Annotated in this window: 53 protein-coding genes (2 of these 53 cut by a window edge); 41 read left to right on the top strand and 12 right to left on the bottom strand. The window is 64.2% G+C overall.

The annotated features are described in order from the left end of the window. The 15 genes from ACEN8I_RS13730 to slmA all read left to right on the top strand — a co-directional run. Positions 1-69, top strand: the end of a protein-coding gene (locus ACEN8I_RS13730; protein ID WP_413329036.1) for an SDR family oxidoreductase. Its footprint begins 852 nt before the window's first position; the window shows 69 of its 921 coding nt (coding positions 853-921); its start codon lies off the left edge, out of view; the stop codon is at positions 67-69. Positions 70-115: 46 nt separating this feature from the next. Beyond that, complete coding sequence (locus ACEN8I_RS13735) at positions 116-1,621, top strand: hypothetical protein (RefSeq protein ID WP_413329037.1); 1,506 nt, start codon at positions 116-118, stop codon at positions 1,619-1,621. 127 nt (positions 1,622-1,748) lie between these two features. Next, positions 1,749-3,731, top strand: a complete 1,983-nt coding sequence (gene asnB / locus ACEN8I_RS13740) for an asparagine synthase (glutamine-hydrolyzing) (RefSeq protein ID WP_413329038.1) — start codon at positions 1,749-1,751, stop codon at positions 3,729-3,731. Further along, on the top strand, positions 3,728-4,768 hold the full coding sequence (locus ACEN8I_RS13745; protein ID WP_413329039.1) for an SDR family oxidoreductase: 1,041 nt from the start codon (positions 3,728-3,730) through the stop codon (positions 4,766-4,768). Before asnB ends, ACEN8I_RS13745 begins: the two co-directional genes overlap by 4 nt. 12 nt (positions 4,769-4,780) lie before the next feature. Further along, positions 4,781-6,058 (top strand): Vi polysaccharide biosynthesis UDP-N-acetylglucosamine C-6 dehydrogenase TviB, encoded by a 1,278-nt coding sequence (tviB, locus tag ACEN8I_RS13750; protein WP_413329040.1) that lies wholly within the window; start codon positions 4,781-4,783, stop codon positions 6,056-6,058. Between the two features lie 67 nt (positions 6,059-6,125). Continuing rightward, positions 6,126-7,265 carry a glycosyltransferase family 4 protein gene (locus ACEN8I_RS13755; RefSeq protein ID WP_413329041.1) on the top strand — a complete coding sequence of 380 codons (1,140 nt, stop codon included), beginning with the start codon at positions 6,126-6,128 and terminating at the stop codon, positions 7,263-7,265. Between the two features lie 87 nt (positions 7,266-7,352). After that, the gene (locus ACEN8I_RS13760) at positions 7,353-8,615 is read left to right on the top strand and encodes a hypothetical protein (protein WP_413329043.1); all 1,263 of its coding nucleotides are present in this window, start codon (positions 7,353-7,355) and stop codon (positions 8,613-8,615) included. An 11-nt stretch (positions 8,616-8,626) separates the two neighbouring features. Continuing rightward, a complete protein-coding gene (locus ACEN8I_RS13765) occupies positions 8,627-10,075 on the top strand; it encodes an oligosaccharide flippase family protein (RefSeq protein ID WP_413329107.1) in 1,449 nt (482 codons plus the stop codon). Then, a complete protein-coding gene (locus tag ACEN8I_RS13770; RefSeq protein ID WP_413329044.1) occupies positions 10,072-10,626 on the top strand; it encodes a serine O-acetyltransferase in 555 nt (184 codons plus the stop codon). The genes ACEN8I_RS13765 and ACEN8I_RS13770 overlap by 4 nt, the downstream gene beginning before the upstream one ends. Position 10,627: 1 nt before the next feature. Then, the gene (locus ACEN8I_RS13775; RefSeq protein ID WP_413329045.1) at positions 10,628-12,475 is read left to right on the top strand and encodes an NAD-dependent epimerase/dehydratase family protein; all 1,848 of its coding nucleotides are present in this window, start codon (positions 10,628-10,630) and stop codon (positions 12,473-12,475) included. A 3-nt stretch (positions 12,476-12,478) separates the two neighbouring features. Continuing rightward, the gene (locus ACEN8I_RS13780) at positions 12,479-13,360 is read left to right on the top strand and encodes an NAD-dependent epimerase/dehydratase family protein (protein WP_413329046.1); all 882 of its coding nucleotides are present in this window, start codon (positions 12,479-12,481) and stop codon (positions 13,358-13,360) included. Between the two features lie 75 nt (positions 13,361-13,435). Continuing rightward, the gene (argB, locus tag ACEN8I_RS13785; protein WP_413329047.1) at positions 13,436-14,347 is read left to right on the top strand and encodes an acetylglutamate kinase; all 912 of its coding nucleotides are present in this window, start codon (positions 13,436-13,438) and stop codon (positions 14,345-14,347) included. Between the two features lie 154 nt (positions 14,348-14,501). Next, positions 14,502-15,203: a response regulator gene (locus tag ACEN8I_RS13790; protein WP_413329048.1), complete on the top strand. Its 702-nt coding sequence runs from the start codon at positions 14,502-14,504 to the stop codon at positions 15,201-15,203. 107 nt (positions 15,204-15,310) lie between these two features. Beyond that, positions 15,311-16,750, top strand: coding sequence for an ATP-binding protein (locus ACEN8I_RS13795; RefSeq protein ID WP_413329108.1), 1,440 nt, complete (start codon positions 15,311-15,313; stop codon positions 16,748-16,750). Positions 16,751-16,912: 162 nt separating this feature from the next. Next, the gene (gene slmA, locus ACEN8I_RS13800; protein ID WP_413329049.1) at positions 16,913-17,563 is read left to right on the top strand and encodes a nucleoid occlusion factor SlmA; all 651 of its coding nucleotides are present in this window, start codon (positions 16,913-16,915) and stop codon (positions 17,561-17,563) included. A gap of 212 nt (positions 17,564-17,775) precedes the next feature. Here slmA and ACEN8I_RS13805 read toward each other — a convergent pair whose 3' ends face one another. The 7 genes from ACEN8I_RS13805 to ACEN8I_RS13835 all read right to left on the bottom strand — a co-directional run bounded on the left by ACEN8I_RS13805 (position 17,776) and on the right by ACEN8I_RS13835 (position 25,465). Beyond that, positions 17,776-18,831 carry a malate/lactate/ureidoglycolate dehydrogenase gene (locus ACEN8I_RS13805; protein WP_413329050.1) on the bottom strand — a complete coding sequence of 352 codons (1,056 nt, stop codon included), beginning with the start codon at positions 18,829-18,831 and terminating at the stop codon, positions 17,776-17,778. Between the two features lie 25 nt (positions 18,832-18,856). Further along, a complete protein-coding gene (locus ACEN8I_RS13810; RefSeq protein WP_413329051.1) occupies positions 18,857-20,407 on the bottom strand; it encodes a UxaA family hydrolase in 1,551 nt (516 codons plus the stop codon). Between the two features lie 37 nt (positions 20,408-20,444). Further along, complete coding sequence (locus tag ACEN8I_RS13815) at positions 20,445-21,839, bottom strand: TRAP transporter large permease (protein ID WP_413329052.1); 1,395 nt, start codon at positions 21,837-21,839, stop codon at positions 20,445-20,447. A gap of 22 nt (positions 21,840-21,861) precedes the next feature. Then, complete coding sequence (locus tag ACEN8I_RS13820) at positions 21,862-22,416, bottom strand: TRAP transporter small permease (RefSeq protein ID WP_413329054.1); 555 nt, start codon at positions 22,414-22,416, stop codon at positions 21,862-21,864. A gap of 157 nt (positions 22,417-22,573) precedes the next feature. Then, positions 22,574-23,578: a sialic acid TRAP transporter substrate-binding protein SiaP gene (locus ACEN8I_RS13825; RefSeq protein WP_413329055.1), complete on the bottom strand. Its 1,005-nt coding sequence runs from the start codon at positions 23,576-23,578 to the stop codon at positions 22,574-22,576. Positions 23,579-23,684: 106 nt separating this feature from the next. Next, positions 23,685-24,650, bottom strand: coding sequence for a tripartite tricarboxylate transporter substrate binding protein (locus ACEN8I_RS13830; RefSeq protein ID WP_413329056.1), 966 nt, complete (start codon positions 24,648-24,650; stop codon positions 23,685-23,687). Between the two features lie 74 nt (positions 24,651-24,724). Then, positions 24,725-25,465, bottom strand: a complete 741-nt coding sequence (locus ACEN8I_RS13835; protein ID WP_413329057.1) for a FadR/GntR family transcriptional regulator — start codon at positions 25,463-25,465, stop codon at positions 24,725-24,727. A 126-nt stretch (positions 25,466-25,591) separates the two neighbouring features. Here ACEN8I_RS13835 and ACEN8I_RS13840 point away from each other — a divergent pair, with 126 nt between their 5' ends. The 14 genes from ACEN8I_RS13840 (at position 25,592) to ACEN8I_RS13905 (ending at position 39,242) form a co-directional block, all read left to right on the top strand. Next, a complete protein-coding gene (locus ACEN8I_RS13840) occupies positions 25,592-26,326 on the top strand; it encodes an SDR family oxidoreductase (protein ID WP_413329058.1) in 735 nt (244 codons plus the stop codon). Then, entirely contained in the window at positions 26,323-27,069 is a 747-nt protein-coding gene (locus ACEN8I_RS13845) for an SDR family NAD(P)-dependent oxidoreductase (protein WP_413329059.1), read from the top strand. The genes ACEN8I_RS13840 and ACEN8I_RS13845 overlap by 4 nt, the downstream gene beginning before the upstream one ends. A gap of 29 nt (positions 27,070-27,098) precedes the next feature. Further along, complete coding sequence (locus tag ACEN8I_RS13850; RefSeq protein WP_413329060.1) at positions 27,099-27,947, top strand: fumarylacetoacetate hydrolase family protein; 849 nt, start codon at positions 27,099-27,101, stop codon at positions 27,945-27,947. A gap of 111 nt (positions 27,948-28,058) precedes the next feature. Beyond that, a complete protein-coding gene (locus ACEN8I_RS13855) occupies positions 28,059-28,298 on the top strand; it encodes a hypothetical protein (RefSeq protein WP_413329061.1) in 240 nt (79 codons plus the stop codon). Positions 28,299-28,499: 201 nt separating this feature from the next. Next, on the top strand, positions 28,500-29,228 hold the full coding sequence (locus ACEN8I_RS13860; RefSeq protein ID WP_413329062.1) for a TetR/AcrR family transcriptional regulator: 729 nt from the start codon (positions 28,500-28,502) through the stop codon (positions 29,226-29,228). Positions 29,229-29,246: 18 nt separating this feature from the next. Then, a complete protein-coding gene (locus ACEN8I_RS13865; RefSeq protein ID WP_413329063.1) occupies positions 29,247-31,043 on the top strand; it encodes an acyl-CoA dehydrogenase C-terminal domain-containing protein in 1,797 nt (598 codons plus the stop codon). Positions 31,044-31,072: 29 nt separating this feature from the next. Next, positions 31,073-31,507 (top strand): DUF2147 domain-containing protein, encoded by a 435-nt coding sequence (locus ACEN8I_RS13870; RefSeq protein ID WP_413329064.1) that lies wholly within the window; start codon positions 31,073-31,075, stop codon positions 31,505-31,507. 24 nt (positions 31,508-31,531) lie between these two features. Next, complete coding sequence (locus tag ACEN8I_RS13875; RefSeq protein WP_413329065.1) at positions 31,532-32,416, top strand: alpha/beta hydrolase; 885 nt, start codon at positions 31,532-31,534, stop codon at positions 32,414-32,416. Between the two features lie 2 nt (positions 32,417-32,418). Then, complete coding sequence (locus ACEN8I_RS13880; protein WP_413329066.1) at positions 32,419-34,833, top strand: 3-hydroxyacyl-CoA dehydrogenase/enoyl-CoA hydratase family protein; 2,415 nt, start codon at positions 32,419-32,421, stop codon at positions 34,831-34,833. Next, positions 34,833-35,339 (top strand): DUF4442 domain-containing protein, encoded by a 507-nt coding sequence (locus tag ACEN8I_RS13885; RefSeq protein WP_413329067.1) that lies wholly within the window; start codon positions 34,833-34,835, stop codon positions 35,337-35,339. Before ACEN8I_RS13880 ends, ACEN8I_RS13885 begins: the two co-directional genes overlap by 1 nt. A gap of 23 nt (positions 35,340-35,362) precedes the next feature. Next, positions 35,363-36,562 (top strand): acetyl-CoA C-acyltransferase, encoded by a 1,200-nt coding sequence (locus tag ACEN8I_RS13890; RefSeq protein ID WP_413329068.1) that lies wholly within the window; start codon positions 35,363-35,365, stop codon positions 36,560-36,562. A gap of 92 nt (positions 36,563-36,654) precedes the next feature. Next, a complete protein-coding gene (locus ACEN8I_RS13895) occupies positions 36,655-37,533 on the top strand; it encodes an alpha/beta fold hydrolase (protein WP_413329069.1) in 879 nt (292 codons plus the stop codon). Between the two features lie 28 nt (positions 37,534-37,561). Beyond that, positions 37,562-38,386 (top strand): acyl-CoA thioesterase, encoded by an 825-nt coding sequence (locus ACEN8I_RS13900; RefSeq protein WP_413329070.1) that lies wholly within the window; start codon positions 37,562-37,564, stop codon positions 38,384-38,386. A 58-nt stretch (positions 38,387-38,444) separates the two neighbouring features. Then, entirely contained in the window at positions 38,445-39,242 is a 798-nt protein-coding gene (locus ACEN8I_RS13905) for an enoyl-CoA hydratase (RefSeq protein ID WP_413329071.1), read from the top strand. 65 nt (positions 39,243-39,307) lie between these two features. Here ACEN8I_RS13905 and ACEN8I_RS13910 read toward each other — a convergent pair whose 3' ends face one another. Next, positions 39,308-40,300: a LysR substrate-binding domain-containing protein gene (locus tag ACEN8I_RS13910; protein WP_413329072.1), complete on the bottom strand. Its 993-nt coding sequence runs from the start codon at positions 40,298-40,300 to the stop codon at positions 39,308-39,310. A gap of 159 nt (positions 40,301-40,459) precedes the next feature. Between ACEN8I_RS13910 and ACEN8I_RS13915 the strand changes: the two genes are divergently transcribed. The 5 genes from ACEN8I_RS13915 to hpaI all read left to right on the top strand — a co-directional run bounded on the left by ACEN8I_RS13915 (position 40,460) and on the right by hpaI (position 46,038). Beyond that, positions 40,460-41,488, top strand: a complete 1,029-nt coding sequence (locus tag ACEN8I_RS13915) for a tripartite tricarboxylate transporter substrate binding protein (protein ID WP_413329073.1) — start codon at positions 40,460-40,462, stop codon at positions 41,486-41,488. A gap of 29 nt (positions 41,489-41,517) precedes the next feature. Continuing rightward, positions 41,518-43,071, top strand: coding sequence for a UxaA family hydrolase (locus ACEN8I_RS13920; protein WP_413329074.1), 1,554 nt, complete (start codon positions 41,518-41,520; stop codon positions 43,069-43,071). Positions 43,072-43,227: 156 nt separating this feature from the next. Continuing rightward, entirely contained in the window at positions 43,228-44,229 is a 1,002-nt protein-coding gene (locus ACEN8I_RS13925; protein ID WP_413329075.1) for a Bug family tripartite tricarboxylate transporter substrate binding protein, read from the top strand. Positions 44,230-44,233: 4 nt separating this feature from the next. Continuing rightward, entirely contained in the window at positions 44,234-45,193 is a 960-nt protein-coding gene (locus tag ACEN8I_RS13930; RefSeq protein ID WP_413329077.1) for an NAD(P)-dependent oxidoreductase, read from the top strand. Positions 45,194-45,234: 41 nt separating this feature from the next. Next, positions 45,235-46,038, top strand: coding sequence for a 4-hydroxy-2-oxoheptanedioate aldolase (gene hpaI, locus ACEN8I_RS13935; protein ID WP_413329078.1), 804 nt, complete (start codon positions 45,235-45,237; stop codon positions 46,036-46,038). A gap of 18 nt (positions 46,039-46,056) precedes the next feature. On the opposite strand, the gene ACEN8I_RS13940 is transcribed toward hpaI, so the two are convergent. Genes ACEN8I_RS13940 through ACEN8I_RS13950 form a run of 3 tightly spaced genes read right to left on the bottom strand, consistent with a single transcriptional unit; the run spans position 46,057 to position 49,862 of the window. Then, the gene (locus ACEN8I_RS13940; RefSeq protein WP_413329079.1) at positions 46,057-47,568 is read right to left on the bottom strand and encodes an aldehyde dehydrogenase family protein; all 1,512 of its coding nucleotides are present in this window, start codon (positions 47,566-47,568) and stop codon (positions 46,057-46,059) included. 30 nt (positions 47,569-47,598) lie between these two features. Beyond that, entirely contained in the window at positions 47,599-48,837 is a 1,239-nt protein-coding gene (locus ACEN8I_RS13945; RefSeq protein WP_413329080.1) for a PLP-dependent aminotransferase family protein, read from the bottom strand. After that, a complete protein-coding gene (locus ACEN8I_RS13950; RefSeq protein ID WP_413329081.1) occupies positions 48,834-49,862 on the bottom strand; it encodes a DUF1338 domain-containing protein in 1,029 nt (342 codons plus the stop codon). The genes ACEN8I_RS13945 and ACEN8I_RS13950 overlap by 4 nt, the downstream gene beginning before the upstream one ends. Before the next feature lie 81 nt (positions 49,863-49,943). On the opposite strand from ACEN8I_RS13950, the gene ACEN8I_RS13955 reads away from it, so the two are divergent. Then, positions 49,944-50,855 (top strand): LysR family transcriptional regulator, encoded by a 912-nt coding sequence (locus tag ACEN8I_RS13955; protein ID WP_413329082.1) that lies wholly within the window; start codon positions 49,944-49,946, stop codon positions 50,853-50,855. A 4-nt stretch (positions 50,856-50,859) separates the two neighbouring features. On the opposite strand, the gene ACEN8I_RS13960 is transcribed toward ACEN8I_RS13955, so the two are convergent. Then, the gene (locus ACEN8I_RS13960) at positions 50,860-51,681 is read right to left on the bottom strand and encodes an IclR family transcriptional regulator (protein WP_413329083.1); all 822 of its coding nucleotides are present in this window, start codon (positions 51,679-51,681) and stop codon (positions 50,860-50,862) included. Between the two features lie 208 nt (positions 51,682-51,889). Between ACEN8I_RS13960 and ACEN8I_RS13965 the strand changes: the two genes are divergently transcribed. The 6 genes from ACEN8I_RS13965 to ACEN8I_RS13990 form a co-directional block, all read left to right on the top strand. After that, positions 51,890-52,960: an ABC transporter ATP-binding protein gene (locus ACEN8I_RS13965; protein WP_413329084.1), complete on the top strand. Its 1,071-nt coding sequence runs from the start codon at positions 51,890-51,892 to the stop codon at positions 52,958-52,960. After that, on the top strand, positions 52,957-53,838 hold the full coding sequence (locus tag ACEN8I_RS13970; RefSeq protein WP_413329085.1) for an ABC transporter permease: 882 nt from the start codon (positions 52,957-52,959) through the stop codon (positions 53,836-53,838). The genes ACEN8I_RS13965 and ACEN8I_RS13970 overlap by 4 nt, the downstream gene beginning before the upstream one ends. A gap of 116 nt (positions 53,839-53,954) precedes the next feature. Further along, positions 53,955-54,749 carry an ABC transporter permease gene (locus ACEN8I_RS13975; protein WP_413329086.1) on the top strand — a complete coding sequence of 265 codons (795 nt, stop codon included), beginning with the start codon at positions 53,955-53,957 and terminating at the stop codon, positions 54,747-54,749. Beyond that, positions 54,746-55,084: a (2Fe-2S)-binding protein gene (locus ACEN8I_RS13980; protein ID WP_413329087.1), complete on the top strand. Its 339-nt coding sequence runs from the start codon at positions 54,746-54,748 to the stop codon at positions 55,082-55,084. Before ACEN8I_RS13975 ends, ACEN8I_RS13980 begins: the two co-directional genes overlap by 4 nt. Continuing rightward, positions 55,081-56,463: an FAD-dependent oxidoreductase gene (locus tag ACEN8I_RS13985; protein WP_413329088.1), complete on the top strand. Its 1,383-nt coding sequence runs from the start codon at positions 55,081-55,083 to the stop codon at positions 56,461-56,463. The genes ACEN8I_RS13980 and ACEN8I_RS13985 overlap by 4 nt, the downstream gene beginning before the upstream one ends. Further along, positions 56,460-56,548, top strand: the 5' portion of a protein-coding gene (locus ACEN8I_RS13990) for an NAD(P)/FAD-dependent oxidoreductase (RefSeq protein ID WP_413329089.1). Its footprint extends 1,069 nt past the window's final position; 89 of the gene's 1,158 nt are visible here — the first part of the coding sequence; it begins with the start codon at positions 56,460-56,462; its stop codon lies beyond the right edge, outside the window. The genes ACEN8I_RS13985 and ACEN8I_RS13990 overlap by 4 nt, the downstream gene beginning before the upstream one ends.

Below are 56,548 nucleotides of genomic sequence, written 5' to 3' on the forward strand. Positions count from 1 at the left end.
ATGCGCGACTGGCATGTGTGCCTTGAAGAGTATGCTGAAGTCTTCAAAGCAGACTACGCCCGTCGCTAGGTTGCATGCGTTGAGCGCTTTGCCCCACCCCGTTCAGACGAGGCATTTGACGCTGAAAGTCTGGCTGTGCGTATTCGTTTACGCAATACTGGCCGGCTTGGCCATCCAGCTCGTTGTTCTGCCTTACATGTTCCCGCAGCTTCACGCCGGTAACGGCTTGCTGGCCGGGCGTGACTGGGTTGGTTTTCACGAGCAGGCAGTGGCTCACGCCCACAGGATTGCCGAGGGTGGATGGGGCGAGTTTCGCTTGCGGCCGGATGGTGACAACGCCATCACAGGTATTGCAGCCTTCTTTTACTACCTGTTCTGGCCCAAGCCCTGGACTCTGCTGCCGCTGAGCGCGGCGATGTTCGCGACGGGCGGTGTCGCGCTGTTTTCGATGCTCAAACGCCTCGACCTCGAGGACAACGAAGCGCTTATCGCCATATTGCCTTATCTGGTTTTCCCTTCAGCGCTTCTCCAGTACGGGCAAATACACAAGGATGTTTTTTGCACTGCCGGCGTGCTGGTGACTTTGTGGAGCTGGGTGAGCCTGCTTCGACAGGATCGGAAAGCCCGGCAAATTTTTCCGCTGATTGCCGCGAGCTTCATTGCGCTCGTCGTTTTATCGGTCTTCCGCCCGTATTTCATGTTTCCGTTCCTGATATTGGGTGTGTGTTTGCTGCTGTGGCATGTGATCCGGGCCGCCTGGCAGGCTTTCCGGCTCCTGGTGAGTCGGGCCGAGGTTGGGCGCCGTGGATCGCTGGTATTCAATCTTCAATCAGTAGGCATCCTGGTGCTGTTGAATGTCCTGGTGTACCTGATGGCCAACAGCTTTGTCGACGTGCGGATGAGGCCCATTCCGGTTCAGGGCGCGGGCCCCCAGGTCCATGCGGCAAAGTTTGCCGTGCCGATGTTGATCTGGCAATCCAACAAGGATGTGCGCAGTGCCGACGCGAAGCGCCTGGTTACGGCGGATGCGGCAGGTGCGGAAGCCGAGGCTGCCGCGCGCAAAGCCATTGAGGAGTGCCGCCCCATTGTTGTGCTCAAAGAGGGTGAGCTTCTCGAGAACATGATCAACCGGGCGTTCCTCAAAATCGCCGTGGCGCGAGCTGGGTTTACCAGTTCCGGTGGAACGACGGCCGCAAGCAATATCGACAAGGGCATCGACTTCTGCCAGAACGAGGATCTGGTCCGCTACATTCCGCGCGCGTTGCAGATCGCGTTCTTCGCGCCCTTCCCGTCGAAGTGGACGGCACTGGAGAAGCGCAACTCAAGCTCGGTTGAGATCTACATCTCGGCGGTTGAAATGTTTTACTGCTACATAGCCTACTTCGGTCTGCTCTATTGGCTGTTTAGCTATCGCCGCTGGAACGTGGCTTTGCTCATCCCGGTGGCATTTTCTTTGGGTTTGATGCTGCTTCTTGGCCTGACGGTCGCCAACGTGGGCACCTTGTACCGGATGCGCTTCCCCTTCGCGATGATATTTATAAGCATCGGCATGGCCGGCATTCTTCAGCTCGCTAAAATCAGGCCTCTGTGGGTCGAGAAACTGGATTCGAGCGCCGACTGATCGGTGCCGGCTATTGATGGATGAGGATATGGCGCTGCCAGGCGGCGTCACCGATGGTCGCTTGATGACGAACCTTTGTGTTGACGGTTAAGGCACGACATGCCGGCCCTAGACGAGTGGAAATGCAATGTGTGGATTGGCGGGCTTTCTTTCCGAGAAAAAAATCGAGTCTGCTGATGGCTTTCTCCGGAGCATGGCTGGGCGGATCAGTCATCGCGGCCCGGACGCCAGCGGGTACTGGCATGACGACAACGCGGGCGTTGGCTTGGCCCATCGCCGTCTTTCCATTCTTGACCTGTCCGAAGCGGGCAGCCAGCCGATGCATTCGCCGAGCGGGCGTTATGTCATCATCTTTAACGGCGAGATTTACAACCACAACGACATTCGCCAGCGCTTGCAGGCGTCTTCACCGGTGGCGCTCGCATGGCGCGGCCATTCCGACACCGAAACGCTGCTCGCCGGCTTCGATAGCCTCGGCATCCAGGCCACCATTGAGATGGCTATCGGCATGTTCGCCTTCGCGCTCTGGGATCGCCAGACCGGCACCCTGACCCTTGGGCGCGACCGGCTGGGGGAAAAACCTCTGTATTACGGCTGGCAGGGTGAGACCTTCCTGTTCGGCTCCGAACTCAAGGCGATGCGGGCACACCCGGCATTCAAGGCCGGGATCAACCGCGGTGCATTGAGCCTGTTCATGCGGCATGCGTACATTCCCGCGCCTTATTCGATTTATGAAGGCATCTCGAAGTTGCCGCCGGGGTGCCTGCTGGCCGTGTCGCGAAATCAGCGGGAGCCGGTCCTTTCCCAGTACTGGTCGGGCATCGCGGCGGCCGAGGGCGGCGTGGCGAACCCCTCCGCCCGATCCGAGAGCCAGGCCGTGGACGAGTTCGAAGCCTTGCTCAAGGATGCCGTTGGCCGCCAGATGGTTGCAGATGTGCCCTTGGGTGCTTTTCTGTCCGGCGGCATCGATTCGTCCACCATTGTGGCGTTGATGCAGGCGCAATCATCGCGACCCGTGAAGACCTTCACGATCGGCTTCCATGAGGAAGGCTATAACGAAGCCGAACACGCCATGGCGGTGGCCAAGCACCTGGGCACGGATCACACCGAGCTGTATGTGACCGCGGCGCAGGCCATGGATGTCATTGCGAGACTGCCCGCCTTGTATGACGAGCCTTTTGCGGATTCGTCCCAGATACCGACCTTTCTTGTGTCGCAACTGGCGCGCAAGCATGTCACGGTGTCCTTGTCGGGCGATGCCGGAGACGAGCTTTTCTGCGGCTATAACCGCTACCAGCTCACCCACAGGCTCTGGCGAAAGCTGTCGCGCATACCACTCCCGGTGCGCCAGTTGCTTGCCAAGGCTTTGACGGCCGTGTCACCCGATACCTGGAACCGCATCGCCGGCGCGGCAGGCCCCCTGTTACCGCGTTCGGCACGCGTGGCACAACCAGGCGACAAGCTGCACAAAGGGGCCGGAGTGCTGGCGAGCAAGTCAGTTGACGACCTTTACCTGGGGCTTGTGTCTCAGTGGCAAGATCCGGCGGCAGTCGTCGTCGACGGGCCCGAGCCTCCCACGCTGCTGAGCGGCAACGCGCCGGCACTGTCAGGTCTTGATGACGTGGAGCGCATGATGGCGCTCGATTTGCTTACCTATCTGCCGGACGACATTTTGGCCAAAGTGGATCGGGCCGCGATGGGCGTCTCTCTCGAAACACGGGTCCCGTTTCTCGACCACCGCGTTGTCGAGTGGGCCTGGCGGTTGCCGCAAGCGATGAAACTGCGCGAAGGCCAAAGTAAATGGATTTTGCGGCAGGTGCTGTATCGCCACGTGCCGCGGGAGTTGATCGAGCGTCCCAAGCGGGGTTTCAGCGTGCCCATTGATGCCTGGCTCCGGGGGCCGCTGCGCTCCTGGGCGGAATCGTTGCTCGACGAGTCACGGCTGAAGAGGGAGGGGTACTTCCATCCAGCCCCGATCCGCCAGAAATGGCACGAACACTTGTCGGGCCGAAGAAACTGGCAGTATCAGCTCTGGAACGTGCTGATGTTCCAGATGTGGCTCGATTCCCAGAATGACCCGGTATCCCAGTCTTTGACAAGCCTGCAATGAACGACTATCAAACCCTGAAGAGACAGCTTGCGCAGAGCCCGCGTTCATGGCTGGTCACCGGTGTGGCCGGTTTTGTGGGTTGCAATCTGCTTGAAGCCCTTTTGTCGCTCGATCAACAAGTCGTCGGCCTCGACAATTTTGCGACGGGCCGGCGCGAGAACCTCGAGCAGATCGAGGCGGTGGTGGGGCCTGAGCGGTGGAAAAACTTCCGCTTCATTGAAGGCGATATTTGCGATCTGGACAACTGCCATGAGGCGGTCAAAGGTGTTCAGGTAGTTTTGCATCAGGCTGCACTCGGCTCGGTGCCGCGCTCGCTGGAAGACCCCATCCGCACCAACCGGGCGAATATCGATGGTTTCCTGAACATGCTTGTGGCCACGCGGGACGCGGGCATCCAGCGATTTGTTTATGCCGCTTCAAGCTCGACCTACGGCGATCACCCGGACCTTCCGAAAATCGAGGAGAGGATCGGCAAGCCCTTGTCGCCCTATGCGGTGACAAAGCTCGTCAATGAGCTTTACGCCGAGGTTTTCGGCCGTTGTTACGGGCTCAATACCATCGGCTTGCGCTACTTCAATATTTTCGGGCCGCACCAGAACCCGGCTGGCGCTTACGCGGCCGTTATCCCGAAGTGGATTGCCGCAATGCACAAAGGCGAGCCGGTTTTCATCAACGGCGACGGTGAGACAAGCCGTGATTTCTGCTACGTCGCCAATGCCGTGCAGGCCAACCTGCTGGCGGCGACGCGGGAGAATACCGATGCCTTCAATCAGGTGTACAACGTCGCGGTCGGCGACCGCACCACTTTGAACGACCTGCACCGCCTGATCAAGAGCGAGCTTCAAAAGCACCTGCCGGAGCTGCGCGTGGATGCGCCTCAATACCGGGATTTCCGTGCGGGTGATGTGAGGCACTCGCTGGCCAGTATCGCTAAAGCCCAATCGCGCCTGGGCTACGAACCCACACACACCATTGCTGACGGCATGAAAGAGGCGATGCAATGGTATGTCCGTGACCTGATGTCTCCTACCCACTGATTCCGCCAATTTATGAACGACAACTCCAAACTCAAACTTGCTATCGTGGGCCTCGGCTATGTAGGGCTTCCTCTGGCTGTGGAATTCGGAAAAAAACGATCTGTGGTCGGTTTCGACATCAATGTCCGGCGCATTGCCGAACTTCAGTCCGGCAAAGACCACACCCTTGAAACCGAACCCGAGGAGCTGCGCGACGCCAAGCTTCTTACCTTCTCCAGCAATCCTGAAGAGCTGCGCAAGTGCAATGTCTTTATCGTGACGGTACCGACGCCGATTGACGAACACAAGCGCCCCGATCTGACGCCGCTGATCAAAGCCAGCGAGACGATAGGGAAGGTGCTCAAGGCTGGTGATATCGTGATTTACGAATCCACGGTCTACCCCGGCGCGACCGAGGAAGATTGCGTGCCCGTGCTTGAGAAATTTTCGGGCCTGAAGTTCAACCGCGATTTTTACGCCGGCTACAGCCCCGAGCGCATCAACCCGGGAGACAAGGAGCATCGGGTCACCACGATCAAGAAGGTTACCTCCGGCTCCACGCCCGAGATTGCGGACCTGGTCGATGCGCTCTACAACGAGATCATCGTGGCCGGCACGCACAAAGCTCCCAGTATCAGAGTCGCCGAGGCCGCCAAGGTGATCGAGAACACGCAGCGCGACCTCAACATCGCTCTCATCAATGAGCTCGCGGTGATCTTCAACAAAATGGGAATCGATACCGAAGCGGTGCTCAAGGCAGCCGGCACGAAGTGGAATTTCCTGCCGTTCAGGCCCGGCCTCGTCGGCGGCCACTGCATTGGCGTAGACCCGTACTACCTGACGCACAAGGCCCAGGCGATTGGCTACCATCCCGAAATTATTCTCGCTGGCCGGCGCCTCAACGACAGCATGGGCAGCTACGTGGTGGCCCAGTTCGTCAAAGCGATGACAAAAAAACGAACCCATGTTGACGGTGCTCGCGTTCTTGTCATGGGGCTTGCGTTCAAGGAGAACTGTCCCGACCTCAGAAACACCCGCGTCGTCGATATCGTTGCGGAACTCAATGACTACAACTGCAAGGTCGACGTCTACGATCCCTGGGTTTCAGCTGAGGAAGCCGTTCACGAATACGGCATCACGCCCATCGCGCAGCCGCAGGCGGGCACTTATGACGGCATCATTCTCGCGGTCGCCCACAACCAGTTTCGCGCCATGGGGGCCGACGGTATCCGTGCCCTCGGCAAGCCGGTGCATGTGCTTTATGACCTGAAGTATGTGCTCGAGGCCGGCGCGGTCGACCTGCGCCTGTGATGTTTTTTCCTGCAAGCGCCTGGCACGCCTCGGCCCTGGATCGGGTGATCTCTTGAACGGGGGGCTTATGCCGGTCGCGGGTCGCAAGAAGCTGCTGTTCCTCGTGACCGAGGACTGGTATTTCTGTTCGCATCGCTTGCCGCCGGCGCGTGCCGCGCAGGAAGCCGGATACGAGGTCGTCGTTGCAACCCGGGTGGGAACCCGGGGCGCCGAGATCGAAGCTGAAGGCTTTAAGCTGATACCGATAGGCCTGCGCCGCCGGGGCCGCAATCCATTTCGGGAACTGGCGGCCATTGCCGAAATAGTGCGGATCTATTGGCGCGAGCGACCCGACATCACCCATCACGTGGCGATCAAGCCCGTGCTCTACGGCTCGCTTGCCGCGATGCTCCTGCGGCGGCCTGCAGTTGTGAACGCGCTTGCTGGAATGGGTTTTCTTTTTACGTCGGGAAGCCGCTATGCGGCCCTGCTCAGGGCCGTGGTGTCCCAGGTTTTTCGGGTCCTTCTCAATGCCGGGCGCAATGTGCTCATACTGCAGAACCCCGACGACCGCGCCTTGCTGGTGTCCGGTGGTCTTGTGGCGTCGTCCCGGGTTCGGTTGATTCGCGGTTCGGGAGTCGATATCCAGCGGTTTTCTCCCATGCCTGAGCCTGAGGGCACCCCGGTTGTGATGCTGGCTTCGCGGATGCTGTGGGACAAGGGGGTCGGCGAGTTTGTGGGGGCTGCCGCATTGCTTCGTGCCCGGGGGAAGACGGCGCGGTTTGTTCTTGTCGGTGACGGCGATGCCGATAACCCGGCATCTATCCCGCAGGCGCAGCTTAACGCGTGGCATCAGAGCGGCGTCGTGGAGTGTTGGGGGCGTTGCGACGATATGCCGGGGGCGTTCGCTCAAGCCCATATCGTGTGCCTGCCGTCCTACCGTGAAGGATTGCCCAAGGTCTTGCTGGAAGCCGCCGCGTGCGGACGGCCACTTGTCGCCACTGACGCGCCTGGGTGCCGCGAGATCGTGCGGCATGGAGAAAATGGCTTCCTCGTGCCTTTGCGCGATGCGACGGGCCTGGCCGATGCCCTCGAGATCCTATTGGATGAGCCCGAACTTCGGCTCAAAATGGGAGCGAAAGGCCGGCAAATGGTGGAGGCGGAATTTTCAGAGGCGCAGGTGGCCCGGCAAACGCTGGCCGTTTACCGCGAATTGCACGCGCCATAAAAGGGCAAGAACTCCGCAAGCGCTGCCGCGAACAAGGGAGCCTCCCGTGGATCGAGGCTCTTACCCATTAATTTAAAATGTCCAACGATGACACTCCAGAGCAAAAATAGGAACGTATGGCTATGGTGCATTGGCCTGGGAATACTCTTTCCCCTGTTTTTTCAGCTTGACGGCGGGATATACAGGGATCTCAACGCGATCATCGATTCGCACGGGGTGCTGACAAAGCTTCCGCTTCCTGTTTCCATTCTGGTCTGCCTGGCCGCGCTTGTTTTTCTGCCAAGCGACAAGCGCAGGGCCGGCGTGGCGGTTGCCATGATTGTCGGGACGGTTTTTGTGAGCCTGCTTTCCTTGTGGTTGGCCGCCGATGGCTCGACTTCGCCGCTGCGCAAACTCATCGTGACCCTGCAGATACTGCTTCCCATGGTCGGGTTGCTGTTGGGGCAATTGGTTGACGACAGGGACAAAGTCATTGCGCGAGCGTTTCTGGTCGTGCTTTCCGTTGTGGTTCCCTGGCAATTGCTCGCCACCTGGATGCAGGGCGGGTTGATCCTCACGCACTACCTGTATGCCTTCAGCATTTACTCCCATTTCCAGTATGTGACGCTGATATTGGTATGCGCGTTTGCCTATTCGCTGACGTCGCTCTGGGAAGAGTACAGGCTCTGGCTCTGCGTTATGGCCGTACTGATGTTCGTTTACGTGACGGCCAGTCTGTCCTTCCTGACCATTTTTGCTTATCTGGCCCTTGCCGCGGCTTTTGGGGGCCGCGAGCTGTGGAGATATCGAACAAATTCAAGGGGAAGAATTGCGGCCTTGGCGTTGATCGCGCTCATTGTCCTCGGAGCGTTCGCTTATTTCGGGAAAATGGATGGGCAGCGCGCTTCGGTGGAGGGCGAGCACGGCCTGTTCCACGGGAAGTTCAAAAGCGTCCTGCAAGGAAAAATTCCATTGAATGTCCAGGAGCGGTTCGGAGACTGGAAGCTCTTCGGCAAAGGCATTCTCGAAACCCCGCAGACCATTCTGGTGGGCCATCCTGAGCCCATGCCCCGCGAGATAAGGGCAAGCCCGCACAACTGGTACATGGACACGGTTTACACCTTCGGCCTGGTCGCGTTGCTGCCCATACTTTCGATGATCGCTTACACGGGTTACCTATGTTGGCGGCAGCGCAAAACACTGTCGACCGAAACCTGGTGGTTGCTTGCCATTGTTTTTTACCTTGTCATCATCGACAGCAATTTCAAGGTGACGCTGCGCCAGCCCTATCCGGGAATCTTTGCGTATTTCCTTTGGGGTGTGCTGCTGTCCCGTTTGCGGCCCCCGGCCGTGTCCAGGCACGGCGCGTAGCGCCGGGGCTCATGCGCATATCTCCTGCCTATCTCAAAAGCGGGATATTGGTCAGTACGGCCGGTGTCTTTGGCTCGGCCTTTTTGTGGTTGCTCAGTTTCAAGGCCATGGCGTTCTGGATGGGGCCGGAGGGCGTCGGGTTATTTTCCCAACTCCGGCAGATGGCGCAAGCCGCCACCGTAGGCGCCACATTCGGCGGTACCAATTCCGTGGTGCAGGGCCTTGCCGAGCGCAAGGATGAAGCCACGCGCCGGCAATTCCGGGCAACGGCGGCGCGCCTGGTTTGCCTGTCGGGCTTCGCCGTGGTGCTGGTCATCGCCGCCGCGGCGCCTTTGCTCACACAATTCTTCCTGGCTTCGAGCGCGCCGGCTCTGGTGGCGACCGTGCGCTGGATCGCCCTGGCCGTCCTGCTCAACGTCGGCGGGACCTATGCGTTGGCTGTGCTCAATGGCTACAGATCCTATCCTTATCTGGCGCTTGCGCAGATTGCCGGGCCGGCGGCACTGGTCATGCTGCTCGGGGGCGCGGGCTGGTGGCACTTGCCGCCGGATCCGCAACTTTTGTCCGGGGCCTTTGTATTGTGTTTCGGCGTGACCTGCCTCGTGGGCGCTTTCGGCGTCTCACGCCTGCCCAAGCTTGAGCGCGCCCTGCGGCTTGGCGCGCTGCCCAAGGCGCAAAGTCGGGCATTTGTGCGGTTTGCTTTTTCCAATCTCGTGGCGGCGCTGTCAACCACCGTGGCCCTGTTGTTGGTCCGGTCCTGGGTGATCGAGGCGAAGGGGCTGGCTTTTGCTGGATTGTTTGACGCGGGCTGGACCCTGACCTTCAACTACACCACTTTGTTCCTGACGGCTTGCAGCGCGATCTACCTGCCCAGGCTCACCGCGGCGGTGCGCCCTGAGGACCGCAGGGCCTGCATGTTGAAAACGGCCTACCTCGTGCTGGGCGCCGGCATTCTTGTCTGCCATGCCATGGTGTTGCTCAAGGAGCCGCTGATCCACCTGCTCTATAGCTCGCAGTTCCAGGCCTCGGGCGAGGTTTTGATGGTCCTGGTCATCGCGGTGATATTCCGGGGCGTCTCCTGGGTTTATGGGACCTTGATTCTTGCAACGCGCAACTCCCGCATCCTGGTCGTCTCCGACGTCGCCTTGAACCTGATGCTGCTTGCCTCAACGCGTTACGCGCTTGACAGCTTCGGATCGCTGCAGGCCTTGAGTTGGGCTTTTGTGCTGCCGAATTTTCTTTACCTGGTATTCGTGGTGGAATATGCGTGTCTTCAGAACCGGCTGATGTGCCGCCGTGACATCTGGCCTTTTTTGCTGGCCGGCACTTCGCCGCTGTTCTATCTGGCTTTGTCGGGGCCGCAATGGGCCAACTCCGGGCTTGTGACAGGGTTGAGTATGGTGGTGGGCCTGGGCGCAGCCGGCGCAGCGCTTCTTGCCTACAAGAAGGTGGTTTCGTGAAAAAGTTGCAATTGGATATAGAGCGGTATTACCGCCTGCGAGGCCATGTGGGGGCCGTGTCGGTCCCAAGGCTGCTCCTTGCCTGCCTGAGCCCGCGCATGGCACCGGTGGTCTTGCTGCGCCTGGCGGAGTTTTTTCACGCGCGCGGCCTTGGCCCGGTAGCGAAACTGTTTTCCATGCTCAATGTTTTTGTTTTCGGTATTGAGGTTTCTCCGCAAGTGCAAATCGGCGGCGGCCTGTTCCTGCCGCACACTGTGGGGACGGTCATAGGCGCGCAAAGCATTGGCGAGAACTGCACCATCCTGCAGGGAGTGACCTTGGGAACCAGTGAGCCCGATATGGGTTTTACGGTGGAGAAGCGCCCGGTTGTCGGCAGCAATGTGCTCATCGGTGCGGGTGCAAAGGTCATCGGGCGTATCGTGATTGGCGATCACGCCAAGATCGGCGCCAATGCCGTGGTCCTGCGCGACGTACCCGCCTATGCGCTTGCTGTGGGAGTTCCTGCGGCCATTGTGAGCCGGCAGGCCCCGGATGAGCACGCAGGCGGCTGACATGAGCCCGATCGTCATCAGTGCCTCGCTGGTTCTTTTCAAGCCGGATCTGGCGACTCTGGAGCGCACCTTGCTTGCACTGCAGGAGGCCGGACGGCTCGCCAGGCAACGCTATTCACTGCAGCTTGGTTTGAGTCTTGTCGACAACTCGGACGACCAGGCGATGCACGAAAAGATCGCAGGCTGGCTGGAAGGCTTTCGTCCGAAGGCTCCGGACTGGACGCTGCAATTGGTGCGCTCGCCAGGCAATATTGGTTACGGCCGCGGCAACAACCTGGCCATCACGGGCACCAGTTCCGACTACCACATTGTCGTCAACCCGGATCTTTTTGTAGATTCGGATGCCCTGGTTGAGGCGCTGCGCTTTATGGAAGCTCACAGCGATGTCGGATTGCTGACCCCTGCTGTGTTCGGAGAAGATGGGGAGCGCCACTACCTGTGCAAGCGCAATCCGACCTTGCTCGTCATGTTCCTGCGCAGCTTCTCGCCACTGTGGCTTCAAAAGAAGCTGGACTTCGTTATTCACGAGTTCGAGATGCGTGATTGCGACTACGAAAAACCTATTCATCCGGTGGAGTATCCGACCGGCTGTTTCATGTTCTTCCGCACGGCGCCTTTGCAGAAAATCGGTGGCTTTGACCCGGACTTTTTCCTCCACTACGAAGATGCGGACATCGGCCGGCGCCTGCTGCCGGCTGCTCGCACCGTGTATGTGCCGGCCGTCCGTGTTGTCCACCAGTGGGCCCGGGACACCCATCGGTCCCTGAGTGCCAAGCTTGGCACGGTGAGGTCCGGCTGGCTCTATTGGCTCAAATGGGGAGGTGTTTTTAAAAGCAAGCCTTCGGTCGAGCCCCGAACGCCCGTCGCCTCCAGGCCGCTGGCCGATCCGGTGGGGCTGCGGGTGCTGGTGACGGGAGCCAATGGTTTTATCGGCCAGGCTTTATGCGCGGTTCTGTCATCGCAGGGCTGCAGCGTGCGCGGGGCGGTCCGGAAAAAAAGCTCGAACGGCCAGGCGGCCGTATCGGATCACTGGGTCATGGGCGAAATTGATGAGCATACCGAGTGGGCGCCCGCACTTGTAGGGATGGACAGCGTTGTCCATCTTGCCGCCCGCGTGCACCAGATGCGCGATACGGCTGCCGATCCCCTGGTTGAGTTTCGCCGGGTGAATGTGGCGCTTACCCTGAACCTGGCGCGCCAGGCCGCCAAGGCAGGCGTGCGGCGTTTTGTTTTCGTGAGTTCGGTCAAGGTCAACGGAGAGGCAACCGTGGTCGGCCAGCCTTTCACGGCCGATGATCCGCCCAAGCCGATTGATCCATACGGCATCTCCAAATTTGAAGCGGAACAGGCCTTGATTCAACTGGCCGCGGAAACCGGGATGGAGGTGGTGATCGTTCGCCCCGTGCTGGTGTACGGCCCCGGCGTCAAGGCCAACTTCCATGCAATGATGCGTTGGGTATTGAAGGGCGTACCCTTGCCGCTGGGGGCGCTGGACAACCAGCGCAGCTTTGTGGCTGTCGACAACGTGGTCGATCTGATTGCCGTATGCCTGCGCCATCCGCAGGCGGCCAACCAGGTTTTCCTGGTCAGCGATGGGGAGGACCTGGCCGTGTCGGACCTGTTGCGGCGGACCGCGGCGGCGCTGGACAGGCCTGCAAGGCTATTGCCCGTACCCGTGTTCCTCCTGAGGCTGGCCGGACGGCTGCTCGGCAGAGAGCCGGTGATTCAGCGGCTTTGCGACACGTTGCAGGTCGACATCAGCAAAACGCAGCGCCTGCTGGGCTGGAATCCACCTCTTTCCGTGGACGCAGCCCTCAGGAAAACTGCCCGGCAACTGCGGGACGAATAAGCCATGCGTGACGGCCTGGGGACGGTTTTTGTCACCGGTGCTACCAGCACCATAGGTTCACTGCTGGTGCCCATTCTGGGTGAGCGGGGTGTTCCCGCCGCCCTGCTCGGGCGGAAACGGCCCGCGGGCCCGGCCGGTAGCGCCTGGCATCCCCTCGACCTGGCCGACCACAGCGCGCAACTGCCTCCCGTGCAGGCCGGCGCCTTGATCCACACCGCAAGCCTGTGGCTGCTTCCGGACTGGCTTGAAAAATTCCACGCGCGCGGCGTGCGGCGTGTCATTGCCTTCAGCTCGACCAGCCGCTTCACCAAGCTGGCCTCGGCCAGCCCCTATGAGCTGGAGGTGGTCAACAAACTCGTCGCGGCCGAGGAGCGCCTGGCGGCCGAGTGCGAGCGGCTGGGCATGGCCTGGACAATTTTTCGGCCCACGCTGATTTACGGCGGCGCTGGCGGGGACCGCAACGTGGCCGACATCGCGCGGCTGGTACGCCGCTTCGGCTTTTTCCCGCGCTTCGGCCAGGCCCTGGGCCGCCGCCAGCCGGTCAATGCACGCGACCTGGCACTGGCCTGCGTGCAAAGCCTGGATGCGCCCGCCAGTTTCGACAAGGCCTACAACCTCAGCGGCGGCGAAACCCTGGCCTATGCCGACATGGTGCGGCGCATTTTTGAGACCCTGGGCCGCAAGCCGGTTTTCATCCCCGTCCCGATCTGGGCCTTCCGTATCGCGGTGCGGCTGGCGCGGCTGCATCCGCGCTTTTCGCACCTGACGGCCGACATGGCCCTGCGCATGCAGGCCGACCTGGTGTTCGACCACCAGGAGGCTACGCGCGACTTCGGCTACCGCCCAGGCCGCTTCGATCCGGCCTACCTGACCACGCTGCGTTGACCCGGCAGCCCGGCACCGTGGGAGCGCCGGCGATGTTGCACAATGGCGCCATCCTCCCTTTTTAGACCTTTGGCCATGAGCGACACCTCCATGACTGATCCTGACCTCTCCCACGTCGGCCCGCGCGACAAAGCCGAAATCCTGGCCCAGGCGCTGCCCTATATCCGCAAGTTCCACGGCAAGACCCTGGTCATTAAATACGGCGGCAATGCGATGACGGACCCGGCCCTGCAGGCCGACTTTGCCGAGGACGTGGTGCTGCTCAAGCTGGTGGGCATGAACCCGGTGGTGGTGCACGGCGGCGGTCCGCAGATCGAAGCCGCGCTCAACCGCCTGGGCAAAAAGGGCCATTTCATCCAGGGCATGCGCGTCACCGACGAGGAAACCATGGAAGTCGTCGAATGGGTGCTGGCCGGCCAGGTGCAACAGGACATCGTGGGACTGATCAACCAGGCCGGCGGCAAGGCCGTGGGCCTGACCGGGCGCGACGGCGGCCTGATCCGCGCGCAAAAACTCAAGATGGTCGACAAGGACGACGCGTCCAAGGAGCACGACATCGGCTTTGTCGGCGACATCGTCAGCATAGACCCCAGCGTGGTCAAGGCCCTGCAGGACGACGCCTTTATTCCTGTGATCAGCCCCATAGGCTTTGGTGAGGAAAACGAGAGCTACAACATCAACGCCGACGTGGTCGCCGGCAAGCTGGCCACGGTGCTCAAAGCCGAGAAGCTGGTGCTGCTGACCAACACGCCAGGCGTGCTCAACAAGGCCGGCGAGTTGCTCACCGATCTGAGCGCCCGCGAGATCGACGAGCTGTTCGCCGACGGCACGATTTCGGGCGGCATGCTGCCCAAGATCGAAGGCGCGCTGGACGCGGCCAAGAGCGGCGTGAACTCGGTGCACATCATCGACGGCCGGGTGCCGCACGCCATGCTGCTGGAAATCCTGACCGACCAGGCCTACGGCACCATGATTCGCTCGCACTGACAACAGCCACGGGGCCGGTGGCCGCCCGCCGTCAGCCTCGTGAAAGTGCGGCTCTGTCAGACTGCGGGCTGGCGGGCAGTCGCGAGGCCGAAAAGAACAAGAACAGGCCGCGGCGCTCATAGTTAGGTATTGGCAGCGAACCGGACAATTCGTGATGCGATTACTCCTCGTGGAAGACGATGTGATGGTGGCCAGCGGCATCAAGCTGGGGCTTAGCGACGCCGGTTACGCGGTCGACTGGGTTGGCAGCGCCGAGCGGGCCGAGGAAGTCTTGCAGGGCGAAACCTTTGACGCCGCCATCATCGACATCGGCCTGCCGCGCATCGACGGGCTGGAGCTGACCCGGCGCCTGCGCCGCGGCGGCATGGCCATGCCGGTGCTGATCCTCACCGCGCGCGACGCGCTGCAGGACCGGGTCCAGGGCCTGGACCTGGGCGCCGACGACTACATGGTCAAGCCCTTTGAGCTGCCCGAACTGCTGGCGCGCCTGCGCGCGCTGCTGCGCCGCTCGCAGGCTGCCACCAGCGCCACCCTGAGCTTCGGCGCGCTGGAACTCGACACCGCCAACCGCGAGGCGCGCGCCAACGGCCAGCTGATAGAACTCGGCCCGCGCGAATGGACGGTGATGGAATACCTCTTGATCAATGCCCCCAAACCCGCCAGCAAGGACAAGCTCCTGCAGGCCATGACCGGCTGGGACAAGGAGATCACGCCCAACGCCATTGAGGTCTACATCTCGCGCCTGCGCGGCAAGCTGGAGCCGCACGGCATTGCCGTGCGCTCCATCCGCGGTTTTGGCTACCGCCTGGAATTGACGGAGGCCGCGCCCGGCTTGCCCGGCGCGGGCACCGAGTAAGCGCCGCGCGCATGGACGCCCCCGGCCGTTCCTGGGCCGACCGCCTCAAGGCCCGCCTGGCTGCCCTGGCCGCGCGAGCCGGCCACAGCCGCCTGGTGCCACCGGCCATGAAGTCCGGCCTGCAGCGCCGCCTGCTCTTGCTGCTGCTGGTGCCGCTGGGTATTTTTGCGCTGGTCAGCGTTTACTTCGACTACCAGACCGCCGGGAACGTCGCGTTGCAAAAGGACCAGCAACTGGCGCGGCTGATCCCGCTGCTGGCCGATTCCGTGGTGGGGCCCGGCATCACCCCCGGCGGGCGTGAGCCCTTGCTATTGCTGGCGCCCCCGGTGGACGACTTCCTCAAGGGCCGCATCGGCTTCGCCGGGTTCCGGATTTCCGATGTCCAGGGCGAATTCATGGCGGGGGAAGAATGGATTCCCGAACTCCTGCCGGCCACGCATGAGACCGAGTTCCACAGCATCGAACACAAGGGCGTGACCTATCGCATTGCGGCCCAGCGTGCCAACACGGCCGCCGGCGAGCTGATCGTGCAGCTGGCCGACGGCTCGGACCCGCGCCAGCAGTGGGTGCGTTCGGTGCTGCTCAAGGTCATACTGCCCAACCTCATCCTGGTGATGGCCGCGGGTTTTGCGCTCAACTGGGCCGTCACGCGCGCGCTCAAGCCGTTGATCGAACTCAAGGACGCGGTGGAGCGCCGCAGCCCGCGCGACCTGAGCGCCATAGACCCGCAGACCACGCCCGCCGAGGTCCAGCCGCTGGTCAGCGCGCTGAACCGGCTGTTCGGCCTGGTCAACGACCAGGCCGAGGGCCAGCGCCGTTTTGTGGCCGATGCCGCCCACCAGCTGCGCACGCCGCTGGCCGGGCTGCAGGCGCAAGTCGAGGCCTGGGCCCAGGCGGCCCGGGTGGCGCAGGCCGCGGGTTCGGACGGCGCCGTCACGCTGTCGGCCGAGAAGATCACCAAGCTGCGCAACGCGACCCGCCGCACCTCGCAGCTGGCCAACCAGCTGCTGGCGCTGTCGCGCGCCGACGCCACGGCCGCGGCCGCCCAGCCCATGCAGCGGGTGGACCTCAAGGACCTGTGTGAGTCCATACTGCCGCTGCACCTGGACGCCGCCGCCCGCAAGGGCATAGACCTGGGGCTGGAGGCCGAACCCGCCCAGACCACGGGTTATGAATGGTTGTTGCGCGAATTGCTGGGCAACCTGGTCGACAACGCCGTCAAGTACACACCGGCCGGCGGCACCGTCACCCTGCGCTGCGGCCTCAGCGCCGGGCCGCAGCCACCGGACGCCGGCGGCGACCCCGAGCATCCGCGCTGGGGCGTGTTCCTGGAGGTCGAGGACGACGGCCCCGGCATTGCGCCCGGTGAGCGCGCCAAGGCCTTGCAGCGCTTTTACCGGGTCCAGGGCACCGAGGGCGAGGGCAACGGCCTGGGCCTGGCCATCGCCAGCGAAATTGCCCGCGTCCACCATTCGCAGCTGGAGCTGGGCGACGGCGGCACCGAGGCCTCGGGACCGCGCGGATTGCGGGTGCGCCTGAGTTTGTAGTCCGCCCGCCACAGTGAGCGCTCGCTGTTACGAAACAGAACGTTGTAGCTACGCCTCACGCGTTAAAACCCAGGCTGCTCAAGCCCTGAACCGTCACTTCCCTGTGCGAGAATGAATTGCAACGATATCCGGTTTTTTGAAACATTCTCCACTCGATCGCCTATGTCCGACCTTGCGCCTGAATCTGAACTGAGCCCCCAAGGCACGCCAGCCTCCGCCGAGCCTGCGGTGCGCAAGCGCCCCAAACCGGGGGAGCGCCGGGTCCAGATCCTGCAGGCGCTGGCTACCATGCTGGAGCAGCCGGGCGCCGAACGCATCACCACCTCGGCCCTGGCGGCCAGGCTGGAAGTCAGCGAAGCGGCGCTTTACCGCCATTTCGCCAGCAAGGCCCAGATGTTCGAGGGCCTGATCGAATTCATAGAGCAAAGCGTCTTCACCCTGATCAACCAGATCGGCGAACGCGAGCCCGACCACTCGATCCGCACCCGCAAGCTGGTGGTCATGGTGCTGCAGTTCGCCGAGAAAAACCCCGGCATGACCCGCGTCATGGTCGGCGATGCCCTGGTGTTTGAAAACGAGCGCCTGCAGGAGCGCATGAACCAGTTCTTCGACAAGCTGGAATCCAGCCTCAAACAAAGCCTGCGCGACGCGGCAGCCGCCAGCGGCGCCGCCACCCCTACGGTGGACGCCCAGGTGCGCGCCTCGGTCATTGTGGCCTTTATGGTCGGGCGTTTGCAGCGTTTTGCCCGTTCGGGCTTTAAACGCCTGCCCTCCGAACACCTCGAAGCCAGCCTGGCCACTATATTGGGCTGACCCCTATCGGTGTGCACTTCGTGTCACACCTTTTCCCCTTCCAGGGGACGGGCGCCTTGGGGCCGGCAAAGCCAGACCCCGGCCCCCACTGGAAAAAGAATCACCCCTATCGGACACGCACTTCGTGTCGTGCCTTTTCCCCTTCCAGGGGACGGCGCCTGCGGCCGGGCAAAGCCAGTTCCGCGGCCCCTGCTTGGCGGTTTTCCTGACCGCTAGAGGCTGAGCCCCACCTTACCGGCAGCACCCACGATTTCTTCCCAAGTGCTGGCGTCAATGTCTATGCCGTCACGCTCGCGCTCCACGCGCGCGCGGCGTTCGGGCTCGCCGGCAATCTGCACGCCGTGCTCACCGTCGGCCGGCGGGCTTTTGCGCAGCCACTCGACGAAGGCCAGGGCCTCGGTTTCCATGGCCGACTGCGTGCCCAGCTTGCCCGGGTCTATCAGTATGGTCAGCATGCTGTTGTAGACGGCGCGTGTGCCCACCGCCGGGTGGTGCCAGGTACCGCCGCCGGTCAGCGCGCCGCCCAGCAGCTCGCAAGCCACGGCCAGGCCGTAGCCCTTGTGCTCGCCAAAAGGCATGAGCGCGCCGAAAAACCCGTTGGCCTGCGGCACCACCACCACGCCGGGGTCGGTGGTTGGCTGGCCGTGCTCGTCGATCAGCAGGCCGGGCGGCACGGACTTGCCCTGGTTGTGCGCCACGCGCATCTTGCCCTGGGCCACGCGGCTGGTGGCGAAGTCCAATACAAAGGGCGGGGCGTCCTTGAGCGGCACCCCTATGCAGCAGGGATTCGTGCCGTAGCGGCCGTCGGCGCCGCCCCAGGGCGCCACCACGGGCCGCGTCATGACGTTGACGAAATGCAGCGACACCAGGCCCTGGGCCACCGCCATCTCGGCAAAATGGCCTATGCGCCCCAGGTGGTGCGATTCGGCCAGCGCCAGGATGCAGCTGCCCTGTTCCTTGGCGCGGGCCATGCCCAGCACCATGGCCTGCTCGCCGACCACCTGGCCGTAGCCGCGCTGGCCGTTGAGGCTGAGCAGCGCGCCGGCATCCAGCACAGTCCTGACCTGCGCATTGGGCGTGAGGCCGCCTTCGAGCACCGCGTCCACATAACGCGGCAGCATGCCCACGCCGTGCGAGTCGTGGCCGCTGAGGTTGGCCATGACCAGGTTGGAGGCGACTTTGTCGGCTTCTTGCGCCGAGCTGCCGGCCGCGACGAGGATGCGGGCGCAGTGGGCCCGCAGGGCTGAGGCTTGGATGTTTTTTTGCATGGACCTTGGAGGATGAGGGTGAGGTTTACATCACGGCGCCGACTTGCCAGGGCACGAACTCGTTTTGCCCGTAGCCGTGTTTTTCGCTCTTGCTGGGCTCGCCCGAGGCCGTGGCCAGCACCATTTCGAAAATGCGCTGCCCCATCTCCTGCACCGACACGCCGCCGTCGATGATTTCGCCGCAATTGATGTCCATGTCTTCTTCCTGCCGTTGCCACAGCGCCGAGTTGGTGGCCAGCTTGAGCGAGGGCGAGGGCGCGCAGCCGTAAGCCGAGCCGCGGCCGGTGGTAAAGCAGATGATGTTGGCGCCGCCGGCCACCTGGCCCGTGGCGCTGACCGGGTCGTAGCCCGGCGTGTCCATATAGACAAAACCGTGCGCGCCCACGGGCTCGGCGTATTCATACACCGCCTCGAGGTTGGAGGTGCCCCCCTTGGCCACCGCGCCCAGGGATTTTTCGAGGATGGTGGTCAGGCCGCCGGCCTTGTTGCCGGGCGAGGGGTTGTTGTTCATCTCGCCCTCGTTGATCTCGGTGTAGTGCTCCCACCATTTGATGCGCGAGATCAGTTTTTCGGCAATCTCGGGCCGTACCGCGCGCCGCGTGAGCAGATGCTCGGCGCCGTAGATTTCAGGGGTCTCGCTGAGGATGGCGGTGCCGCCGTGGGCCACCAGCAGGTCCACCGCCGCGCCCAGCGCCGGGTTGGCGCTGATGCCCGAATAGCCGTCGGAGCCGCCACATTGCAAACCTATGGTGATGTGGGCGGCGCTGCAGGGTTCGCGTTTCACCGCGTTGGCCTGCGGCAGCATCTCCTTGATCATGGCAATGCCCTTGGCCACGGTCTTGGCCGTGCCGCCCGTGTCCTGGATGCTGAAGACGCGCAGGGTTTCGCCCTCGCGCAGGCTGCCGTGGGCCAGCCAGGCATTGATCTGGTTGGACTCGCAGCCCAGCCCCACCACCAGCACGCCCGCGAAGTTGGGGTGCGTGGCGTAACCCGTCAACGTGCGCTGCAGGATCTGCAGGCCCAGGCCGTCGGAGTCCATGCCGCAGCCCGTGCCGTGCGTGAGCGCCACCACGCCGTCGACGTTGGGAAAGTCCTTCAGCGCCGACGGGTTGTTCTTTCGCGAAAAATGGTCGGCAATCGCGCGCGCCGCCGTGGCCGAGCAGTTCACGCTGGAAAGTATGCCGATGTAGTTGCGCGTGGCCACGCGGCCGTCGGGCCGCTTGATGCCCATGAAGGTGGCCTCGCGTCTGGCGGGCGCGGGCTTCACGTCGGCGCCGAAGGCGTAGTCGCGCGCGAAGTCGCCTTTGTCGGGCCCCATGTCCAGGTTGTGCGAGTGCACATGCTCGCCGGGCGCGATCGGCTTGCTTGCAAAGCCGATGATCTGGTTGTAGCGCCGCACCGGCTCGCCCGCGGCCAGCGCGCGCGTGGCGATCTTGTGGCCGGCCGGGATCAGGCCGCGCACGGTGATGTTCTCGACCTGGGTGCCGCCCACCAACTGCGCACGGGCAATCAGGACGTCGTCGGCGGGATGAAGGCGGATAAAGGGCGTGGCAGGGGGCTTGGTGGTGGTCGTCATGGAAGTCATCGTGAATGTATGGACGGTTGTACCCCAGTTAATAAAACATCTTGGGCAACCAGAGTACTGCCTTGGGGAAGTAGGTGATGATGCCCAGGCTTAGCAGCAAGGGCACCAGCCAGGGCAGTATGGCGACGGTGGTGCGCTCCACCGAGAGCTTGGCCACGCGCGCCAGTACAAACAGCACCATGCCCATGGGTGGGTGCAAGAGGCCGATCATGAGATTGAGCACCATCACCAGGCCGAAATGCACGGGGTCTATGCCCAGCTGCGCGGTGATGGGCAGCAGGATGGGCACCAGGATGGTGATGGCGGCGGTGGGCTCCAGGAAGCAGCCGACAAACAGCATCAGCAGGTTGGCCAGCAGCAAAAACACCCAGGGGCTCTGGGTAAAGCCCAGCACCCAGGCGGCGATCGCGGTGGTCACGCCGGTGGCCGTCAGCATCCAGCCGAAGATGGATGCGGCCGCCACGATGAACAGCACGGTGGAGGTGGTCTCGACGGTGTCCAGGCAGACCTTGATAAACATCTTGAACTTCAGCGCCTTGTACCACCAGAAGCCCAGCACCATGGCCCAGACGCAGGCCGCGATCGCGCCTTCGGTGGGTGTGAACAGGCCAGTCGTCATGCCGCCTATCAGCAGCACCGGCGTCATGATGGGCAGTACGGCCTCGAATTTAAAAATCTTGTCGAGCACGAACAGGGCGATAAGCCCTGCAATCACCGTGACCTGCGCCGGCGCGCCCGCAATGCTGATCAGCGCCCACAGCACCAGCGGCCAGGCCGCCACCACGCCCAGCTCTATCAGGGCTTTGCCCAGGCGGCTGGCTGAGAACTTGATGTCGGCACCCCATTTGTTCTTGTGGGCAAAGTAGGCCACCGTCAGCATCATCAGCACCGCCATCAACAGGCCCGGCAGCAGCCCGGCCAGGAACAGCGCGCCAATCGACACGTTGGCCATCATTCCGTAGATCACAAAGGGCAGGCTGGGCGGGATGATGGGGCCCAGCGTGGCCGAGGCGGCGGTCACGCCGACCGCGAATTCCGAGGAGTAGCCGTGCTCCTTCATGGCCTTGATTTCGATGGTGCCCAGGCCGGCCGCGTCGGCGATCGCCGTGCCGCTCATGCCGGCGAAGATCACCGAGCCCAGGACATTGACGTGGCCCAGGCCGCCCTTGAGCCAGCCCACCAGGGCCAGCGCGAAGTTGTAGATGCGGGTGGTGATGCCCGCGTTGTTCATGAGATTGCCGGCCAGGATGAAGAAAGGCACGGCCAGCAAGGGAAAGCTGTCTATGCCCGATACCATGCGGTGTATGACCACAAAGGGCGGCAGGTTGCCGGTGACCAGGATGTAGACCAGCGAGGCGCCCGCCATGGCGACGGCGACCGGTATGCCGGCACCCATGAAGATCAGGAAAAATATTTTGAGCATGATGATGAGGGGTCTGTCGCGTTCAGCGGTCTTGCATGGTGGATTCGGGGCGCTCCAGCACGCTGTAGCCGCGGCGGTAATGGACCAGCGCAACTTGCAGTGACCGGACCAGCATGGCGGCAAAGCCCAGCAGGCATACGCCGTAGACGATGTTCATGGGCAGGTCCACAATGGTCATGCGGGTCTGGTTGCCGATTTTTTCCATCATTTGAAAAGTCATGAACACCGCCGCGCCGTAAAAGGCGATGCGCAGCAGGTCCGTCAGCGTGGACATGATGCGGCCCATCTTTGCCGGCATGTGGCGGTAGAAAAAATCCACCTGGATGTGGTTGTTCTTGGCAACGCCTACGGCCGCGCCTATGAACACCACGGCGATCAGTTCATAACGCGCGATCTCCTCGGTCCACGCCGCCGAGTCGTTGAAAACATAGCGCGTGACGAACTGGTACAGCACCGTGGCGCCCAGCAGCCAGAAAAATGCCAGGGCCACCCAGCCCTCCGTCGTGGTGGCGGACAGGTCCACCACCTCGTCCTCGGTGTGGAATGAACCGTCGTCGCTGATGATTTTTTCGGTCATCTTGTTTCCTTAATCTTTCTCTTTGTGCAGCAGGGCGCCGGTAGTCACCCGGAAAGCGTAGCGAGCGGCCAGAGGTCGCGTCGAGAAGCGCAGCCGTACTTCCGTACGGCGAGCATCACAGGCGCGAGATCTGGCCGCGCAGTAGCTTTACGGGTGGCTACCGCAGATTGATGATGCGGTCGTAATCTGCCTGGCGGTAACCCAGGTCCGCAGGCGAAGTGCTCTTGAGCACCGCCGCCCGGAAGGCGTTCTTGTCGACCGTGATCACGTTGTTGCCTTTTTTCTTGAACTCATCAACCAGCCGTGCCTCGGAGGCGATGATTTCGCGCCCGGTTTTTTCGGCGGCTTCCAGCATCACGTCGCTGAAAATCTTTTTCTCATCCGCGGTCAGCTTGTTCCACAGCTGGCCCGACACCACTGTCAGCAGCGAATCGACGATGTGGCCGGTCAGTGAGATGTTCTTCTGCACTTCATAGAACTTCTTGGCTTCTATGGTGGGCAGCGGGTTTTCCTGCGCGTCCACCGTGCCGTTTTGCAGCGCCAGGTAGACCTCGGCAAAGGCAATCGGCGTCGGGTTGGCGCCCAGCGCCTTGGGAAAAGCCATATAGGCCGGCGCGTCGGGCACGCGGATCTTCAGGCCCTTCATGTCTTCAGGCTTGGTGATGGGGCGGGCCGCGCTGGAGGTCACATGGCGCGCGCCGTAGTAATTGAGCGCGGTGATGTGGTTGCCGCTCTTCTGGTCGTAGCCGGCGGCCAGTTCCCTGAACACATCGCTGTTGGCGAACTTGAGCTGGTGCTCGGCGTCGCGGAAGATGAATGGGAAGTAGCCGATGGCCAGCGGCGGGTAAGTGCGGCCGGCAAAACTCGCGCCGGTGAGGATGATGTCCACCGTGCCCAGGGTCAGGCCCTGGTTGATGTCGGCCTCTTTACCCAATGTGGAGGCCGGGAACACCTGGATCTCGTACTTGCCGTTGGTGCGCTTCTTGATCTCGTCGCCGGCCCAGACCGACCATTTGTGGAAAGGCTCGGAGGTCTCGTAAACGTGGGCCCATTTCAGTTTGGTCTGTGCCGATGCAAGGCCGGAAAAGCCCAGGGCGCCCGCCATCAGCGCGCAGGCGGCAATGGCTTTGACGGCGAATCGTTTGTTGTGGAATGCATTCATGGTTGTCTCCTCAAAGGGTGTGCTGGCATGAAAGGAAAAACCGGCCTGCGCGCCAGCGCGCAGGCCGTGAAGCCGGGGTCTGCCGCCCCGTTGTCTCCATGTTGCTTTAGTTCTTCAGGTTGAGCTTGGTCACCAGTTGCTTGAAGGTGTCGTTGTCGCGCACCATCTGCGCCTTGAAGGCGGGGCCGTCGGCATAGGCGTAGCCGAGGTTGAGCTTGTCCATGACCTCGCGCATGATGGGTTCTTCGGCGGCTTTTTTCGTCATGGTGCGGATGTACTCGACCACTTCGGGCGGCGTGCCCTTGGCCACGCCCAGGCCGCGCCAGGTGCCTATGGACAGGTCGATTTTGCGTTCCTTGAGCGTGGGCACGTTCTCAAAACCCTTGACACGCTGGTCGGCCATCACGCCCAGGATCTTGAGCTTGCCGGCGGCCACGTGCACCGCGACCTCCGCCGGGCTCACGCCCACGGCGTCCACATGGCCGCCCAGCAGCGCCAGCACGGCGGGGCCCGCGCCCTGGAAGGGGATGTGGCTGAACCTGGCGCCGGTTTTTTCTTCGAGCGAAGCGGCGGCCAAATGCCAGATGGAGCCGTTGCCGGCATTGCCCACCTTCACGTCGCTGCCGGGTTTTTTGGCGGCGGCGAGGAAGTCCTCAATCGTGTTGTAGGGTGAGTCAGCGCGCACGGTGATGGCGGCCGGGTCGGCGTTGAGGCGGGCGATCGGGATGAAGTCGTCCTGCGTGATCTTGGTGATGCCCAGGTGCGGGAGGATGGTCACCTCGACGAAAAGCATGGCGATCTTGTAGCCGTCCGGCTTGGCGTTCGCCACGTCGGCCAGGCCTATCGCGCCGCTGGCACCCGCCTTGTTGTAGACCACCAGCGGCTGGGTGGTGTATTTTTTGGCCGCTTCGGCATAGGCGCGCGCCAGCGAGTCGGTGCCGCCGCCGGGCTGGAAGGCCACCATCACTTCAATCGGCTTGTTCGGGTAGGGCTGGGCCGTGGCGATGGCGCACAGGCCCGTAGACAGCAGCAGCGCCGCAGCCAGTCGCCTGGTGTGGGTCAGGAAATTCATGTTTGTCTCGCTTTCTTTTCTTGTAGTGCCAAGTTGCGGTTGAGGGAAATCTCCGGGTGCGGGAATGCTTCTTCTTATTTTTTGGGTGTCTTCTGTTGCGTGGTCCGGCGCCAGCTCACGCTGAAGCGCTTGTGCGAATGGTCCATGTGTTCATGCATGGCCGCGCGCGCGGCGTCAGGGTCGTGGTTGCGCACCGCCTCATAAATGGCCCGGTGCTCCGCGATGGCCGAGCGCCAGGATTCCACGGTTTCAAAATGGCCGCCCAAACGTTCGAACAGCGGGCCGCGCCGCGAATCCCAGAAGCGCTGTACGGTTTCGATCAGCACCACATTGCCGCAGGACTCGACGATGGCAGTGTGAAAAGCCCGATCGCCTTCCAGCGGCAGCACGCCGCGGTCGGCATCGGCCTGCATGCTGGCGATGGCTTTGGCCATCGCCTCTATGTGCTTGCGCTTGGCCTGGGTGGCGGCCATGGCGGCGACTTCGCCCTCCACCACGCGGCGCGCGCGTATCAGTTCCAGCGGGCCCCATTCGTCGGGTGGTATTTCCCCGGCCCGGCCGTTGCCGGTACCGGGCGCGCCGCTGCGGTCCAGCACATAGACGCCGGAGCCGGTGCGCACCTCGACCCAGCCCTCGACTTCCATCGCGATCAGCGCCTCGCGCACCGAGGGCCGGCTCACGCCCAGCTGGCGCGCCAGGTCGCGCTCGGCCGGCAGGCGCGCGCCCACGGCCCATTCGCCGGCCGAGATCAGCGCGCGCAGCTGCTCGGCGATCTGGCGGTACAGGCGTTGCGGTTCGACGGTCTGCAGGGGCATGGATGGAAGAAAGGGGGCGAGGAAGAACGGCTTAAGGGTAAGCCAGAATTGGACAAGTGGTCAGACCAATTGATAATCCCATGAAACCCCCGGGACAGCATCCGGCAAAACCCTGTAGGAGCATTGATGAGACTTGAAGGAAAGAAGGCACTGATTACCGCGGCCGGCCAGGGCATTGGGCGCGCCAGCGCGCTGGCGCTGGCGGCTGAAGGCGCGCAGGTCTGGGCCACCGACCTGAACCCCAAGCTGCTGGAAAGCTACAAAAGCGTGGCCAACATCACCGCGCTGCCGCTGGATGTGCTCGACAAGGCCGCTATCCACAAGCTGGTGGGCGGCTTGCCGGCGCTGGATGTGCTGTTCAACTGCGCGGGCTTTGTGCACGGCGGCACGGCGCTGCAGGCCACCGACGAAGAGCTGGAGTTCGCCTTCCAGCTCAATGTGCGCGCGCAGTTCTGGATGATCCAGGCCGTGCTGCCGAAAATGCAGGCCCAAAAACGCGGCAGCATCATCAACATGGCCAGCGTCTGCGGCAGCATCAAGGGCTTGCCCAACCGCTTTATCTACGGCACGACCAAGGCCGCGGTGATTGGCCTCACCAAAAGCGTGGCGGCCGACTTTGTGGCCGACGGCGTGCGCTGCAACGCGATTTGCCCCGGCACCGTCGACACCCCTTCGCTGCAGGACCGCATCAACGCCAACGCCGACCCGGTGGAGGCGCGCAAGGCCTTTATCGCGCGCCAGCCGCTGGGGCGATTGGCCCAGGCGCATGAAATCGCGCCGCTGGTCACCTTCCTGGCCAGCGACGAATCCGCCTTTGTGACCGGCCAGGCCTACAACATCGACGGCGGCATCACCATATGAACCAGCTCGACCTGAAAGGTCGGCACACGGTGATCACGGGCGGCGCGGTCGGCCTGGGTTTTGCGATTGCCCAGCGCATGCTGGCCTCGGGCGCAACCGTCACCTTGTGGGATATCAAGCCCGAGGCGCTGGAGAAAGCAAAGTCCAGCCTGGGCGCCGGCGTGCACACCGTGGCGGTTGACGTCGCCAGCCATGCGAGCGTGGTGGAGGCGGTCAAACAAACGGTCGCCCACAACCCGGCCATAGATGCGCTGGTCAACTCGGCCGGCATCACCGGCCCCAACGTCAAGCTCTGGGACTACCCGCCCGAACAGTGGATGCAGGTGCAGCAGGTCAACCTCAACGGCCTGTTCTTCTGCTGCCGCGAAGTCGTGCCGCACATGCGCGCGCGCAACTACGGGCGCATCGTCAACATCGCCTCGGTCGCCGGCAAGGAAGGCAATCCCAACGCCAGCGCCTACAGTGCCAGCAAGGCGGCGGTGATCGCGCTGACAAAATCGCTGGGCAAGGAACTCGCCGACACCGGCGTGCGCGTCAATTGCGTGACGCCGGCCGCTGTGAAAACCCCGATTTTTGAGCAGATGACACCCGAGTTCATACAGTTCATGCTCTCGAAAATCCCCATGGGCCGCTTCGGCACGCCCGATGAGGTGGCTGCCATGGTCAGCTGGCTGTGCACCGAGGATTGTTCTTTTTCGACGGGCGCGGTGTTCGACCTTTCGGGCGGCCGCTCCACTTACTGACTTCACCGATTCACTCAAAAAGGAAAACCATGAAACTCGTTCGTTATGGCAACCCCGGCAAGGAAAAACCCGGCCTCATCGATGCCAATGGCAAGCTGCGCGACCTGAGCAGCGTCATCAAGGACATAGGCCCCGACCAGCTCGGCGACGCCGCACTGGCCAAACTGGCCAAACTCAAGACCGACAAGCTGCCGCTGGTCAAGGGCTCGCCGCGCTACGGCAGCCCCATCACCGGCACGCGCAAATTCATCGCCATAGGCCTGAACTACGCCGACCATGCCGCCGAATCGGGCTTGCCGATTCCGGCAGAGCCCGTCGTCTTCATGAAGGCCACCAGCTGCATCCAGGGACCCAACGATCCCATCATGCTGCCCAAGAACTCGGTCAAGACCGACTGGGAAGTCGAACTCGGCGTGATCATCGGCAAGCAGGCGCGTTACGTCTCGCAAAAAGAGGCGCTCAACCACGTGGCCGGCTACTGCACCATCAACGACGTCAGCGAACGCGAATTCCAGATCGAGCGCGGCGGCACCTGGGACAAGGGCAAAGGCTGCGACACCTTCGGCCCCCTGGGCCCCTGGCTGGTCACGCGCGACGAAGTGCCCAACCCGCAAAAGCTGTCGATGTGGCTGGAAGTCAACGGCAAGCGCGTGCAAAACGGCAGCACCAAGACCATGATCTTCAGCGTCGCCAAGATCATCAGCTACGTGAGCCAGTTCATGACCCTGGAGCCCGGCGACGTGATCACCACCGGCACGCCGCCCGGCGTGGGCCTGGGCATGAAGCCGCCGGTTTTCCTGAAGAAGGGCGACACGATGTCGCTGGGGATTGAGGGCTTGGGCGAGCAGCACCAGACCGTGGTGCCATTCAAGCTGTAAGCATGCGACGACGGGTGATTGCGCGGGCCGGCGCCTGCGTAATCGCCTGTAATCGACTGGCAGTGTTTTCCGCCGGAATATTGGTCTCCCTGAAACTGATATGGAGCCAACATGCCAAACCAAGTCCTTGATCGTGGCCACACCGCAAACCTTGGGGCCAACACCGTCCCCGGCAACCTCCAATTGATAGGCGTAGGCGCCAGCTACACCATCGCTATCAATGGAGGTGCGCCAGTCGCTCATGTCATCGCAGTCGGCCACGTCGATACTTACCCGATCAACAACCAGCCTGTTTCCGTCACGAACACCACGGGCGCTGCAGGCCCGGCAAACATGACGTTGAGCTGGTAGCGGGTGCCCCGGTGCGGGCCGCCCCTCAAGGGAAACGGGCCACACAGAGTAAATAGATAAAACCAAGCTCGGCGGGGCGGGTTTACCCTCCCTGCGGTTAGAAGAGGGTCCCTATAAACAGGCACCCAACAACCCCGGCTTGCCCATGGTCATCAAAGTGTTGCAAAATAGAACGACCGTTCGTTTTATTTTGTAACCACCATGTCCGTCACAGAACTCCCAGCGAAAGCCCCCCGCGCCCCGGCCGTGGGCAGCGCCGTGGCCAAGAGCCAGCAAAAAGGCCAGCAGACCAAGGCGGCCATTGTGGATGCGGCCCTGGGCTTGGCCACGCAGATCGGGCTGGAGGGCCTGAGCATAGGCGCGCTGGCCGAGGTCATGCGCATGAGCAAGTCCGGCGTGTTCGCCCATTTCGGCTCGCGCGAGGAATTGCAGATCTCGGTGATCCGCGAATACCACGTGCGTTTCGAGGAGGAAGTCTTCTTCCCGGCCCTGCAGCAGCCGCGTGGCCTGCCGCGCCTGGCGGCCTTGTTCCATAACTGGATGAAACGCACTTCGCTCGAAATTGACTCGGGCTGCTTGTACATCAGCGGCGCGGTCGAGTTTGACGACAGGCCGGGCCCGGTGCGCGATGCGCTGGCGGGCTCGGTGCGCACCTGGCTGGCGGCCATGTACCGCGCGGTGGTGCAGGCCAAGGAAGCCGGTCATTTGCGGCCCGATGCCGACGAGCACCAGATGGCGTTTGAAATCCACGGCCTGATCCTGGCGTTGCATTACGAGGCCCGCTTCCTGAAGACGCCGGGTTCCATGGACCGCGCCAACACGGGCTTTGCCAACATTCTGGCGCGCTACGGCAGCGATGCCGCCGCGCCTTCTACTTCCGCCACCCCGAAGAAATCTTCGGGCAAGGCATCCCCTTCCAAACCAATTTAACGCTAAAGGACCTCCACAATGCCCCAGTACAGCCCGCCCCTGCGCGACATGCAATTCGTCATGCACGAAGTGCTCAAGGTCACCGATGAATTCAAGGCCATCCCCAAGCATGCGGATGTCGATGCGGACACCATCAACGCGGTGCTCGAGGAAGCCGGCAAGTTCGCCGCCGAAGTGACCTTCCCGCTGAACATCAGCGGCGACGAAGAGGGCTGCAAGCTCGACAAAACCACGCACGAAGTCACGCCACCCAAGGGCTTCAAGGAAGCCTATGCCAAGTACGTTGAAGGCGGCTGGGCCGCGCTGAGCTGCGACCCGGAATACGGCGGCCAGGGCCTGCCTTTTGTGGTGAACCAGTGCTTGTACGAAATGCTCAACTCGGCCAACCAGGCCTGGACCATGTATCCGGGCCTGTCGCATGGCGCCTATGAAGCCCTGCATGCCCACGGCACCGACGAGCAGAAAAAACTCTACCTGCCCAAGCTGACCAGCGGCGAATGGACCGGCACCATGTGCCTGACCGAACCGCATTGCGGCACCGACCTGGGCCTGCTGCGCACCAAGGCTGAGCCGCAGCCCGACGGCACCTACCGCCTCACCGGCAACAAGATCTTCATCAGCGCCGGCGAGCACAACATGGCCGCCAACATCGTGCACCTGGTGCTGGCCCGCCTGCCGGACGCGCCCCAGGGCAGCAAGGGCATCAGCCTGTTCGCCGTACCCAAGTTCAACGTCGGCAAGGACGGCGCCATCGGTTCGCGCAACGGCATTTACTGCGGCGGCCTGGAGCACAAGATGGGCATCCACGGCAACGCCACCGCGCAGATGGTGCTGGAAGGCGCCGTTGGCACCATGGTGGGCGCGCCCAACAAGGGCCTGGCCGCGATGTTCGTGATGATGAACGCCGCCCGCCTGGGCGTGGGCAACCAGTCGCTGGGCCTGACCGAGGTGGCCTACCAGAACGCGCTGGCCTATGCCAAGGACCGCATCCAGATGCGTTCGCTGTCCGGCGTCAAGGCCAAGGACAAGCCGGCCGACCCCATCATCGTGCACCCCGACGTGCGCAAGATGCTGCTGACGGCCAAAGCCTACGCCGAAGGCGGCCGGGCCCTGGCGATCTACTGCACGCTGCTGCTGGACAAGGAACTGCACCACCCAGACGAGAAAGTGCGCAAGGACTCCGGCGAAATCGTTGCCCTGCTCACCCCCATCGTGAAAGCCTTCCTGACCGACAACGGCCATATCTCCACCAATGCCTGCATGCAGGTCTTCGGCGGCCACGGCTTCATTAAAGAGTGGGGCATGGAGCAATTTGTGCGCGACAACCGCATCAACATGATTTATGAAGGCACCAACACCATCCAGTCGCTGGACCTGCTGGGCCGCAAGATCCTGGGCAACAACGGCGCCACGCTGAAGAAATTCGGCAAGGTGATCGCCGCGCTGATCGCCGAGGAAGGCGTCAACGAGAAGATGGCCGAGTTCATCAACCCGCTGGCCTACCTGGCCGACCAGATGACCAAGTTCACTACCGAGCTGGGCTTCAAGGGTTTCCAGAACCCCGACGAAGTGGGCGCAGCTGCCGTCGACTACCTGCGCGTGGCCGGCCACCTGGTGTTCGGTTACTTCTGGGCCTTGATGGCGCAGACCGCGCTGCGCGAAATCGCCGCCGGCAACACCGACAAGTTCTATGTGGCCAAGCTGCAGACCGCGCGTTTTTACTTCGCCAAGCTGTTCCCCGAGACCGCGACGCTGATGCGCACCGCGCGCGCCGGCAGCAAGTCCCTGATGGAAACCGACGAAGCGCTGGCTTGAGCTTATTGTCCCTACCCACTGGAGGCACCATGAAACGCAAACTGCTGATCCTGGCCCTGGGCCTTGTCTCGATTTCCGCGCTTGCCCAGAACACGCCGGTCGGCTTGTGGCGCGGCTTCGACGAAAAAACCGGTGATCCCAAATTCGAAGTCCGTATCGCAGAAGCCGGCGGTGTGCTGAACGGCAAAGTCGAAAAGCGCATGTCCCCCGGCGTCAAGCCCGACGACGTTTGCACCGAATGCACCGATGACCGCAAGGACAAGCCACGCCTGGGCCTGGAAATCATTCGCGGCGCCAAAAAGTCGCCCGACGGCGATGTCTGGGAAGGCGGCAAGATCCTGGACCCGGACAGCGGAAAAAGCTACTCCCTCAAGATGACCCCGATTGAAGGCGGCAAGAAGATGGAAGTGCGCGGATCCATAGGCCCGTTCGGCCGCACCCAGACCTGGACGCGTTTGCCATGAATGCCATAAAAGCGAGGGGCTGCCATGGGTGAAGCAATTTCCCGCCTGCGGTCCATGACTTTTGGCGAGGCTGCAAGCACCCCGCCGCCCGCGCGCCGCTGGTATGGGCATTACCTGCTCAAGAAGCCGTTTTTCGGCCGCTTCATGAAACCCTGGCGCTGGCCCGCCGACGTGCCGCAGGAAGGATGGGAGCGGGTGCGCATCACCAGCCGCAGCACCAGCCGGCTCGAGGCCATCGTCGCACGCACGCTGCTGCCTCCGCGCGGCGTCGTGGTGTGCGCCCATCCCATGGGTTATGCCTGCAAAGGTTTCTGGCTGCGCCACGGCCATGCCCAGGCACTGCTCGATGCCGGCTTTCATGTGGTGGCTTTCGACTTCAACGGCTTTGGCGAAAGCCCATCGACCAATTTTGATTTCCCCGGCGATGTGTTGTCGGTGGGCAATTGGGCACGTGGCGCGTTTGCCGGCCTGCCGGTGCATGCGCTGACGGCCTCCTTCGGCGCGATGAACACGCTGAGTGCGATAGCCGAGGCGGATTTCCCTTACGACAAGGTGGTGGCTGAAGGCTGCTCGCCCACGCTGCCCGATTTCTGGAAAGCTTACCCCTTTGCCCATGCGGTACTCAATATCAGCCGGCGTATCAGTCCGCAAGCCGAGTTGCGCCTGCGGCCCGTGCACCACCTGGCCAGGATGCGCGACGTGGACGTGTTGCTGATCCACAGCCGGGTCGACCGCTGGACGCCGGTGCATTTCGGCGACGCCCTGCAACAGGCCGCCTCGCGGCCGGAGCGCATTCAGCGCGTGATCCTCGACAAGGCCGAGCATACCCACGGCATGCGCGACGAGCCGCAGCGCTACTTGAGCGCGGTGCTCGAATTTTTCAACCAGTCATCCCCAACAAGGTCTTAACCATGTCACGATTCCAAGTCAAAAAAGTCGCCGTGCTCGGCGCCGGCGTCATGGGTGCGCAGATTGCCGCCCACCTGATCAACGTCAAGGTGCCGGTGGTGCTGTTCGACCTGCCCGCCAAGGAAGGTCCCAAGAACGGCATCGTCATCAAGGCGGTCGAAGGCCTGAAGAAACTCAAGCCGGCCCCGCTGGGGGTGCCCGAGGACGCGGCGTTGATCCAACAGGCCAACTACGAAGAGAACATGGAGCTGCTGCGCGAATGCGACCTCGTCATCGAGGCGATTGCCGAGCGCATGGACTGGAAGACCGACCTGTACCACAAGATCGCGCCTTTCATCGCCGACGGCGCCATCGTGGCCAGCAATACCTCTGGCCTGTCCATCACCAAGCTCAGCGAGGCTTTGCCTGAATCCATCAAGCCGCGTTTTTGCGGCATCCACTTCTTCAACCCACCGCGCTACATGACGCTGGTGGAATTGATCAACACGCCGACCACCGAACCCAAGGTGCTGGACGACCTGGAAGCCTTTGTCACCAGCGCGCTGGGCAAGGGCGTGATACGCGCCCACGACACACCCAACTTCATCGCCAACCGTGTGGGCATCGCCAGCATGCTGGCCACCATCAAGGAGGCCGAAGCCTTCAAGCTCAGCTACGACGTGGTCGACGACCTGACCGGCAAGAAGCTGGGCCGCGCAAGCTCGGGCACCTTCCGCACCGCCGACGTCGTGGGCCTGGACACCATGGCCCACGTCATCAAGACGCTGCAGGACAACCTGGGCCCCGGCAAGGTCGAAGACCCGTTCTCCGACATCTACGGCACGCCGCCGGTGCTGGCCAAGCTGCTGGAATCCAAAAGCCTGGGCCAGAAGACCGGCGCCGGTTTCTACAAAAAACAAGGCCGCGACATCCTGCGCCTGGACCCGGAGAGCATGGAATACGTGCCTGCCGGCGCCAAGGCCAATGAAGTTGTCGGCCGCATGCTCAAAAAGCCCGCGGGCGAGCGCCTGAAGCTGTTGCGCGAAGCCGAGGGCGCCGAAGCGCGTTTCCTCTGGGCCATTTTGCGCGACCAGTTCCACTACGCCGCCGTGCACCTCGAAAGCATTGCCGAAACCGCGCGCGACATCGACTTCGCGATGCGCTGGGGCTTTGGCTCCAAGCAGGGCCCCTTCGAGCTCTGGCAACAGGCCGGCTGGAAGCAGGTCGCGACCTGGATACAGGAAGACATTGACGCCGGCAAGGCCCTGTCCAAGGCGCCGCTGCCCGAATGGGTGTTCAAGGGCCCGGTGGCCGAGGCCGGCGGCGTGCACACGCCAGAGGGCTCGTGGAGCGCTTCGGCCAAAAAATTCATCCCGCGCCGCAAGCTGCCGGTGTACGAGCGCCAGTTCTTCCCCGAGGACGTGCTGGGCTCGAAGGCGCCCGCGTTCGAGACGGCCGGCACCACCTTGCATGAGGACGACGCGATACGCCTCTGGACGCTGGGCGGTGCGAACGATGACGTGCTGATCGCCAGCATCAAGACCAAGATGCACGCCATCAGCCCCGACGTGGCCGAGGGCCTGGCCATGGGCGTGGACCTGGCCGAGAAAAGCTACAAGGGCATGGTGATCTGGTCCAACGACGAGATGTTCTCGGCCGGCGCCGACCTGCAGGCCATGCTGCCGGCCTTCATGATGGGCGGCGCCAAGGCCATCGAAGGGGCCGAGGCCGAGCTGCAGAACGTGATGCTCAAGCTGCGCTACGCGGCCGTGCCCGTGGTGTCGGCGATTCGCGGCATCGCGCTGGGCGGTGGCTGCGAAATGGCGGTGCATTCGGCCAAACGGGTGGCCGCGATGGAAAGCTACATCGGCCTGGTGGAAGTCGGCGTGGGCCTGGTGCCCGGCGCCGGCGGCCTGGCTTACATTGCCCGCCGTGCCGCGGAAAACGCCAGCACCTCGACCAACAAGGACATCCTGCCTTTCCTGACCGAAGGTTTCACCGCCGCGGCCATGGCCAAGGTCGGCACCAGCGCGATTGAAAGCCGCAAGATCGGCTATTTGCTCGACAGCGACGTGATCGTGCCGAACAAGGATGAGCTGCTGTTTGTCGCGCTCAACGAGGCACGTGCGCTGTTCAACTCGGGCTACCGTGCGCCGCACAAACGCCAGTTCCCGGTGGTGGGCCGCAACGGCCTGGCCACCATCAAGGGCCAGCTGGTCAATATGCGCGACGGCGGTTTTATCAGCGCCCACGACTTCCACATCGCCAGCCTGATCGCGGGTGTGGTCTGCGGCGGCGACGTGGATGCCGGCACCTTGGTGACGGAAGAGTATTTGATGACGCTGGAGCGCAAGGCCTTCTGCTCGCTGCTCGAACACCCCAAGACCCAGGAACGGATCATGGGAATGATGAGCACCGGAAAACCGGTCCGTAACTGATGAACGATTACTCACCCAACCGCCTGGCGCGGCAACTGCAGCGGCTCGATGAAGTGCCGGCCTTCGCGCGCCCCTGGTTTCGCAGCGTGGTGCTGCGCCGCGCCGTGCCGTTTACCGGCACCGCCGGCCTGGACTTCCTCGAAATGGGCACGGGCCGGGTCGAGATCGGCATCAAAAACGAGAAGAAGGTGCAAAACCACATAGGCGGCGTGCACGCCTCGGCCATGAACCTGCTGGCGGAAACCGCCACCGGCATGGTGGTGGGCATGAATGTGCGCGACGACTGCATCCCGCTGGCCAAGGAACTCAAGATGGCGTTCAAAAAGCGCGCCACCGGCGCCCTGCGCGCCGTGGCCACGCTGAGCGACGAACAGCGCGCGGCCATGCGGGCCAGCGACAAGGGTGAAGTCAAGGTGCCGGTCACCGTGACCGATGAGGCCGGTGTCAACCCGGTGGAATGCGAATTTGTCTGGGCCTGGATTCCCTCCGGCCCGCGGAAAAGTTAACCGAGAAATTGAAGGAAACCATCATGGCCAAACAAGTCCAGGAAGCCTACATCGTTGCCGCCACGCGCACGCCCATAGGGCGCTCGCACAGGGGCTATTTCCGCAACACGCGGCCCGACGACCTGCTGGTCAAGGCGCTGCAGGCCGCGCTCGCGCAAGTGCCCTCGCTGGACCCGAAAGCGATTGAAGACATTATTTGCGGCTGCGCGATTCCCGAAGGCCCACAAGGCCTGAACGTGGCGCGCATAGGCGCGGTGCTGGCCGGCCTGCCGACCAGTGTGGGCGGCATCACCGTCAACCGTTTTTGCGCCTCGGGCCTGTCGGCCATCCAGATGGCGGCCGACCGCATCCGCGTGGGCGAAGCCGACGTGATGATTGCCGCCGGCACCGAAAGCATGAGCATGGTGCCCATGTCGGGCAACTCGCCTTCGCTGTCGCCCAATATGTTCATGAACGACGAGAACGTCGGCATCGCCTACGGCATGGGCTTGACGGCCGAGAAGGTGGCGCAGCAGTGGAAGGTCTCGCGCGAGGCGCAGGACCAGTTCGCGCTGGAGTCCCACCTCAAGGCCATCAAGGCCCAGCAGGCCGGCGAGTTCAGCAATGAAATCACGCCCGTCGAAGTGACCGACCGCACGGCCAACCTGGAGACCGGCGAGGTGGTCGCCAAGACCCGCACCGTGAGCCTGGACGAAGGCCCGCGCCCCGACACTTCCCTCGAAGGCCTGGCCAAGCTCAAGACGGTGTTTGCCGCGCGCGGCTCGGTCACCGCCGGCAACAGCTCGCAGACTTCCGACGGCGCAGGCGCGCTGGTGCTGGCCAGCGAAAAAGCGGTCAAGCAGTTTGGTCTCAAGCCGCTCGCGCGTTTTGTGAGCTACGCCGCCAAGGGCGTGCCGCCTGAAATCATGGGCATTGGACCGATTGAGGCCATCCCGGCCGCCCTGCGTTATGCGGGCCTGAACCAGGACGACATGGACTGGATCGAGTTGAATGAAGCCTTTGCCGCACAGTCGCTGGCCGTGATCAACACGCTCAAGCTGGATCCGGCCAAGGTCAACCGCATGGGCGGCGCGATTGCGCTGGGCCATCCGCTGGGCGCGACGGGAGCGATCCGCGCGGCTACCGTGATTCATGCGCTGCATCGCCACCAGCTTAAATACGGCATGGTCACGATGTGCGTAGGCATGGGCCAGGGAGCAGCAGGTATTTTCGAGCGGGTGTGAGGCTGCTGCGCTCTTGAGGCCGTCGTGGGTGAGGCTGTGGCGTTGAGTTGAGTTAGTTGACGGTAATCGCTGATAACTTTCAGGAGACATCGATGCAAATCCAGACTCTAGCAACAGGCCCATCGCAGCTCTCGCTGCGGGTCTACGACGTCACGCAAGCCGCCCACACCAGTGTGGTGATTGGCGGCGCCATGGGCGTGCGGCAACACTACTACGCGCCGTTTGCGCAGTGGCTGTCCAGCCAGGGTTTTCGTGTCACGACCTTTGACTACCGCGGCTCGGGCGACTCGCTGCCGGCCACGGCCAGTGGCAGCCTGCGCGGCTTCAAGGCCGACCTGCTGGACTGGGCCGGCGATTACGAGGCCGTGGTCGATGCGGCCAAGGCGGCCTTGCCCGATGCGCCGCTTTACCTGCTGGGCCACAGCCTGGGTGCGCAGCTGCCGGGCTTTCTCAAGAACCAGCACAAGATTGACGGCTTGGTCAGCATCGCGGCCGGCAGCGGCTACTGGCGCGACAACGCGCCTCAGCTCAGGCGCATGATTTTGTACTTCTGGTACGTGCTGGTGCCGCTGGCGACGCGGCTCTTTGGTTATTTCCCGGGCCGTTCGCTGCGCAAGGTCGGCGATCTGCCGGCCGGCGTAATGATGCAGTGGCGCAAATGGTGTTTGAACCCGCAGTACAGCGTGGGCGCCGAGGGCGAAAGCGCGCGCCTGAGTTACGGCAAGGTCAGCTTCCCGGTCACGGCGCTGTCCATCGCCGACGACGAGCTGATGACCTGGCGCGGCACGCAAAACCTGATCAACCTGTACGCCAACGCGCCGCGCACCTTTGAGCGCATCACGCCGGCGGACCTGAAGGTCAAGCGCATAGGCCATTTCGGATTCTTCCGTGAGCAATTCAATAGCACCCTGTGGCCGCACGCCCAGCAAATCATCGAAGGCATGGCCGGCGTCGCCAGGACGACGGCCTGAGCCGCGAAGCCGGGGCACACTTGAGGACATGACCAACACGCATTCTTTTGACAAGGCGTTGCGGCTTGAAGCCGCAGGCGCCGACAGGCCAGACACCTGGCTGGGCCACAGCAGCCCTGATTACTGGAACATGGTGGGGCCGTTTGGCGGCACCACGGCGGCCACGGCCCTGCGCGCCATCCTGCTGCACCCGGCCTTGCTGGGCGAGCCGGTGGCGCTGACGGTGAATTACGCGGCCGCCATGGCCGAGGGGCCCTTCAGCGTGACCGCCAAGCCGGTGCGCACCAACCGCTCCACCCAGCACTGGACGGTGGAACTGTCGCAGGACGGCGATGCCGCAGGCGCCGTGATGACGGCCACGGCCGTCACGGCGGTGCGCCGCGAGACCTGGAGCCTCAACGACACGCCCATGCCCGCGGTGACGCTGGCCGATGCGACGGGCCGATTGCGTTTTGCCACTTCGGCCTGGACTAACCGCTACGACATGCGGCCAGTGCGCGGCGTGATCCCGCGGGTCTGGGACGGCAGCGGCGTGGACAGCCTCACGCAGCTCTGGGTGCGCGACGACCCGCCGCGCCCGCTGGACTTCCCGGCGCTGGCCGCCATGTCCGATGTGTTCTACCCGCGCGTCTGGCTGCGCCGCGCCACGCGCGTGCCGGCCGGTACGGTCTCCATCACGACCTACTTTCATGCCGACGGCCGGCAGCTTGCCGAATGCGGCGACGGTTTTTTGCTGGGCCAGGCCAAGGCCCAGGCTTTTCGCAACGGCTTTTTCGACCAGACGGCGCAGCTGTGGAGCGAAGCCGGCGTGCTGCTGGCCACCAGCACGCAGGTCGTTTATTACAAGGAATGAGCAGGACCTGCGCGCAGCTTCTCAGGCCCCTACACTTGGCGTCTCAACGGAAAACACCATGAATACTCCCACCCCTATTTCCACCGGCAGCATCCCCGAAATCCTGAGCCACGTCGACGCTGGCGTGATGACCATCACGCTGAACCGCCTGGACAAGAAAAACTCCATCACCTCCGCCATGTACGGCGCCATGGCCGACGCGCTGGAATCGGCCAACCATGACGCGGCGGTGCGCGCCGTGGTGATCCAGGGCCATGAAACGATTTTTTCCGCCGGCAACGACATCGCCGATTTTCTGAACAAGCCGCCCGCAACGCAGGACTCGCCGGTGTTCCGCTTCCTGCGCGGCATCAGCAGCTTTCCCAAGCCGCTGGTGGCCTCGGTGTGCGGCCCGGCCGTGGGCATAGGCACCACGCTGCTGCTGCACTGCGACCTGGTGTATGCCGGTGACAATGCTGCTTTCTCCATGCCTTTTGTGAATCTGGGCCTGTGCCCCGAAGCGGCGTCCAGCTTGCTGGTGCCCCAGCTCATGGGTTACCCACGCGCGGCCGAGGCGTTGCTGCTGGGCGAACCCTTCATGGCCGAGACCGCGCTCGAAATCGGCCTGATCAACCGCATCGTGCCGCCCACCGAAGCCAATGCGCTGGCACAGCGGCAAGCACAGAAGCTGGTCGCCAAGCCGCTGAGCGCGCTGATGGAAACCAAGCGCCTCATGAAAAAGGGCAATGCCACCCTGGTGGCCGAGCGCATGGCCGAAGAGGGCGCGAGTTTCGGCCGCATGCTGGGCGAGCCGGCGGCGCGCGAGGCGTTTTCGGCTTTCCTGGGCAAGCGCAAGCCGGACTTCAGCGAAGTCTGAATCTTGCTCCTTCCCCCCAGCGGGGGAAGGAGTCACACGGAAGACAAAGACACCCGCCGCCGGGTCTATGCGGTGCGTTGCCGCCTGGTCGCCGGCTTGCGAGCCTTGGCCTGCGGATCTGATTGCCGGATGGATTCCGCGGTCAGGCGCAGGCAGGCCATCAACTGCTCGCTGCTGGGCGTCAAGCGCCGGCCCCGCACGGTGATGAGCCCTATGGGCGGCAGCTCAATCGGAACCTCGATAGCCAGGACATCGAACAAACCCTCCCGCTGGAAGTGCAGGGCGACCGAGCGCGCCAGGAATCCGGCCGCGTCACGCTGCTGTACAAAGGTGCTCAGTGCCAGGAAGGACGATGTCTCGATGATGTCGCTGGGCGGGTTCAGGCCGTGGCGGAAAAAAGTCTGTTCGAGCTTCACGCGCAGCGATGCCCAGGGCGGGGGCAGCACGCAGGGCATGCCGGCCAGGTCGTTCCAGCCCGGTTTTTTTCGGCGCATGAGCGCATGGCCGTGTTTGACCACGGCCACCATGGGCTCGTCGAACAGCGCCTCCGTCACCAGGTCGGGGGCGGCGTAGCCGGGCTCCAGGCGGCCGACGAACAGGTCCAGCTCGCCCATGCGCAGCCGGGGCAACAGCCGCGTCAGGTCGCCTTCTTCGACCAGTACGGTCGCCAGGGTTGAACGCTGCTTGAGCAGCTTGACGGCGCCCGCCAGCAGCACGGGCATGGCCACCACCATGGCGCCCACACGCGTGCGTCCGGCCGCGCCGCTGGCCACGGCGGCAATCTCGTCGCGCGTGCGCTCGTACTCGGCCAGCACCGAACGCGCAAACCGGATCAAGGCCTGGCCGCTGGAGGTCGGCTCGGTGCCTCGGGTGGAGCGGTCGAACAAGGTCAGCTCAAGCATGCTCTCGACTTCCGAAAGCATTTTCGACACGGCCGGTTGGCTGACCGACAGGAACTCGGCGGTCCGGCCCAGGTGTCGGAACTGGTCCAGTGCCACCAGCAATTGCAGATGGCGCAGCTTGATGTTGGAACGCAGGGCGCGGTCTATCTGGGTCATGAATCATGTTAACCGAAAGGTTATGAAGTGATTCTGAAATTCGATTAGATTGTTATGAGGAAGGCGACAAGAATCGGGGAACAAAAAAAAACACGACAAGGGGCAGCAACCGCTGTCTCCAACGCGCTGACAGCGTCCACCCAGAGGCAGACAAACCCCATGAAACCGTCCCCCCGGCTTTCCCCTTCGCTTTCCCTTTCTTCATTCAGTGCCAGGCGCCGCAGCCTGTTGATCGGCAGTGCCGCGATTGGCGCCGCGGCGCTGACCAAACCTTTGCTTGCCGCCGCCCAGGGCTATCCCGAGCGGCCCCTGACTTTCATCTGCCCCTGGCCCGCGGGCGGCACCGCCGACCAGTCCATGCGCGCCCTGTGCCAGGTCGCCTCGCGCGTGCTGGGCCAGGCCATCGCGGTGGAAAACAAGGTGGGTGCTTCCGGCATGATCGGTACCCGGGCCATGGCCTCCGCCAAGCCCGACGGCTACACCATCGGCCAGGTTCCGATTTCCGTCACGCGCTTTTCGCAGCTGGGTACCTTGCGGCTGGACCCGCTCAAGGATCTGACCTACCTGGCCCGCACCTCGGGCCAGACTTTCGGCATGGCCGTCCCCGCGGAATCGCGCTTCAAGTCGTTGCAGGAGCTCGTCGCGTTTGCCAAGGCCAACCCCGGCAAGCTGAGTTATGCCCACGCGGGCGTCGGCGGCGCCACGCATGTGGGCATGGAAGAGTTCGCGCTGGCCGCGGGCATCCAGTTCAACCATGTCCCCTACAAGGGCGGCGCCGAGGCGCTGCAGGCCGTGCTCGGAGGGCATGTGGACTTGCTGGCCGATTCCAGTTCCTGGGCGCCGCACGTCGAGGCGGGCAAGCTCAGGCTGCTGGCCACCTGGGGCGAACGCCGCGCTTCGCGGTTCAAGGATGCGCCCACGCTCAAGGAGCTGGGCTACAACGTCGTGGTCGACGCACCCAACGGCATAGGCGCGCCCAAAGGCCTGGACCCGGCCGTCGCGATGAAGCTGCGCGAGGCCTTCCGTGTGGCCGTGGCCAGCCCCGAGTTCAAGCAGGTGGCTGACAGGATAGACGCGCCGGTGCTTTACCTGGACGGTCCCGACTACGAAAAATACGTGGCCGCCATGTACCAGAAAGAAACCACCCTGATCGACAAGCTCAGGCTCAAGGAATTGATGAAGAGCTAGGAGCTCCGCGTCAAACGCCGAACGCAACCATGACCGCCATCACCACTTCCGCTACTTCCTCCACCGTCAGCCCGCTGATCCGCCTGCACGCCAACGACAACGTGCTGGTCGCCAAAACCGCGCTGTCGCTGGGCCAGGAGTTGCCGGAAATCGGCGCGCGCGTGCGCGCGCAGGTGCCGGCGGGACACAAGATCGCGGCCCGTCGCATCGCGCAGGGCGAGCGTATCCTGAAGTACGACACGGTGATCGGTGTGGCCGCTCGCGACATCGAGGCGGGCGACTATGTGCATTCGCACAATATGGCGCTGGTGGATTTTGAACGCGACCCGGCCTTCGGGCAGGACGTGCGGCCGGTGGACTATGTGCCGGAAGCTGATCGCGCGACCTTTATGGGGTTCGTGCGCCCCGACGGCCGCGTGGGCACCCGCAATTTCATCGGCATCCTGTCCTCGGTCAATTGCTCGGCGACCGTCATCAAGAACATCGCGGCCCACTTCACGCCCGAGCGGCTGGCGGCCTTTCCGCATGTGGATGGCGTGGCGGCCTTCGCGCAGACCAGCGGCTGCGGCATGTCGTCTCCCAGCGAGCATTTCGACGTGCTGCGCCGCACCCTGGCCGGCTATGCGCGCCACCCCAACCTGGCCGGTGTGCTGATCGTTGGCCTGGGCTGCGAGCGCAACCAGGTGTCGTCGCTGGTGGAGTCGCAGGGCCTGGAGACCAGCAAGCTGATGCGCACGATGGTGATGCAGGAGGTCGGCGGCACCCGCGCCACGATAGAGGCCGGTATCGCCTCCGTTCTGGAGATGCTGCCTGAAGCGAATGCGGCCAGGCGCCAGCCTGTGCCGGCAAGCCACCTGAAGATAGGCCTGGAGTGCGGCGGCTCCGACGGCTTTTCGGGTATCACGGCCAACCCGGCGCTGGGTGCGGCCATGGACATCCTGGTGCGCCACGGCGGCACCGCCATCCTGTCGGAGACCCCTGAAATCCACGGCGTCGAATACATGCTCACCCGCCGCGCCGTCACGCCCGAAGTGGGGCAAAAGCTGCTGGACCGGCTGGCCTGGTGGGAAAAATACACGGCGGGCCACAACGCCCAGTTCAACGGCGTGGTGGGGCACGGCAACCAGGCCGGCGGGCTGGCCAATATCTTTGAGAAATCGCTGGGCTCGGCCATGAAGGGCGGCACCACGCCGCTGCAGGCGGTCTATGAATATGCCGAGCCGATCACCCAGAACGGCTTTGTCTTCATGGACTCGCCCGGCTACGACCCGGTAGCCTCGACCGGCCAGATTGCCAGCGGCGCCAACCTGATCTGCTTTACCACCGGCCGGGGCTCCATGTTCGGCTCCAAGCCGGCGCCCACGATCAAGCTGGCCAGCAACACGCCGATGTTCAAACGCCTTGAAGAAGACATGGACATCAACTGCGGCGCCATCCTGGACGGCGAGCTCGATGTCGCGCAGATGGGCCGTCGGATTTTTGAGGAGATCCTGCGCCACGCCTCGGGCGAGCCGACCAAGAGCGAGGCGCTGGGCCTGGGCGACCATGAATTTGTGCCCTGGCACCTGGGCATCGTCAGCTGAGCGGCACAACAGCTGTCGACTGCGCATCAAGCATCCCGCCAGGGGCTGCCCGAGGGGCGGCACATGGCAAGCGGCCGGAGGGCCGGCCGAGGCGATCCGCCTGAAAGGCCCTCGAAGCGCCAGACCGTTTGAAAAATACACAAGGAGACAATGACCATGCCAAGCCTTACTCCCGCCCTGCGGCGCATCGCCCGCCGCGTGCTGCTGCCGGCCGCCCTGGCCGCCTGCGCGCTGGGCCCTGCGGCCTACGCGCAGAGCGACTATCCCAACAAACCGCTGACCCTGCTGGTGCCTTACCCCGCCGGCGGTGCCAACGATGCCGTGGCACGCCTGGTGGGGCAGAAGATGAGCGAGAGCCTCAAGCAGCCGGTCATCATCGACAACCGCCCCGGCGCCGGCACCACCATTGGCACAGCCGCGGCAGCCAAGGCCGCTCCCGACGGCTACACGCTGGTGCTGGGCTCGCTGGCGAGCCATGCGGTCAGTCCGCACCTCTATGCCAAACCGGGCTATGACGCCATTGCCGACTTCACGCCCGTGGGCACCATAGGCGTGGTGCCCATGGTGCTGATCGTCGCCAAGGAGTCGCCTTACACCGACCTGCGCTCGCTGGTCGAAGCCGCGCGGCGCCAGCCGAACGCGCTGAACTATGGTTCTGCCGGCAACGGCTCCCCGCTGCACCTGGCGGCCGAGCTGTTCAAGCAAAGCGCGCATATCCAGATCAGCCATGTGCCCTACAAGGGCGGCAATGCCCACACCATGGACTTGTTGGGCGGCCGGCTCGACATGATCCTGGATACCTTGACCAGCGCCGCGCCGCTGATCAAGGGCGGCAAGGTCCGGGCCCTGGCCGTCGCCGCGCCCTCGCGCCTGCCCGAGCTGCCGGGTGTCCCCACTTTTTCGGAGTCGGGCTACCCCGGCTTTGAAGTCAATGCCTGGTATGCGCTGTACGCACCCGCCAAGACCAGCAAGGAAGTCATCGGCCGCCTCAACGCGGCGCTTGTCGCCGTGCTCAGGCAGCCCGACGTTCTGGAAAAATTCGGCAACCTGGGCGTGCGGACCCAGCCCGGCCCGCCGCAAGACCTGGCCCGCTTTACCCAGGAGGAATGGGACCGCTACGGCAAGCTCATTCTCGCCAGCGGCATCCGCATAGACTGAGCCCATGGACGCCACTTTCCAGGTTCTCGTCACCGCTGCCCACTGGGCCCCGTCCGCGCAAGACATCGTGCGCGGCGCGGGCGGGCAGATCACCTTTCTGCCCGATCCCGTAACTGAAGACGTACTGGCGGCTCAGCTGGCCGCCACAGGCGCGCAGGCTGTGGTGCTACGGGGCTCCAAGCCCATTTCGGCGCGCGTGCTGGCCGCCGCCCCGGCGCTGAAAATCGTCGCCAAGAACGGCGCGGGCGTTGACAGCGTGGACCTGGCCGCTGCCCGCCAGCGCGGCGTTGCCGTCGCCGTGGCGCCCGCCGCCAATGCCGATGCCGTGGCTGAGCACGCGCTGGCGCTCATGCTTTCGCTCACGCGGCAACTCCCCTTGCTTGATGGCATGGTGCGCGGCGGCCGCTGGGTCGACAGCAATTGGCAGGGGCGTGATTTCCGCGGCGCCGTGGTCGGCATCGTGGGCTACGGCAGCATAGGCCGCAGCACGGCGCGGCTTGCCGCCGCGCTCGGCGCCCGGGTGCTGGTGCTGCGCTCCCATGGGCAGGCGGACAGCCATGCCACGGAGCCCGACCTGGACCGCTTCCTGGCGCAGGTCGACATCCTGAGCCTGCACTGCCCGCTGACCGAACGCACGCGCGGCCTGATCGGGCGGCGCGAACTGTCGCTCATGCGGCGCGGCGGCCTGCTCATCAATACGGCGCGCGGCCCCGTCGTGGACGAAGCGGCGCTGCTGGAGGCCTTGCAGTCCGGCCAGCTGGAGGGTGCCGGGCTGGATACCTTCGACACCGAGCCGTTGCCTGCCGGCCACCCGCTGCTGGCCCTGCCCAATGTGCTGCTCACGCCGCATGTCGCGGGTGTCACCCGCAACGCCGCGCTGCAGGTGGCGAACATCACCGCGCGTAACATCGTGGATTACCTGGCCACCGGCACCTTGCCCGCCCGTCATCTCGTGGCGGCTTGAGCCGGCCCGGCCGCTCCTTTATTTCCGGACCCGACACTTCCATGCCCGCCAACAATTCCTTCAAAACCGCTCTCGCTGCCCGCCGGCCCCAGGTCGGCCTCTGGCTTTCCATGGCCGATCCCTACCTTGCCGAGGTCAGCGCCACGGCCGGCTTCGACTGGCTGTTGATCGACGGCGAACATGCACCCAACGATGTGCGCAGCACGCTGGCCGCGCTCCAGGCCGTAGCACCTTATCGCGCACAGCCCGTGGTGCGCGCGGTGGCCGGCGAGGTGCCGCTGGTCAAGCAACTGCTGGACATAGGCGCGCACAACCTGCTGATCCCCATGGTCGACACGGCCGAGCAGGCGCGTGCCATGGTCAGCGCCACACGTTACCCGCCGCTGGGTATACGCGGGGTCGGCAGCGCCGTGGGGCGTGCTTCGCGCTGGAGCGCGCGCACCGATTACCTCGATGCGGCGGATGACGAAGTCTGCCTGCTGGTGCAAGCGGAAACCGTGACGGCCCTGGGCAACCTGGAGGTCATTTGTGCTGTGGAGGGCGTGGACGGCGTTTTTATAGGCCCGGCCGACCTGGCCGCCTCCATGGGTCACCGCGGCAAGCCCGGCCACCCCGAGGTGCAGGCCGCGATCGAAGGCGCCATGAAAACCATCATCGCTTCGGGCAAGGCGGCGGGCACACTGACCTCGGACCCGGCACTGGCCAGGCGTTACCTGGCGCTGGGCTGCACGTTTGTGGCCGTCGGCGTCGACGTCCTGGTTTATGCCAATGCCGCCAGGCGCCTGGCTTCGGACCTTGTGCCATCCGGCGCTGTGCAGCCGGCCGCGCCCGGCGCGGCTTACTGATACCAGCCTTCTCAGGCCCTAGATATCAAAGCGTATGCCCTGGGCCAGCGGCAGGCTTGAGCCGTAGTTGACAGTATTGGTCGCGCGGCGCATATACGCCTTCCACGAATCCGATCCCGACTCGCGGCCGCCGCCGGTTTCTTTCTCGCCGCCGAAGGCGCCGCCTATCTCGGCGCCGCTGGTGCCTATGTTGACGTTGGCGATGCCGCAGTCCGAGCCGCGCGCCGAGGTGAAGAGCTCGGCCTCGCGCAGGTCTTGCGTGAAGACGGCCGATGACAAGCCGTGCGCCACGGCGTTGTTCATGGCGATCGCGTCCTCAAAGCTGTCATAGGGCACGACGTAGAGGATGGGCGCGAAGGTCTCATGCAGCATGGGGCCGGCCTGCTCTTTCAGCTCCACAATCGCGGGGCGCACATAGTGGGCCGTGCCCTCGCCGGGCTGCTTGTCGCCGAAGTGCACTTTTGCGCCCAGCTTTTTGGCCTCGGCCAGCGCCGACTGCATGGCGTCAAACGCGCGGCCGTCGATCAGCGGGCCGACCAGCGTGCCGTCTTTCAGCGGGTTGCCAATCGGCAGGCGTTCAAACACGGCGACCAGGCGCTTGACCAGGTCCGGGTAGATGGAGCGGTGCACGATCAGGCGGCGCAAGCTGGTGCAGCGCTGGCCTGCAGTTCCTGCTGCGGCAAAAGCCGCGCCGCGCACCACGAGTTCCAGGTTGGCCGAAGGGGCGACGATGGCCGCGTTGTTGCCGCCCAGTTCCAGCAGCGAGCGCTTGAAGAGGCCCGCGCAGGCCATCGCTACGTTTTTGCCCATGGCGGTGGAGCCCGTGGCGCTGACCAGTTTCACATGTGGGTGATTCACCAGCGCCTCGCCGGTGGCGCGTTCGCCTATCAGCAACTCGCTCAGGCCTTCGGTGGCCAGGCCCAGCTCTTTGGCCGTCTGCAGCAACAGGCCGTTGAGCGCGATGGCCGACAGCGGGGTTTTTTCCGAAGGCTTCCAGGCCAGGGTGTTGCCGCAGACCAGGGCCAGCGCGGCATTCCAGGCGAACACCGCCATCGGAAAGTTAAAGGCCGAGATGATGCCGACCACGCCCACGGGGTGCCAGGTTTCCAGTAGCTTGTGGTCGGGGCGCTCACTGGCAATCGTCAGGCCGTAGAGCTGGCGCGAGAGGCCCACCGCGAATTCGCAGATGTCTATGACCTCCTGCACCTCGCCCAGGCCTTCCTGCAGGATTTTGCCGGTCTCCAGCGAGATCAGCTGGCCCAGTTCGGCCTTGTGGCGGCGCACGGTTTCGCCGAAGGCGCGCACCAGTTCGCCGCGCTTGGGCGCGGGCACATTGCGCCATTCGAGAAAGCGCTGCTGGGCGGCGTTGAGCGCGCCGTCCACCTCGGCGGCGCTGTGCACGGCCACACGGGCCAGCTGGCTGCCGTCTATGGGCGTGGCCACGGTGATGGCCGAGGCCGCCTTGCTGTTCAGCTCAGCGGCGAGGCCCAGGGCTTTGAAGAGGGATGAAACGTCGTTGGCGTGACTCATGATGAAGTCCTTTCTTGGTGTGTCTTGAAATCAGTTGTTCGCGGCGGCTTTGGTGGCTTGGGCGGCGAGCTCGCGCAGGCCGCGGCCCAGGCGTTCGGCGCCCTGCCGCAACGCCTGGTGCGCGGGGTTGGCAAAACTCAGGCGCAGCCAGGGCTGCGCGGCGCCGCTGATGCTGAAGGCCGCGCCCGGCACCACCAGCACCTGGTTGGCCAGGCCGAAGTCCACCCAGGACTGTGTGGACAGCAAGGGCATGCTCGAGGGCAGCTTTGCCCATATGAACATACCGCCCCGCGGCTTGTCAAATTCAAGCAGGCCGCCGCAATGCGTGCGCAAGGCCTGGTCCAGCGTATCGCCTTTCGCGGCATATGCCGGGCGCAGCATGTCCAGGTGCGATGCCAGGCGCCCGGAAGCCAGCATGGCGGTCAATGTCAGTTGCTCCAGTGAGCCGCTATGCACATCGGCCGCCTGTTTGGCCAGCACCACGCCGCGCGCGATGTCGGCCGGCGCCAGCAGCACGCCCAGGCGCAGGGCCGGGGCGACCACCTTGGAGTAGCTGGTCATGTAGGCGACCTGCGCGGGCGAGCCGGCCTGCTGGTTCAGCTGCGCGAGCGAAGGCGGCGGCGCCGTGTCAAACCAGAGCTCGCCATAGGGATCGTCCTCGATGAGCGTGACGCCGTATTGCGCGGCCAGTTCCAGCAGGCGCAGGCGGCGCGCCAGCGGCATCACGGCGCCGGTCGGGTTGGCGAAGTTGGGCACCACATACAGCACGCGCGGGCTTTCGGCACGTAGCAGGGCTTCGAGCTTTTCGACGTCCATGCCTTGCGCGTCGGTTGGCACCTCCACGAGGCTCGCGCCCGCGAAGCGAAAAGCCTGCAGCGCCGCAGGATAGTTAAAGGATTCCACGGCCACACCTTCGCCGGGCTCGACCAGCACGCGCGCGAGCAGGTCTATGGCCTGCTGCGAGCCGGTGGTGATGAGCACATCTTCCGCCCGTGCCGCGAGGCCCCGTTGCCGCAGCACTGCCGCGCTGGCTTCGCGCAGCGCGGGCAGGCCTTCGGTGGCGCCGTATTGCAGGTTGCGGCCTTGCAACTGGCCGGCTACCTCGAGCAGCGATTCGCGCAGCCACTCGGCCGGCAGCAGCGCCGGGTCGGGGTGGCCGCCGGCCAGCGACACCATGCCCTCGCGGCCGGCCAGCGCCAGCATGGCGCGTATCGGCGAGCCGCTGGCCTGCGCGTAGAGCGGACGCAGCGGCCCGCGCGCAGCCGTCATGCGCGGGCGGCCGTCATGCCAAAAATGCCGGTGGCATTGCCGGCGTCAAAAGCCAGGTCCAGGCGGGGCTGCACCGGGTCGTTGGCAGCGCCAGCGGTTTGCAGTGCATCGCGCGTGATGAATTCATAAAACGAGCCGGGCACTTCGCGCGAGACGCGGCCTTCGGGCGTGATGAATTCGCGCTGCACGCTCGCGGCGCGAAAGGCCGTCTGGCGCACGCGGCCGCTGGCCGAGACCTCGACCTTGTCCTTGATGGGCCGGCCCAGCGCGCGCTGGCGTTCAGCCACGGCGTCAACATCGTCCACGCGGTCGGTCGCGTGGTTAAAGGCATTGCCTTCGGTGGAAATCCAGGCCATCTCGGCGGATTCGGCCAGCAGCAGTTCGTAGTCGTCCATCGCGAACACACCGTGCTGGCGGTCAAAGCATTGCAACAGCTGCGGCAGCAGGCGCAGTGCCTGCGCCAGCGGCAACACGCCGTCGCGCGTGAGCTGCTCCAGGTCGGCGATGTCCTGCGGGCCCAGCGGGTCGCGCGAAGTCGACAGCACGCGCGTGACGGCCGACTGGAAGGGCGCGGAGAACTGTTCGGGGTGCAGTTCGGACACAAAAAACTGCGCGATCTCTTCGGGGAAGTCGCGGTGGCTGTAGGCCCGGCCCGTCATCTTCAGGCGCGGCAGCGGGTAAGTGCCCTGCAGCTCAAAACCCAGCGGGCGCAGCACGCGTGTGAAGGCCGCTTCTCCGGCCGGCAGGGCGCCGCTGGGCCAGCGCACGGTGCGCAGCGCGCCGTGGTCAAACACCACCTTGCGCTGCTGGCCCAGCACGTCGCTGGCGATGTAGTCCTGCCCGGCCGGCACCCGCTGCACCAGGCCGTGAAACAGCGCCATATTCAGTGCCTGGGCCAACTCCGCGCGGCTGACGCTGCCCGAGGCGGGCTGCTGCAAGCCGGGGTGGACGTACATCTGTTCATGGATGGTTTGGACGGCTTCGGGCGGAAGGCAGGCGGTAAGCAGCTTCTGGAGGTGGGTCATATCAGGCGTGTTTTGGGCGGGTGAAAGCCGGATTCTCGGCAATTTTGGCAGTCGGTACAAAGGATCAATTTCGATGGACGCATGAGATATATTCATGCGATGCGCCGAAAAATCCCCTCCACCCAGGCCTTGCTGGCTTTTGAGGCCGCCGCCCACCGTGGCAGCTTTACCCTGGCGGCGCAAGACCTGTCGGTGAGCCAGAGCGCGGTCAGCCACCAGATCCTGGGGCTGGAGCAGGAGTTGGACGTGAGCCTGTTCCGCCGGCTGCCGCGCCAGCTGGAGCTGACCGATGCCGGCCGCTCGCTGCTGGCGCGAGTCAGTCCGGCGCTCGATGCGCTGGAAGCCGCGATGCTGGACCTGGTCTCGTCCAAAGGCGAGGGCGGCACGCTGGAGCTGGGTGTGGTGCCGACCTTTGCCACCAAGTGGCTGATCCCGCGCATGCCGTCCTTCCTGAAGGCGCACCCGCATGTGACGCTGAACCTGGCGACGCGCCTGCAGCCTTTTGATTTTTCATTGACGGGGTTGGACGCCGCCATCCACTACGGCCGGCCCGACTGGCCGGGCACGGAATCGGAATACCTGATGGGCGAGGACAGCGTGGTGGTGTGCAGCCCGGCGCTGGTCAAAAAGCGCCAGTTGCGCAAGCCGGCCGATGTATTGAAGTTCACGCTGATTCACCAGAGCACGCGGCCGCACGCCTGGCGCGACTGGTTCCAGCTGGCCGGCATCGACGACGCGCAGGGCGCGGGCAGCGGCCCCAAGTACGAGCTGTTTTCCATGATCGCGCAGGCCGTCAAGGCCGGCCTGGGCCTGGCCGTGCTGCCGCGCTTCCTGGTGGCCGACGACATCGCCGACGGCACGCTGGCCGTGCCTTTTGAACTCTCGCTGAGTTCAGACTTTGCCTACTACCTGGTCTGGCCTTCGCAGAAAACCAGCTGGCGGCCGCTGGTGCAGTTGCGCGAGTGGCTGCGTGAGCAAGCCGCAGTGCCTTGAAGCCTCAGGCTTTGTCGGCCGGCGCCAGGCTTTGCGCGGGCCGGCGCAAGGTGCTGTCAAATGGGTTGATCTGCGCGCCTATGGCCGTGGCCTCGCGCTTGAGCAGTTCCACCACCGTGGGCAGGCGGTCCGGGCTCAGGCGCGAGGAAATCGTGCCCACGCTGAGCGCGGCGACGGCGCGGCCGTCGCGGTCCAGCACCGGCACGCCGACGCCGGCCATGCCGTCCAGCAGGTTGGTGTTGCGCCCGGCGTAGCCGAGCTCGCGCACGCGCTCTATCTCGGTGCGCAGATAGACCTCGTCATACACGCCGAACTCGCGCACGCGCGGCAGGTTGTAGCGGATCACTTCCTCGCGCTCGGTTTCGGGCAGAAAGGCCAGGATGGCCAGGCTGCCCTGGCCCATGCCCAGGGCCACGCGCCCGCCTATGTCGCCGGTGAAAGAGCGTATCGGGAAGGGTCCCTCGCTGCGGTCCAGGCAGACCGCGTCAAAACCACTGCGCACCAGCAAAAAGATGGTGTCGCCCAGGCTGGCGCACAGGCGCAGCATGGACGGCCGGCACAGGCCGCGCAGGTCCATGGCATTGCCGGCCTGGGCGGCCAGCGCGAAAAATTCGATGCTCAAACGGTAGAGCTTGGAGCCGGCTTCCTGCTCCACTACGCGCTCGGCCACCAGGCTTTGCAGGATGCGGTGGGTGGTGGCCTGGGTCAGGCCCGTGGCCTTGGCGATGTGGGTGATGCGCCCGCCCTTGGCCTGTGTCGCCGCCAGCGCCCGGATGATGGAAAAAGCGCGCTGCACGCTGCTGGAGCTATTGTCTTCGTCTTTCACACTCTCTCCTTTGGCGGAATCAGTATTGGCATAAGTGTATAGAAATTCCGTTAAACGGAATAAATCAAATAAAGATATCTCTATACGGAATAACCTATTGACGATTTTTTCGTACATGCCCTAGCATGAAGTCATCAAGGTGTCACCGTTTTGTATGTCGTTTGGAACGTACGGCGCTGGCCACCCCCTTGTTGCAGAGGTGCTCCCCATGTCCTTTCTGACCCTGGCAAATGTGAACAAGTCCTATGGCGCGACGCGTGCCGTGGCCGACATGAACCTGTCGGTGGACAAGGGCGAATTCGTCTCGCTGCTGGGCCCCTCGGGCTGCGGCAAGACCACCACCTTGCAGATGATTGCGGGCTTTTGCGAGGTGACGTCCGGCCAGGTCACCCTGGATGGCCGCGACATCACCCATGCCAAACCCAATTCGCGCGGCCTGGGCATCGTGTTCCAGAGTTATGCGCTGTTCCCGCACATGAGCGTTTACGACAACGTGAGCTTCGGCCTGGAAATGCGCCGCGTGCCCAAGGAAGAGCGCGCCGAACGCGTGAAGGCCGCGCTGGCCCTGGTGCACCTGGAGGCCCATGCCGCGCGCTACCCGCGCGAACTCTCGGGCGGGCAGCGCCAGCGCGTGGCATTGGCCCGTGCCCTGGTCATCACGCCGCCCGTGCTGCTGCTGGATGAGCCGCTGTCCAACCTGGACGCCAAGCTGCGCGAAGAGATGCAGTTCGAACTGCGGCAGATCCAGCGCAAGGTCGGCACCACCACCATCATGGTCACGCACGACCAGACCGAGGCCATGTCCATCAGCGACCGTGTGGTCGTCATGGAGGCCGGCCGCGTCACGCAGATCGACCAGCCGCACCGGCTCTATGAACACCCACAGACCCGCTTTATCTCGAATTTTGTCGGCAAGGCCAATTTGCTCGAAGGCCGCGTGGCGGCCACCGGCCCCTGGGCCACGGTGAATGTGGGTGGCAATGTGCCGGTCGAAGTCGAGGCTGCCGGCGTGTCGCAGGGCGACGCGGTGGTGCTGAGCCTGCGTCCCGAAAAAATCCGTCTGGTACATGAGTCCCAGGGCCGCATAGGCGGCACGGTCAAGGAGCGTTTCTTCCTGGGCAGCCAGTGGCTCTACCAGGTGTCCACCGCGGCCGGCCAGCTTGCGGTGGTCTGCCCCAACGACGGCACGGCGCCGGCCGAAGAGGGCGCGAACGTGGGCCTGGACTGGGCCGCGCAACAGGTGCGCCTGCTGCCTGGCGCGCAAGGAGTGCCGGCATGAGCGGCGCCGCCGCGGCCGCGCCGGCACGGGTGAGCGCCTCGCGCGCGCCCTGGCTGCTGTCGGCGCCGGCTTTCACGCTGTTCGCCTGCCTGCTGCTGGTGCCGCTGGCGCTCACCGCCGTGCTGTCCTTCCAGGTTTTCGACCACGCCACCGGCGTCAAGAACAGCTTCACGCTGGCGCATTACGCCGCCGTGCTGACGGACGACTACTACCATGGCATCTTCTGGCGCACGCTGTGGATCTCGGCGTTGACCACACTGATCTGCGTGCTGGTGGGCGCGCCCGAGGCCTATGTGCTGAGCCGCATGCGCAGCCCCTGGCGCTCGATTTTGCTGCTGGTGGTGCTGGCGCCGCTGCTGGTGTCTGTGGTGGTGCGCGCCTTCGGCTGGAGCATGCTGCTGGGCCCCGAGGGTGTGGTCAACCAGCTCATGCGCGCAGTCGGCCTGCCGTCCATGCGCATCCTCTACACCGAGGCGGCCGTGGTCATCGCGCTGGTGCACGTGATGCTGCCCTTTATGGTGATCCCGGTCTGGACCTCGCTGCAAAAGCTGGACCCAGGTGTGGAAGACGCGGCGCTGTCGCTGCAGGCTTCGCATTTCACCACCTTGCGCCGCATCATTTTTCCGCAGGTGCTGCCGGGCATCCTGTCGGGCAGCCTGATCGTCTTCGGCCTGAGCGCCAGCGCTTTCGCGATTCCGGGCCTGCTGGGCGGGCGGCGCCTGAAGATGGTGGCCACCGTGGTCTACGACGAGTACCTGCACGAACTCAACTGGCCGCTGGGCGCGGCCATCGCGCTGACTTTGCTGCTGGCCAACCTGGCCATCATGCTGAGCTACAACCGTGTGCTGGAGCGCTCCTACAAAAAGTCTCTCGGGTAATTCCATGCCTACTTCAGTCCGATACGTCGTTGCCCCGCCTTGCCGTGCTACAGCACTGTCTGCGGCGGCGCGCCTAGTCTCGAACTGAATTAGGCACGGAATAGAAAGATCTAGCCATGTCCAAAAACGGTCCCCTCGCGCTGCTTTTCAACGCGCTCGTCATCACCTTCATGCTGGCGCCGCTGGTCATCGTCTGCGTGGTGGCTTTCACGCCGGGCAACACGCTGGCTATCCCGACCACGGAGTTTTCCCTGCGCTGGTTCCGCGCGGTGTTCGCGCATTCGGACTTTGTGCAGTCCTTCAAGAACAGCCTCTGGCTGGCCGCGATTTCGGCCACGCTGGCGACCGTGCTGGCCGTGCCGGCCGGGCTGGCGATCGCGCGCCACAGCTTTCCGGGCCGTGACTTCCTCAATGGCCTGTTCCTTTCGCCGCTCATCATTCCGCACCTGGTGCTGGGCGTGGCGCTGCTGCGCACCTTCTCATTGATAGGCGCGACCGGCAGCTTCTTCTGGCTGGCGCTGGCGCACGTGGTCATCATCACGCCTTATGTGCTGCGCCTGGTGCTGGCCTCGGTGGAGGGCAGCGACCGCAGCGCCGAGCAGGCGGCCCTCTCGCTGGGCGCCAGCCAGGCCACGGTGTTCACCCGCGTCACGCTGCCCATGATTTTGCCCGGCGTCACCGGCGGCTGGTTGCTGGCCTTTATCAACAGCTTTGACGAGGTGACCATGTCCATCTTCGTCACCGCGCCTTCCACCGTGACGCTTCCGGTGCGCATGTATATGTACGCGACCGAGTCCATAGACCCGCTGATGGCGGCGGTCTCCGCACTCATGGTGGCGCTCACGGCGGTGGCCATGCTGGTGCTCGACCGCATCTACGGCCTTGACAAGATTCTGGTGGGACACAAATGACTTCCTCCGTCGACAGGTCCGGCACTCCCGGCAACACCAAAAGCACAGCGCTGCTGCAGCGCGTGGCCGAAGGCGGCCGCAAGCCCGTGGGTTTTGTGCTCAACGGCCAGCCGCTCACGGCATTGGCCGGCGACACCGTGCTCACGGCGGTGCTCACGCACAGCGCGCGGCTGCGTTTCAGCGAATTCAGCGGCGAGCCGCGCGCCGGTTTTTGCCTGATGGGCGCCTGCCAGGACTGCTGGGTCGCCACCGAGTCGGGCAAACGCCTGCGCGCCTGCGGCACCTTCATCGAAGAAGGCATGCGGCTGGCGACCGGCGCGGAGGGCCTGGCATGAGCGTGCGGCCCGTCATTGTGGGTGCCGGCCCTGCCGGCGTGCGCGCGGCCCAGGCACTGGTGGCGCACGGCCTGCGGCCGGTTGTGGTGGACGAAGCGCCGCGCTGGGGCGGGCAGATCTACCGCCAGCCGCCCGAGGGTTTCACGCGGCCCAAAGAGGCGCTTTATGGCTTTGAGGCCGGGCGTGCCGATGCGCTGCACGGCACCATGGCGGCCATCCTGGACAAGGTCGACTACCGTCCCGATACCCTGGTCTGGAGCGCCGAAGGCGGCAAGCTGGACCTGTTGCACCAGGGCGCCATGAGCACCTTGCCCTACAGCCACCTCATCGTCGCCACCGGCGCGACGGACCGCGTCCTGCCCTTTCCGGGCTGGACACTGCCCGGCGTCTACACGCTGGGCGCCGCACAGGTGGCGCTCAAGTTCCAGGGCTGCGCCATCGGCTCGCGCGTGGTCTTTGCCGGCACCGGGCCGCTGCTGTACCTGATCGCCTACCAATATGCGAAGGCCGGCGCGAAGGTCGCGGCGGTGCTCGATACAGCAAGCTTCGCAGGCAAGGCCGCCGCCGTGCCCGCCATGCTGCGCCAGCCGGCGCTGCTGGCCAAGGGCCTGTATTACCTGGGCTGGCTGCGCGCGCACGGCGTCGCGGTGCACCAGGGCGTGGAGCTGGCCGCTGCCGAGGGCGGCGAGCGCGTGCAGGCCATGCATTGGCACAAGGCCGGCCGCGAGCACCGCATAACCTGCGACGCCGTGGGCTTCGGCTACGCGCTGCGCTCCGAGACGCAGCTGGCCGACCTGCTGGGCTGCCGCTTTGCCTATGACGGCCTGCAGCGCGGCGCGCTGCCCGAGCGCGACGCGGCCGGGCGTTCCAGCGTGGCCGGCGTCTACCTGGCCGGCGACGGCGCCGGCATCATGGGCGCCGATGCGGCCGAGTGGGCCGGCGAGCGCGCGGCACTGGCCCTGCTGGCCGATACCGGGCAGCTCATGGACAACTCGCGCGCCTTATGGCTGGAGCAGCGCCTGGCGCGCGTTGCCGCGTTTCGCCGGGGGCTGGAGCGCGCCTTTCCTTTTCCGGACGGCTGGGCCGCGGCTGCGCCGAACGAGCTGGTGGTGTGCCGCTGCGAGGAAATCACCGTGGGTCAATTGCGCCGCTGCGTGGCCGACACGGGCGCGCGCGAGATGAACCGCCTCAAGGCGCTGACGCGCGTCGGCATGGGCCGCTGCCAGGGCCGCACCTGCGGTGTTGCGGCGGCCGAGATTCTTGCGCAGGCCTGCGCTGCACAGCCCGAGGCGGTGGGCCGCCTGCGCGGGCAGTCGCCGATCAAGCCCCTGCCGTTCTCGGCCATGTTGGCCCCGGCGTCGAAGCAGGAGGCCGCATGATGGAGCGCCTCACGGCTGACGTGGCGATTGTCGGTGGCGGCATCATGGGTGCATCGGCCGCGCTGTTTTTGCGCCGCATGGGTTT

Origin of the sequence: Polaromonas sp. CT11-55, assembly GCF_047303325.1 — a bacterium.
In the GTDB taxonomy this organism is placed as follows: domain Bacteria; phylum Pseudomonadota; class Gammaproteobacteria; order Burkholderiales; family Burkholderiaceae_C; genus Polaromonas.

Coding starts and splice junctions, on each gene's coding strand:
- asnB (WP_413329038.1), top strand. CDS start 1,749: ATGTGTGGATTGGCGGGCTTTCTTTCCGAGAAAAAAATCGAGTCTGCT.
- ACEN8I_RS13745 (WP_413329039.1), top strand. CDS start 3,728: ATGAACGACTATCAAACCCTGAAGAGACAGCTTGCGCAGAGCCCGCGT.
- tviB (WP_413329040.1), top strand. CDS start 4,781: ATGAACGACAACTCCAAACTCAAACTTGCTATCGTGGGCCTCGGCTAT.
- ACEN8I_RS13755 (WP_413329041.1), top strand. CDS start 6,126: ATGCCGGTCGCGGGTCGCAAGAAGCTGCTGTTCCTCGTGACCGAGGAC.
- ACEN8I_RS13760 (WP_413329043.1), top strand. CDS start 7,353: ATGACACTCCAGAGCAAAAATAGGAACGTATGGCTATGGTGCATTGGC.
- ACEN8I_RS13765 (WP_413329107.1), top strand. CDS start 8,627: ATGCGCATATCTCCTGCCTATCTCAAAAGCGGGATATTGGTCAGTACG.
- ACEN8I_RS13775 (WP_413329045.1), top strand. CDS start 10,628: ATGAGCCCGATCGTCATCAGTGCCTCGCTGGTTCTTTTCAAGCCGGAT.
- ACEN8I_RS13780 (WP_413329046.1), top strand. CDS start 12,479: ATGCGTGACGGCCTGGGGACGGTTTTTGTCACCGGTGCTACCAGCACC.
- argB (WP_413329047.1), top strand. CDS start 13,436: ATGAGCGACACCTCCATGACTGATCCTGACCTCTCCCACGTCGGCCCG.
- ACEN8I_RS13790 (WP_413329048.1), top strand. CDS start 14,502: ATGCGATTACTCCTCGTGGAAGACGATGTGATGGTGGCCAGCGGCATC.
- ACEN8I_RS13795 (WP_413329108.1), top strand. CDS start 15,311: ATGAAGTCCGGCCTGCAGCGCCGCCTGCTCTTGCTGCTGCTGGTGCCG.
- slmA (WP_413329049.1), top strand. CDS start 16,913: ATGTCCGACCTTGCGCCTGAATCTGAACTGAGCCCCCAAGGCACGCCA.
- ACEN8I_RS13805 (WP_413329050.1), bottom strand. CDS start 18,831: ATGCAAAAAAACATCCAAGCCTCAGCCCTGCGGGCCCACTGCGCCCGC.
- ACEN8I_RS13810 (WP_413329051.1), bottom strand. CDS start 20,407: ATGACGACCACCACCAAGCCCCCTGCCACGCCCTTTATCCGCCTTCAT.
- ACEN8I_RS13815 (WP_413329052.1), bottom strand. CDS start 21,839: ATGCTCAAAATATTTTTCCTGATCTTCATGGGTGCCGGCATACCGGTC.
- ACEN8I_RS13820 (WP_413329054.1), bottom strand. CDS start 22,416: ATGACCGAAAAAATCATCAGCGACGACGGTTCATTCCACACCGAGGAC.
- ACEN8I_RS13825 (WP_413329055.1), bottom strand. CDS start 23,578: ATGAATGCATTCCACAACAAACGATTCGCCGTCAAAGCCATTGCCGCC.
- ACEN8I_RS13830 (WP_413329056.1), bottom strand. CDS start 24,650: ATGAATTTCCTGACCCACACCAGGCGACTGGCTGCGGCGCTGCTGCTG.
- ACEN8I_RS13835 (WP_413329057.1), bottom strand. CDS start 25,465: ATGCCCCTGCAGACCGTCGAACCGCAACGCCTGTACCGCCAGATCGCC.
- ACEN8I_RS13840 (WP_413329058.1), top strand. CDS start 25,592: ATGAGACTTGAAGGAAAGAAGGCACTGATTACCGCGGCCGGCCAGGGC.
- ACEN8I_RS13845 (WP_413329059.1), top strand. CDS start 26,323: ATGAACCAGCTCGACCTGAAAGGTCGGCACACGGTGATCACGGGCGGC.
- ACEN8I_RS13850 (WP_413329060.1), top strand. CDS start 27,099: ATGAAACTCGTTCGTTATGGCAACCCCGGCAAGGAAAAACCCGGCCTC.
- ACEN8I_RS13855 (WP_413329061.1), top strand. CDS start 28,059: ATGCCAAACCAAGTCCTTGATCGTGGCCACACCGCAAACCTTGGGGCC.
- ACEN8I_RS13860 (WP_413329062.1), top strand. CDS start 28,500: ATGTCCGTCACAGAACTCCCAGCGAAAGCCCCCCGCGCCCCGGCCGTG.
- ACEN8I_RS13865 (WP_413329063.1), top strand. CDS start 29,247: ATGCCCCAGTACAGCCCGCCCCTGCGCGACATGCAATTCGTCATGCAC.
- ACEN8I_RS13870 (WP_413329064.1), top strand. CDS start 31,073: ATGAAACGCAAACTGCTGATCCTGGCCCTGGGCCTTGTCTCGATTTCC.
- ACEN8I_RS13875 (WP_413329065.1), top strand. CDS start 31,532: ATGGGTGAAGCAATTTCCCGCCTGCGGTCCATGACTTTTGGCGAGGCT.
- ACEN8I_RS13880 (WP_413329066.1), top strand. CDS start 32,419: ATGTCACGATTCCAAGTCAAAAAAGTCGCCGTGCTCGGCGCCGGCGTC.
- ACEN8I_RS13885 (WP_413329067.1), top strand. CDS start 34,833: ATGAACGATTACTCACCCAACCGCCTGGCGCGGCAACTGCAGCGGCTC.
- ACEN8I_RS13890 (WP_413329068.1), top strand. CDS start 35,363: ATGGCCAAACAAGTCCAGGAAGCCTACATCGTTGCCGCCACGCGCACG.
- ACEN8I_RS13895 (WP_413329069.1), top strand. CDS start 36,655: ATGCAAATCCAGACTCTAGCAACAGGCCCATCGCAGCTCTCGCTGCGG.
- ACEN8I_RS13900 (WP_413329070.1), top strand. CDS start 37,562: ATGACCAACACGCATTCTTTTGACAAGGCGTTGCGGCTTGAAGCCGCA.
- ACEN8I_RS13905 (WP_413329071.1), top strand. CDS start 38,445: ATGAATACTCCCACCCCTATTTCCACCGGCAGCATCCCCGAAATCCTG.
- ACEN8I_RS13910 (WP_413329072.1), bottom strand. CDS start 40,300: ATGACCCAGATAGACCGCGCCCTGCGTTCCAACATCAAGCTGCGCCAT.
- ACEN8I_RS13915 (WP_413329073.1), top strand. CDS start 40,460: ATGAAACCGTCCCCCCGGCTTTCCCCTTCGCTTTCCCTTTCTTCATTC.
- ACEN8I_RS13920 (WP_413329074.1), top strand. CDS start 41,518: ATGACCGCCATCACCACTTCCGCTACTTCCTCCACCGTCAGCCCGCTG.
- ACEN8I_RS13925 (WP_413329075.1), top strand. CDS start 43,228: ATGCCAAGCCTTACTCCCGCCCTGCGGCGCATCGCCCGCCGCGTGCTG.
- ACEN8I_RS13930 (WP_413329077.1), top strand. CDS start 44,234: ATGGACGCCACTTTCCAGGTTCTCGTCACCGCTGCCCACTGGGCCCCG.
- hpaI (WP_413329078.1), top strand. CDS start 45,235: ATGCCCGCCAACAATTCCTTCAAAACCGCTCTCGCTGCCCGCCGGCCC.
- ACEN8I_RS13940 (WP_413329079.1), bottom strand. CDS start 47,568: ATGAGTCACGCCAACGACGTTTCATCCCTCTTCAAAGCCCTGGGCCTC.
- ACEN8I_RS13945 (WP_413329080.1), bottom strand. CDS start 48,837: ATGACGGCTGCGCGCGGGCCGCTGCGTCCGCTCTACGCGCAGGCCAGC.
- ACEN8I_RS13950 (WP_413329081.1), bottom strand. CDS start 49,862: ATGACCCACCTCCAGAAGCTGCTTACCGCCTGCCTTCCGCCCGAAGCC.
- ACEN8I_RS13955 (WP_413329082.1), top strand. CDS start 49,944: ATGAGATATATTCATGCGATGCGCCGAAAAATCCCCTCCACCCAGGCC.
- ACEN8I_RS13965 (WP_413329084.1), top strand. CDS start 51,890: ATGTCCTTTCTGACCCTGGCAAATGTGAACAAGTCCTATGGCGCGACG.
- ACEN8I_RS13970 (WP_413329085.1), top strand. CDS start 52,957: ATGAGCGGCGCCGCCGCGGCCGCGCCGGCACGGGTGAGCGCCTCGCGC.
- ACEN8I_RS13975 (WP_413329086.1), top strand. CDS start 53,955: ATGTCCAAAAACGGTCCCCTCGCGCTGCTTTTCAACGCGCTCGTCATC.
- ACEN8I_RS13980 (WP_413329087.1), top strand. CDS start 54,746: ATGACTTCCTCCGTCGACAGGTCCGGCACTCCCGGCAACACCAAAAGC.
- ACEN8I_RS13985 (WP_413329088.1), top strand. CDS start 55,081: ATGAGCGTGCGGCCCGTCATTGTGGGTGCCGGCCCTGCCGGCGTGCGC.